We start from the raw sequence: 57,671 nt of genomic DNA, 5'->3' as shown, positions 1-57,671 counted from the left end.
TATACACCGAACTGCTGCCCCTGGCGGGCGGAATATTCGCAGCGATTCTGGGCTTTATCCTGGGCTTTATCTCCACCCGCAGAGCGGCCATCCCCTTCGCCCTCATCACCATGGGCATCGGGGAACTGCTTTTGGCAAGCTCCCTGCTGCTGCCCAGTTTTTTCGGCGGCGAGGAAGGCATCGCCGGCGACCGGTGGACGGAAATCACGCTTCTGCCCTTTAAATACGGCAAATCCATTGAGGTTTACTACCTGATCCTGATTTGGATGTTTTTGAGCGTAGCGGCCATGTATCTGCTGACCAAAACCCCCCTGGGGCAAATGGCCAATGCAGTGCGCGACAATCACCAACGCGCCCAGTTCATCGGGTACGACCCTCATAAGGTCAGAACCTTTCAGTTCACGTTAGCCGCCTTTTTCGCAGGAATCGCCGGCGGCCTGTTCGCCATCAACTACGAAATGGTCACCGCGGAGAACCTGGGCATGCTGCCTTCCACCGACATCCTCATGATGACGGTCATTGGAGGCATCACCTACTTTTTCGGCCCCATTCTCGGCGCCATATTCATCACCTTCCTGCAACTGGTGGTGTCCAACGTCACCCACGCTTGGATGCTGTATTTTGGCATCATGTTCATTATTATGATCATGTGGGCGCCTGACGGACTGGCCGGCCTGATCATGAGGCATCAGCCCATCTGGCGGGCCAAACGCATGACGAAAATCCTTCCCTCCTATCTGGCGGCGCTGGTCCCCGGCCTGGTTATGTTCGCCGGAGTGATCGTCCTGGTGGAAATCATGTTCCACATATCCCTCAGCATTGATCCCGAGTCGCCGCTGAGCATTATGGGCGTCAGCTTCAGGGCCCAGGCCTTCATGCCCTGGGCGGTGGGAATTCTGCTCCTGGGCGTAGGAGGCTACCTCTTCAAACTGGCAGCCCGAAGAGTGAACCAGGCCTGGAAAACCGTCTTGGCAGAGATCAAACAGGAGGGAGTGTGATGGCTACAGCCGCCCTTAAACTGGATAACGTTAAGAAGAATTTTGGAGACTCGCAAATCATCACCGGGCTGGATCTGGAGGTTTTGCAGGGAGAACGTCACGCCATCATAGGCCCCAACGGCGCCGGCAAATCCACCATGTTCCATCTCATCAGCGGGCTTTACGAAGTCAGCTCCGGCAAGATTGCTTTGAACGGGCGCAACATAACCAACATGGCGCCCCACAAAATCAATCGCCTGGGTTTGGCCCGGAGTTTCCAGATCACCAATATTTTTCCCAACATGACCGTGTTCCAGAACGTCCGTTGCGCTTTGCTCTGGACCAAGGGATACAAATACTCCATCTGGCACCTGTGCGACCGGTTGAAAAAAGTCAATGCCCAGGCCCACGAAATTCTGGAGAGAATCAAACTGTCCTCCATGGCCAATGAAAAGGCTGCGGTGTTGTCCTACGCCGATCAACGGGCCTTGGAAATCGGAATCACCATTGCCTGCGGCGCGGACATCATCATGCTCGACGAGCCCACGGCCGGCATGAGCAATCAGGAAACCACCCAGGCTGTCGCTCTGATCAAATCCGTCACGGAAGGCAAGACCCTGTTGATCGTGGAGCACGACATGGGCGTGGTTTTCGACCTTGCAGACAGAATTTCCGTACTGGTTTACGGAAAAATTATCGCCACGGGAACTCCCGACGAAGTGCGGTGCGACCCCAAGGTGCAGGAAGCCTATTTGGGAAAGGAGGCCGTGGAATGTTCAGCGTAAGTGACCTTCATGCCTATTACGGGCAAAGCCATATTTTGCGCGGAGTGGAGTTTACCGTGGGCGAGGGCGAAATCGTCAGCCTTCTCGGCCGCAACGGGGTGGGCAGATCCACCACATGCAAGGCGATCATGGGTCTGGTCAAGCACAGGGGCTCCATCGTTTTCAAGGGAGAGGAAGTCGGCAGGGACAAACCCCACATTATCGCCAGAAAAGGCATTGGCTACGTTCCGGAAGACCGCTCCATCTTCCCCACCTTGACCGTGCAGCAAAACCTGGAACTGGGCCTTAAGAACATGAAGCAGTCGGGCCGCTGGTCTCTGGACGACGTGTACAAGAACTTTCCCAGGCTGCAGGAAAGATGCAACGTGCTAGGCGTGCACCTTTCAGGCGGCGAGCAGCAGATGCTCACCATTTGCCGGTCCCTCATGGGCGATCCCGACTTCATCATGATCGACGAGCCCACGGAAGGCCTGGCGCCTCAGATGGTGGCGCTCATGGGCGAACTCATCGCCAACATCGCCAAATCCGGCATCTCCGTGCTGCTGGTGGAGCAAAAGCTGACCATCGCCTTGGCCATCTCGCACAGAATGTACGTCATGGGCCACGGGAAGATCGTGTTTGAAGGAACCCCGGATAGTTTTGAAAAAGACGACTCCATCCGCAAAGAATGGCTGGAGGTCTGATTTTTTTAAGAAACCAACTTGCTGAATCGGCCAGTCAGTTTCTTGACGACGATGACGTCCATCCCCCCATGTGGCCGGTTGCATGCAAGATTTAACATAGGAGGCAGCAAGGATGGCAGCAAAATTCGCCAGCGAGAAAAACGTAAAGTTCATGCTGTATGAAGTGCATGATCTTATGTCCCTCACAAAACTGGAGTACTTCTCCATGCACAACAAAAAGGCCTTTGACATGATCCTGGATGCAGGCATGCAAATGGCCAAAGATATGTACTACCCCATTTTTAAGGAAATGGACGAAGTGCACCCGGAACTGGCCGACGGAACCGTCAAGGTGCACGCGGACGTAAAAAAAATCATGAAGGAAGCCGGCGAAGGCGGCTGGATTTCCGCTTGTTTTCCCCTGGAATTCGACGGCGGCCAGCTTCCCACCATGCTGAACTGCGCCACGCACCACATGTTCGGCGCGGCCAACTACTCCGGTTCGGTCTATCCCGGACTGACCTCCGGCGCGGCCAAGCTCATCACGTCCTTCGGCGACAAGGAGCTTATCGACACATACGTGCCCAACATGCTGGACGGCAAATGGCAAGGCACCATGGCCCTGACCGAACCCCAGGCCGGAAGCTCTCTGGCGGACATCACCACCACGGCCTACCCGCAAGAAGACGGATCATACAAAATCAAGGGCCAGAAAGTGTTTATCTCCGCGGGCGATCACGACGGCGTGGAGAACATCGTGCATCTCATGCTGGCCAAAATCGAAGGCGCCCCTCCAGGAGTAAAAGGCATCTCCCTGTTCGTGGCGCCCAAATACAGGCCCACGGCGGACGGCAAGCTGGAATACAACGACATCGCAGTCAGCCAGGTCTTCCATAAGATGGGCTACCGCGGCGCTCCCATCACCGAGCTGGCCATCGGCGACAAGGGCGAGTGCGTGGGTTGGCTGGTGGGCAAGCCCCATCACGGCCTCAAATACATGTTCCAGATGATGAACGGCGCCCGGCTGGACGTGGGCAACGCGGCCACCAGCATCGCCTGCGCCGCCTACTACGCCTCCCTGGACTACGCCAAGCAGCGCCCCCAGGGCCGCAGGCTGGGCCAGAAAGACCTGAGCAAGCCCCAGGTTTCCATCATCGAGCACGCAGACGTAAAGCGCATGCTGCTGCAGCAAAAAGCCATCGTGGAAGGCTCCCTCTCCCTGATCCTCCAATGCCACAAATACGAGGACCTGGAAACCGCCGCAACCGATCCCGAAGAAGCGGAAAAATACAACCTGCTTTGTGAAATCCTGACCCCCATCGCCAAGACCTACCCCTCTGAAATGGGCATCATATCCACCAGCAACGCCATCCAGTGCCTGGGCGGCTACGGATATTGCCAGGACTTCCCCGTGGAGCAGTACTACCGCGACATCCGCATCCATCCCATCCACGAAGGCACCACCGGCATCCAGGGCATGGACCTGTTGGGCCGCAAGGTGGTCATGCTGGAAGGCAAAGCCTTCAAGCTCTTCAAGGAAGAACTGGAAAAGACTTTGGTTCTGGCCGAAGAAAGCGACGAGTACAAGGAATACGCCGCTCTCTTGCGGGACGCCCTGGCGGACATCGAAGAAGTGACCGCCCACAAGATGAAGGTCGCCGCGACCAAGGGCGCCGAGGCCTTCCTGGCCGACGCCTGCCTGTACCTGGAAATGTTCGGCTACATGACCATCGGGTGGCAGTGGCTGCTGCAGGCCCTCATGGCCCAAAAGGGCCTGGACGGCGGCAAAGCCAAGAAAATGAAGGATCTCTACGAAGGCAAGATCATCACCTGCAAGTACTTCTTCAAGTACGAGCTGATCAAGGCCAAGGCCTTGAAAATCCGCCTCATGGAAGACGATTACCTGACGGCCGAAGCTCCGGCTTCCTGCTTTAACGACTAAAAATTATCATGGAAGGCGCCTTTGCCGCCAACCATAAACGCATGAAATAAATCGGGCGGCTCCCCCAAAGGAGCCGCCCGAGTTATTTGATGCAATGATATACTTTGTAGGCAACCGGGCTCCGACGATAAATGGTTAGGCAAAGACTAAGTTTGTTGGGTTCGAAGTCCAATAGTCCTGTCTCCGCTTGATTCGGAAACGCCGGACTTCTTAACCCAACCTACGGCTCGGTATGGGGCGACATAGGTTGGGTTGAGTTTGCGAACCACAACAATATGCTGGAAATAGAATGCGTTACGCCTCCGGAAAAAGCGCGGCGGCTTTTTCCACCAGCTTGTATTTCTGGATTTTGCCGCTGGCGGTCATGGGAAAGGAATCCGTAAAGACCACGTATTTGGGAATCTTGTACCGGCTGATCTGGCCCCGGCAAAAATCCGTAACATCGCTTTCCTCCAGCTTGGCGCCGTCCTTCAGGATGACGAAGGCGCCCACCTGCTCCCCGTACTTCTTGCTGGGAACGCCCACCACCTGCACGTCCATGACGCCTTCCAGCTTGAACAGGAACTCTTCGATCTCCCGGGGGTAGATGTTTTCTCCTCCGCGGATGATCATGTCCTTGTACCGGCCGGTGATGGACAAATAGCCGTCCTCGTCCATGACGCCCATGTCGCCGGAGTGCAGCCAGCCCTGGTCGTCGATGGCGCCGGCGGTCTGCTCAGGCATGTTGTAATAGCCCTTCATGACGTTGTAGCCGCGGCAGCACACTTCGCCGGGAACTCCGGGGGGCGTGTCCTCGCCGGTTTCCGGGTCCACCATCTTGAGTTCGATTTCAGGCATGACCCGTCCCACGGTTTCGGTTCTGCGCTGGATGTTGTCGCCGATCCGGGTTTGGGTGATGACCGGGGAGGCTTCGGTGAGTCCGTAGCAGATGGTGACCTCGGACATGTTCATGAGGTCGATGACCTGTTTCATGACGGAAACCGGGCAGGGAGATCCGGCCATGATGCCCGTGCGCAGGGAGGAATAGTCGAACTTGGAAAAGAGCTTGTGCTCCAAAACCGCGATGAACATGGTCGGCACGCCGTACAGGGCCGTGCATTTTTCCTCTTCCACCGAGGCCATGACCTGCACCGGGTCGAACTGCTCCAGGATGACCATGGCGCTGCCGTGGGTGACGGCGGCCAGCACGCCCAGCACGCAGCCGAAGCAATGGAACAAGGGCACGGGGATGCACACCCGGTCCTTTTCGGAGAAATTCTGGTTTTCGCCGATCCAGAATCCGTTGTTGCCGATGTTGAAATGGGTGAGCATAACCCCTTTGGGGAACCCGGTGGTGCCGGAGGTGTACTGCATGTTCACCACGTCGTGGGGGTCCAGGGCGTCCTGGCGCTCCTTGTATTGCTCATCGGTGGTCATGACGGCCAGGGACATAATCTCCGGAATGGAGTACATGCCCCGGTGCTTTTCCTGGCCCAGAAAGCCCACCCTTTTAAGATGGGGAAAGCGCGGAGCGTTCAGCCTGCCGCGCTCCTGGTTCTTCAACTCGGGAATCAGTTCGTAAACAGTCCCTATGTAGTCCGTGTCCTGGTATCCCTCGATGAGGAAAAGGTTTTCCGTCTCCGACTGCTCCAGAAGATAGGCCAGCTCGGCGGTTTTATAATTGGTGTTGACGGTCAGAAGGATTGCGCCGATTTTCGCCGTGGCGAACTGAAACGCAACCCAGTAGGGAATATTGGTGGCCCAGATGGCGACCTTTTCCCCCTTTTCCACGCCCAGGGCCATGAGGCCTTTGGCCAGCGCGTCCACGGTCTCGCCGAACTCTTTGTAGGTGAGGCGGTAATTCCGGTCCACGTAGATCACAGCGTCGTTATCGGGAAACCGGGAAATGGTCTGGTCCAGAATCCGGCCCAGGGTTTGATGCTTTAAATGGTCGTTGGTCATGACTTCTCCTGCGTATAAAAAGGCTCACAGGCCTTCATGGTTTATTTTAGGGAATGTACAGGACCGCATAAATGGAGGCAGCCTCTTCTCCCTCGCAGCTGACATAATGGGGAGTAATGGAGTTGTAATAGATGCTGTCGCCGGCGCCTAAAATATGGGTTTCCTGGCCGTAAACCACTTTAATCCGGCCGGAGTTGACCACGATAAACTCTTCGCCTTCATGGGAGGAGAGTTTGGCGTCCTTGGCGGACTCGGGAAGAATTTCCACATAAAAAGGCTCCATGTGGCGGTCGGTCTTACCCATGCCCAGGGAATAAAACTTCAATTCCTCCGGCTTGTCCGCGCCGCGGAGCATGCTGATGCTTTCCTGGGCCGCGTCTTTTCTCACAATCAAAGGGTCCTGGCTGACCTGATCGTCAATGAGGGTGCCCAGGCGGACGCCCAACGCGCGGGCGATTTTCAGGAGGGGCCCCAGGGAGGGGTACAGGTCCTCTTTGGTGATGGTTTCCAGGAAATCCCGGTCCAGGCCGGTGCGCTGACTCATGTCCTGGACGGTGATTTCACGGTCCGCCATAATTTTCGTAATGCGTTGACTGACTTTGGAAATTTTCATAAACATTCCCCTTTTTCTAATATTAAAAGCAAGTTGTATTGTGAGTTTTTAAACGTATACGGCCTGGGCGCTGCAGGGACAAAAAAAGGACCGGCGATTTACCGGCCCCCTCCGTGCACCGCAACGGCTTTCGTTGACCAAGCCTTGGAAACTGAGGTCTATACCCTTTTTTTTCTGAATTTGCAATCCTGAATTTTTGCGAAAAACCGAAGATAAACCCAATTATTTCGGATTTGTAAGTCTGTACGCAGTTAATGCCAGTTGACGAAGGTTCACCGGCTTGGACAGCATGGCGGATATACCCATTTTTGCAGCGTTTTCCCTGGAAACTTTGTCTGAGTACCCCGTGCAAAGAACCACGGGCAGCCCCGGAAATTTTTCCTGAACGTATAAGGCCAACTGGTCGCCTGTAAATCCGGGCATGGAATAATCCGTAATAAGCAAGTCAAAGCGCCTTTCCGCGGACTCCAAAGTCTTTATGGCTTCTTTTCCATCAGATGCGGTGACTGTTTCATAGCCTAGCCGGTTTAGCATTTGCTTAGTCATCTGCACAAGAGAGGGCTCGTCGTCCACAAGTAGAATGCGGCCGGAGCCATTGGGCAAAGGCGTCTGGGGCGGCTTTTTCTGCGCTTTGGGGGCGCCTTTGGCCAAGGGCAGAAGGATGCAGAAGCAGGTCCACTCGCCCAGTTTGCTGCTGACCTGGATGGCGCCGCCCAGTTTGGAGACAATGGAATGGGCCACGGCCAGGCCGATGCCGGCGCCTTCGCCCACGCCTTTGGTCGTAAAATAGGGCTCGAAAATCTTATCCAGGTTTTCCGGCGCGATGCCGTGGCCGTTATCCTTGATGGTCAACCGGGCGCAGGGGCCGGGTTTAGGATTTTTGCCGGGGGAATTCTTATCCGGAGAAACATGATCCTGCTCCAGCAAGACTTCCAGGAGCCCTTCCCGGCTTCCCATGGCGTGGGAGGCGTTGGCGCAAATGTTCATCAGCACCCTTTGAATTTGCGTGGGGTCGGCGTTGACCACAAAGTGCAAGGGTTCGATTTTGCTCACCAGGGTGATGTTGGGAGGCAGCGAGGCTTTGACCAGCCTTAATGCATCGCTGACCTGGACGCCCAGATCCAGGGGGCGCGGGTGATCTTCGGCCTTACTGCCGAAAATAAGGATCTGGCGCACCAGGTCTTTAGCCCGGTTCGCCGCGGCCACGATTTCAGAAAGATTTTCCCTGGCCTGCGGATCATGGGCGAAGTCCTCGGAGAGCATTTCGGCGTAGCCCAAAACCGGGGAAAGCATGTTGTTGAAGTCATGGGCTATGCCGCCCGCCAGGCGGCCGATGGCCTCCATTTTTTGCGCCTGGGCAAGCCTGCTTTCCAGCAGTTCCCTTTCCTCTCTGTCCTTTTTGTGCTGCGTGATGTCTCTTAGCAGGCCGAACATTTCCAAATAGTCCTGATCGCCCGCCGAGGGCGCCAGCGCAGCCGAGACCCAGCGTTCCTCCTGATCCTTTGTCCGTGTTTTAAAGGCCAAGGAGCTTTTCCGGCCGGACCGGGCCTTGCTAAGCCAGTCGGGAATGGATGTCCGCTGATCCTTATCCATCAGATCAAAGAAGGATTTTTCCAGCAAGTCTTCGGGCGCCCATCCCAGCATTTCACGAACCCTGGGGCTGATGTAAGTGAAGCGTCCCTCGGCGTTTACGGAAAAAACCACTTCGGTGATGTTTTCCACAAGCTGGCGATACTTGCTTTCGCTTTGCCTGAGAGCCTGCACCGCTGCTTCTTTTTCCCTGGTTTCCAGACGCAATTCGGCGGCGGCCGCCCTTTCGCCGTCCAGGGCTTCCTGGAATTCACGGTTTCGGCTGACGATGACTATGGAGGCGACAACGGTTAAAAACAGAAAATTCGTGCTGATGGAAATCCACAGGAACAGGCGTTTTTCCGGCGCAACGTCCCAGGTCAAATATCCCTGGCCGGCCGCTATACCCACGGCGGCCAATAGGATGAAGTTAAGGGCTACGGAGGCTTTCGCCGCCCGCGCTCCGAAAAAGCCCGCCGTCATAATCTGAAAGGTGAACAGATATAATATGCCCGCTCGCAAAGGCCCTGCAAAGAACAACACGGCGCCGCCCACAAGATAGGTAAGCACCATAAAGTGCAGGATGACCATCTCGCGGGAAACGCTCTTCCGCTGGAGGTACACAAGGGAGAGCCACAGGAAAAACAGGACGTCCATAAAGACCAGACCCCACTTGTTTTCCTGCATCATAAAAATGTTGCTGATAATAAGGGACACGCCGCCAAGTGCAATGACCCCGAAAAACAGCGCCTGAAGGACTCTGTCCTTCTCCATGGTCCATCCATCGGGGGCCTTTCTTAACCTGGCCAGAAAAGAGTCCATGGAGCTTTTAACGGGGGGGGGTGAGGATTTATCCTGGTCCGGCATAACGCCTCCTCCGGGGGGCTGCATTGGTTGGGCCTTTCGCATTGATTCAGGTGGAGTTGATGGTGGAGCGGCGTCTGCTTTTGGGCCAATGTCCGCCCGGCGCCGCAAAGGCAGCCGCCGGGCGGTTGTGCTTGCTTTTATTGGGAATTTGCGTTAGTGCTTGAAACTTCTCTGTCCCGTGAACACCATGGTCACGTCAGACTCGTTGCAGGCGCTGATGACTTCATGGTCGTTCATGGCGCCGCCGGGCTGAACCACGGAGGTCACGCCTTCCTGAATGCCCACATCCACGCCGTCGCGGAAGGGGAAGAAGGCGTCGGAAACCATGGCCGAGCCGATTAAACCGCCCTTTTCCAAGGCCACACGGGCGTCGATCTCGCCTTTTTTCTCAGCATCCTGCAATTCGTTATAGGGAATGCCGTGCATGTTGAAGCAATAGCGGTCCGCCAGTTTACGGTACGCTTTATCCCTGGCGATCTGGGCCACGCCCACTCTGTCCTGTTCTCCGGTTCCGATTCCCACGGTCACGCAGTCCTTGACGTAGATGACGGAGTTGGACGTAATGCCCGATTCCACCAGCCAGCCGAACAAAAGGTCTTCCAGTTCAGCCTCGGTGGGCTTGCGGTTGATGCTGTATTTTTGGCCCTTGTATTCGGTTTCGGCCAGTTTCAAGTCTTCCTTTTTCAGGGTTTCGGGCACGAAAGACCACTGGACGATCACGCCGCCGTCGATCAGGCTCTTGAAATCCACCACGCGCTGGCCGACAAAGGAGGAAAGGCGTTCGATGTTATTGATGGCGATGACCCGGAGGTTTTTCCGTTTAGCCAGGATATCCAGGGCGCCTTCTTCGTACCCGGGCGCCACCACCACTTCGGCGTACTGGGCCGCAATGGCTTCGGCCGTGGCCTTGTCCACGGGACGATTCAAAGCAATGCAGCCGCCGAAAGCAGCCACCCGGTCCGCCATGTAGGCGTTCAGGTAGGCGGTTTCCAGGCTGATGCCCAAAGCCACGCCGCAGGGGTTGTTGTGCTTGACGATGACCGCAGCGGGTCTGTCCGTAAAATAACGGAGGATGTTCAGGGAGTTGTCAGCGTCGGTCAGGTTGGTTTTTCCCGGGTGCTTTCCGGATTGCAGCAGTTCAATGTCCGAAGCCAGGTATTGGCCGGGGGCGATGGTCTTGGCGTCGCCCAAAGCCAGATTGCCGTTCGCCAATTTATATAGGGCCGCTTCCTGGCCGGGGTTTTCGCCGTAGCGAAGACCTTTGGCTTCCCCGGCGATTTCCCAGGAGACCTTTTCATAAAAAAGGGTCTGCCTTTGCTCTTCATCCACAAAGCTGATTTCCATCTGCGGAGGAAAGTGGTCGCCCACAACGGTTTTATACATTTTTTTCAGGTCTTTTGACATAGGGCCTCTCTTCACTCGAAATCAATATGTTTAAAGGATTCCTTAACTTCTTCCACAAGCTCCTGATTGTCCTTGGTTCCCAGCCCCAAGGCGCTGAGAATATCCACCATGCCCAGTGGGTTGAATTGCTTTACGTCGGCCAGGCCGCTCCCGAACATGTGGCTCAGGACATTGCCGTACGCGACGATGTGGACAAGCAGGCTGTCCTCTTCCGCCTGAAAAGGCTTGTGGTGATGCTTGGCGCACCGCACAAGGCTTTCCGGCAGGCCCCATTTTTTAAGCAGCATTTCGCCGATCATGGAGTGGTCGAAACCCAGGATCTGCTTTTCCGCTTCCGCGCTCACAATCTGAGCCATGGCCTGCCTTTTTCGAATGACCGGATATTGCTCCGGCAAACGCAGCAATATAGCTAATTTCCCTATATCATGCAAGACTCCAGCGGCCATTGCCGCTTCCGGATCCTGATAACCCACGGCCCTGGCCGCGCAACGGGCGGCCAGGCCGCATTCCATGGAATGAAGCCACAGGTTTTGGGCGAACATGGCCGAAGATTGTTTGACCGAGGAAAACACAAAATTGGCGGAGGTGATCAACACGACGCTGCGCACCGCCTTTTGCCCAAGGCGGGAAAGGGCCACATTCAGGTTGGTGATGCGCTCGCCCCGGCTGTACAGGGCGGAGTTGCTCACCCTGATGATTCTGGCCACCAGAGCGGGATCTTTGTTCAGGGCTTCCGCAAGGTTCTTTAAGGAGGAGTCCGGGTCCCCCAACAACTCAAGGGCCTTGGTCACCACCCGGGGCATGGGGGGAAGGTCCTCGATCGCCTCCACAATGACGCTGGCCTTGTCTCTGGCCAGGGAACGGGGAATGGCTTGGGAAGCGGTGTTGACAATTTCCGGAGGCAAAGGCTCGGGCTGTTTGCCGGTCAAGGTGTTTTCCGGCGTGGGGCTCACCAGCCAACCGATGAGCTCCAGGAAATGAAAAGGGCTCATGCCCATGGACTCTTCCTGAGAGGCGACAAAGGCCAGTATCTGGCTCCGCTCCGAGTTTTCCACGGGAATGATGCCGCACTGCCCGAAAACAGGCATTTCCGCGATGCCTTCAAAGAGGTCCGTAAAAAAAATTTCGCCCACAAAAGGGGCACCCGAGTCCAGGACCCACGAAAAAACCGGGTTGTTCCGTAAATCGCGGTCCGGCACGGGGATGTCCATTTTGCCTTCGTTAGGGTCTTCGTGGGAGAAAAACTGAGTGACCATGTTCATAACGCCGTGTTTCGCCCGAATGATAAGCGTCAGGTCAAAGTTTTCCTGGCAGAATGCGGCGACCGCCGCCACTTTGGGCTCCAATTCCATGGAAAGGACGATTTTTTCAAAGGACTGCCGGAACTTGTCGTACAAGGGGTCTGGCTGCGAGTGTTCCGGGGCCGGGGATTCCTCGTTGGATTTTCCAAAAGCCACCCATCCCGACTCATGGGCCTGAGTCATGGCCTGCAAGGCCGTGAAGCTGGGCATGGGCGCCAGCTTCAGGATCGTTTCCATGGACTTGGGCTCTTCGGCCAGTTCCATGACCGCTTGGACGTCCGGAGGCAGGTCCATGGCCATGCGGCCTTCGTCAGTCAGGCTGACCTGACGGGAGACGGGGCCGATGCGCTTGACGGTTTCGTTCCACTCGTCCACACGATGGAGCAGGTCCAGGATCACCCCCTGAATGGAAAGGCCTTCCTGGGAGGATTCGCCTGTCAAAACATCGGAAAAGTGAAAATGGCCATATTTCAGCAGCAAAAACTGGAACAGCACTTCGCGCACGCCCTGCTCGAGGACCTTGGAAACGGCTTTGTTGTTCGCAACCTGCATGGCCTCCAGAATATGGGTCAGGGGCAGGCCGGTTTCCTCCTTGATCCTGCTGACCATGGACAAACGCCCCTTATCCAGAAGCCTCCGCCATATCAGGGAGCGAAAGGACTTGGAATCCGCTTGCGCGCCGTAGGCCGTCAAAATTCTGCCGTCTCTGATTCCTATAAATAAGGAGTCGCCGCCAAGCGTCACCGTCAAATGGCCTTCCTTTTCCATTTGACCGAGAATCATAAGAAGATCTGCGCTATTGAACTTATCTAGTTCCCCTGAAAATATCATGTTGAGTTCCCCCACGGGGCGATTGTCCGCCCCCAATTACAGAAACTGCAGGCAGGGCCGCCTTCCTGGCTGTATATTTGATATGTTAATAGATTACCATGCCGTTATACGAGGTGGCAAGGTTGTCATAAACCGGTTCATCCTGGTTGAAGACCGTGCAAACAAGGCGCCAGAAACACGGCCTGAGTTAAAGGCTGCATAACCGGACGCAACGGACCCCGAATTGGTTAAATCGCGTTTAAACGCCTGGACGAGAACTCGTCAATTCAGTATCATAAGTACCACGTTGTAGTACAAAATTCATTGGCGGAACATGCACTTATGCTTTTTTTCAGGATAAAGGGACGCTTATAACGCTTCGACAAAATTTATTATTATTGCAGGAATTGCTTGCCTGTTCATAAAAGATGGTATATTCTTTTAATCAAGAAACGGACTTTGGACATAGTTATCCAAGGGGGTACGGGAAATCATCAAGCCTTACATGATCCATCCCATTCATTTCGGACTGCTTACCTCACTCTCTGTTTCAATACTGTTCAGTTAATTCCAACTTGTCCGAAAGCATTACTCCCCTGGTTTGCAGTCTAATCCATCAACTTGCTCTTCTTATAACTGAAACGATGACCTCTTTCCCTTTTGCAAGGTTTTGTTGCAGGCAGATTGTTTGATTTTCAACAATAGTAATGGGTTATACCTTTCACGGCCTTACGGAAATCGCGAAAAGCAAACAATTCCTCGTCAAACCATACAAAAGGAGGGATTCCCGAACAACGCGTTCACGGAATCCGGCCCAACGAAGACTGACAATTAAAATTCCTAAACGGACGGATTTTAAGCGCCAGGGAAGCCGGGACCAAGGCTTCTTTTTCGAACTCGGTTATACCCCGTTAAGTTAATATGTAGAAAAAATAGCAGGTGCGGCGTGAACGTGAAGCCGCCGGCCCGGTTAGTCGCCTTGGCGCTGTAGGCGTGTCTAATTCATCTTCCGGAGGATTATGTATGCAGCTTAGAGACAAGTCTGAGGCCGGACAATTCATTGTCCTGGCGGAAATGGAGCCCCCCAAAGGGGTGGATGTCACTGATTTTACTGCAAACGCAATCAGGGTAAAAGACCAGGTGGACGCTTTTGTGGTGCCGGAAATGAACAGCGCAGTCATGCGCATGAGTTCCCTGGGCGCCTCCCTGATCCTGCAGTCCAAGGGGCTGCCCACGGTCATGCAGGTCAATTGCCGGGATAGAAACCGGCTGGGCCTGCAGGCGGATTTGCTGGCGGCGGGCGCCATCGGGGTGCAGAACGTCATGGCGGTGACTGGAGAGGACCCCAGCTTTGGGGACCACCATCAGGCCTCGGCTGTATACGACATAGACCTGATCGAGCTGCTTAAAGCCGTCCGGGGCATGACCCAGGGCAAGGACATGGCCGGAGTGGACCTGGCCGGCGCCCCGTCCTTTTATTGCGGCTCCACGGTCAACGCAGGGGTGAAGGGCAAGGCCCTGCAACTGGAAATTGATGAAATGAAGCGCAAAATAGATGCGGGCGCCAAGTTCTTCATCACTCCGCCCGTATTTAATATGAGCGACCTGAGCGACTTCATGGAAAAGGCGCCCCGGGCCGAAGTCAAGGTCCTGCCCACCGTTCTGCTGCTGAAATCCGTGGGCATGGCCCGGTACATAGACCGGCATTCCGACCACGTTTCCGTGGGAGACGCCCTGATCAAGCGCATCATGAGCGCGTCCGACAAGGGAAGGGAATGCGCCCAGATCGCCGCGGACACCATCCAGGCGGCCAAAAACGCCGGATTGGACGGGGTAATGATAGCGACATTGGGCTGGGAGCACATGCTGCCCCAGGTCCTCAACCTCAAACCCACCGAAGCGCAGGACGTGGAACAAGACGACCCCAATACAAGCTGGGGCAAACACGCTGGGGGGAAATAGAATGACCGGTAGCAGACCTGACAAAAAGGAAGCAACGGGTTCCGTAATGGTCGTGGGGGCCGGGATTGCAGGCATGCAGTCCGCCCTGGATCTGGCCAATTCGGGATACTACGTTTACCTGGTGGAAAAGTCATCGGCCATTGGAGGGCTCATGGCCCGGCTGGACAAGACTTTCCCCACCAACGACTGCACCATGTGAGTCATCTCACCCAAACTGGTCGAGGTCGGCCGGCATTTGAACATCGAGTTGATCACAGGTGCGGAACTGCAGGAGCTTGAAGGGGAAAGCGGAAACTTTACCGCCAAGGTCCACCAGCAGGCGCGTTTTATCGACCTGGATAAATGCACCAGCTGCGGCGAATGCGCCAAGGCCTGTCCCATCAGCCTGCCTGACGAATTCAACGAGTCGCTCATGGACAGGAAGGCCGCGTTTAAAAGATACGCCCAGGCCATTCCGGGCGCCTACGCCATCACCAAAATGGGGACGGCCCCCTGCAAGGCCACCTGTCCGGCCCATGTGAGCATCCAGGGCTACATTGCGCTCATCAATGCAGGCAAGTACGAGGAAGCGCTCAAGCTCTTCAAGCAGGAGCACCCCTTTCCCGGCGTTTGCGGCCGCGTCTGCCACCATCCCTGCGAAGGGGAATGCACGCGCGGCGGGGCGGACCAGGCGCTTGCCATCCAATACCTGCACCGCTTTTTGGCGGATCACGACTTTGAACTTCAAGACCGCTTCGTCCCTCAGGTGGAGGAAGCCAGGGACGAAAAAGTCGCCATTGTGGGCGCGGGCCCGGCCGGGCTGACCACCGCCTATTTCCTGGCCCAGCGGGGATACAAGGTCACGATTTTTGAAAAACTGCCCGTGGTCGGCGGCATGATGGCCGTGGGCATCCCCGAATACCGCCTGCCCCGCGAGGTCATTGCCGCGGAAGTCAAGACCGTCACGGACATGGGCGTGGAAATCAAAACCGGCGTGTCTTTTGGAACGGACGTCACCCTGGACAGCCTGAAAGCCGATGGGTATCAGGCCGTGTTCCTGGCCACGGGCCTCCATGGAGGCCGGGCGCTGAATGTTCCGGGCGAAGATGCGGACGGCATCATCCAGGGCGTGGACTTTTTGCGGGATACGGCCCTGGGCAAGGACGTGGAGCTTGGCAAGCGGGTGGTCGTCATCGGCGGCGGCAACGTGGCCATTGACGTGGCCCTGGTGGCCAAACGCCTGGGCGCGGAAAGCGTCCGCCAGGTCTGCCTGGAATCCCGGGAGGAAATGCCGGCCTGGGATTATGAAGTCCAGGAAGCCCTGGAAAGCGAAATCGACATTGTAAACTGCTTCGGCCCCAAGGAATTCAAGGTGCAAAACGGCAGAGTCACAGGCCTGGAGTTCATGGCCTGCACCTGCGTGTTCGACGAACAGGGCCGGTTTAATCCCCAATACGATTCGGAAGACTGCACGGCCATGGGCGCGGATACCATTATCGTGGCCATCGGCCAGTCCGCGGATCTTTCGTACACCGACGGCCAGGGCATTTCGGTCACTCCGCGCGGCGGCCTGGAGGCTGATCCCGCCACCCTGCAGACGCCTCTTGATTGGGTGTTTTCAGGCGGGGACGCATTCTATGGCCCCAAAAGCGTGGTGGACGCCGTGGCCAGCGGCAAAAAGGCTGCGGAAAGCATTCACCGCTTCATCAACGGCCTGGACATGCTGGAAGGCCGGGAGGAGGACTGGGATTTCTACAAGCCGGAAGTCATTGACGAGCCTGTAAAGGAACGGGTGGAAATGACCTGTCTGCTGCCTGAAGCGCGGTCCGGCAACTTTGACGAAGTTCACTGCGGCTACAACGAGCAGGAAGCCCTGGAGGAAGCCCAGCGCTGCCTCAAATGCGGCGTGTGCTCCGAATGCTACCAGTGCGTGGAGGCCTGTCTCGCCGGAGCGGTTCAGCATGACGAAAAAGACAAGGACCTGGAAATCCAGGTGGGATCCGTCATCCTGGCCCCGGGCAGCGAACCTTTCGACCCGGCGCCGTTCCGGGAATTCTACCAATACGGGATCAACCCCAACGTCATGACCAGCCTGGAGTTTGAGCGCATTCTCTCGGCCTCCGGCCCCACCATGGGGCATCTGGCCAGGCCGTCGGACCATAAGGAGCCGAAAAAAATCGCCTGGCTCCAGTGCGTGGGCTCCCGCGACAACAACCGGTGCGGAAACACCTACTGCAGTTCGGTGTGCTGCATGTACGCCTGCAAGGACGCCATGATCGCCAAGGAGCATTCCGAGGAGGATCTGGACTGCGCCATCTTCTACATGGACATGCGCACATTCGGCAAGGACTACGAACAATACCTGAACCGGGCCAGGGACAAGGAAGGAGTCCGGTTCATCAAGGCCAGGGTCCACACCATCGAGGACTTGAAGGACACCAGGGACCTGGAAATCCGGTACGCGGACGAAAACGGAGACGTGCAGCAGGAAGTCTTTGACATGGTCGTCCTGTCCGTGGGCCTTCAGGTTCAAAAGGACGTGGGCGAGTTGGCCGAGCGCCTGGGCGTGGAAGTGGATAAGCATAATTTCGCCGTCACCACGCCGTTCGCCCCTGTGGCCACCACCAGGGAGGGCGTTTTCGCGTGCGGCGTGTTCCAAGGTCCCAAGGACATCCCCACCAGCGTGACCGAAGCCAGCGCAGCGGCATGCGCCGCCGGGACCGCCCTGGCCGAAAGCCGCGACACCCTGACCAAATCCGTGGAGATGCCCGCGGAAAAGGACGTCTCCCAGGAGGAGCCGCGCATCGGCGTGTTTGTCTGCAAATGCGGCATCAACATCGCCGGCATTGTGGACGTCCCGGCCGTGCAGGAGTACGCCGCCTCCCTGCCTCACGTGGTGTACTCGGGCGACAACCTGTTCACCTGCAGCCAGGACGCCCAGGACTCCATGAAGGAGCTCATCGAAGAACACGACATCAACCGGGTGGTTGTGGCCTCATGCACGCCCAAGACCCACGAGCCCATCTTCATGGACACGCTCCAAAAGGCCGGGCTCAACAAATACCTGTTCGAAATGGCCAACATCCGCAACCAGAACTCCTGGTGCCATTCCAGCACGCCTGAACAGGCGACGGCAAAGGCCAAGGATCTGGTGCGCATGTCCGTGGCTAGGGCCGCCACTTTGGACCCCCTGGAGGAGAAAAAGCTCTCGGTCAACCGCAGATGCCTGGTTGTAGGAGGGGGCGTCGCCGGCATGACCGCCGCCCTGGCCCTGGGAGACCAGGGTTTTGAGGTGGTGCTTTTGGAAAAGGAAACCCGGCTTGGCGGCATGGCCCTGAAGCTGACCAAGACCATCGAAGGCGTGACTATCGCCGACAGCCTGGAGCCTTTGGTTGAAAAGGTCTTGGACCATGAAAAGATCCAGGTGCTGACCGATTCCCTGGTTGTGGGATTTTCCGGATTCAAGGGCAATTTCACCACGGAGGTTCTGGTGGGCCCGGGCATGTATGAACGGAAGATCGACCACGGCGCGGTGATTCTGGCCACCGGCGCCAAGGAGTACCAGCCCAAGGAATTCCTTTACGGCGAGGACGACCGGGTTCTGACCCAGGTGGAGCTCTCCCGCCTGCTGGCGGACAGCCCGGACGCAGCCATGGATATGGGCGTAGTCGCCATGATCCAGTGCGTGGGATCCCGAAACGAGGAGAACCCCAACTGCAGCCGCATCTGCTGCCAGGCGGCCGTCAAAAACGCGCTTCACATCAAAAAATCCAATCCCGACGCCGAGGTCTACGTGTTTTACCGGGACATCCGCACCTACGGGACCATGGAGGACTATTTCCAGGAGGCCCGCAAGCTGGGCGTCATGTTCTTCCGGTTCCACCAGGACGAACCTCCTGTTGTGGAAGCCTCGGAAGAAGGCGTGTTGATAACCTTCAGGGATCTTGTACTTGGCAAACGCCTGCAATTGGCGGCGGACAACCTGATCCTGTCCGCTGGCATGGTTCCCGAGGAGACCGAGGAGCTTTCCACCATCATGAAAGCGCCCCGGAACGCGGACGGATATTTTATGGAGGCCCACGTCAAGCTGCGCCCCGTGGACATGACCACGGAAGGCATTTTCGTGTGCGGCACGGCCCACAGCCCCAAGCTCTTGTCCGAAAGCGTGGCTCAGGCTTTGGCTGCGGCCTCCCGGGCGACCACCTTCTTGTCCCAGGACAGCCTGACCCTGTCGGCGGTCAAGGCGGTGGTGGAGCAGGAAAAATGCGCCTCCTGCCTGATTTGCGTGCGTTCCTGCCCCTTTAGCGTGCCCAGAATCGATGAAACGGGAAAAAGCATCATAGACCCGGCCCTGTGCCAGGGGTGCGGAGTATGCGCCTCCGAATGCCCGGCCAAGGCCATCCGGCTTAACTGGTATGAGGACGAACAAATATTAAGCAAGGTGGAAGCCTTATTGGAGGGAGTTTTATGACCCAGGATTTCGAACCGATCATTGTGGCTTTTTGCTGCAACCAATGAGGATATTCGGCTGCGGACCTGGCTGGGTCCATGCGACTTGAGTATCCGGCGAACATCAAAGTCATCCGGGCGCCCTGCACCGGGAAAATTGATGTCATCCATTTGTTAAGGGCCATCGAAAAAGGCGCTGACGGAGCCTACGTTGTGGGGTGCATGGAAGGGGAATGCCTTTATAACAACGGCAACTTCCGCGCAAAAAAACGGGTTCTCCAGGCCCAGAAGGTCCTGGACTCCGTGGGCATGGGCGGGCAAAGGGTGCAGATGTACAATCTGTCGTCCGCGGAAGGCCCTAAATTCGCCGCCTTCGCCAGGGAGATGACGGAAAAAATCCGCGAACTGGGTCCCAATCCCATGAAGCTGGCTAAAAAGGGCGAAGCGGCATAGCGCCTGGAAAGGAGGGGCTTTTACCCATGATTGTTGCATCACCCAAACCCATGGAAGAAATTATTGACACGGTGAAGGATTGCAAGAAACTGCTGATCCTGGGCTGTAATGAGTGCGTAACGGTTTGCGAAGCCGGGGGGAAAAAGGAGGTGGGCGTCCTGGCTTCGGCCCTGCGGATGTATTTCGCCAAGCAGGGCCGGCAGATCCAGATCGACGAGAGGACTCTGGAGCGCCAGTGCGATCACGAGTACCTGGAGGAAATCCGGGACATCGCCGACACTTACGACGCTATCCTTTCTCTGGCCTGCGGAGTGGGCGTGCAGTTTACGGCGGAAAAATATCTTGCCACCGTGGTGCTGCCCGGGGTCAACACCTGCTTTTTGGGCGCCACGGAGGAACGGGGGCTCTGGACCGAAAGGTGCCAGGCCTGCGGCGCCTGCGTCCTGGCCAAGACCGGCGGCATCTGCCCCGTGTCCCGATGCGCCAAGCGGGTGCTTAACGGTCCGTGCGGCGGATCCACAAACGGCAAGTGCGAAATCAGCAAGGAAGTGGATTGCGCCTGGCAACTGATTGTGGATCGCCTGACAGCCCTGGGCAAGATGGACGAATACGAACAGATCGCCCCTCTCAAGGACTGGTCTACGGACAGGGCCGGAGGCCCCCGAAAAGTGGTGAAGGAGGACGTGCAATCATGAGCCTGAACACCGAAAGCAAGCTGGAAAAAATTCTCAAGGCGGGACATCTTGCGGTTACCAGTGAATGCGGTCCTCCGCGCGGCACGAGCCTCGATAAAATCGAGGAAAAGGCCAATCTGATCAAAGACTGCGTGGACGCCATCAATGTGACGGACAATCAGACCTCCGTCACGCGCATGTGCAGTCTGGCCGCTTGCATCAAGATCAAGCTCATGGGCCTGGAGCCCGTCCTTCAGATGGTCACCCGGGATAGAAACCGCATCGCCATGCAGTCGGACATCCTTGGGGCGGCGGCATTCGGCGTGAACAACATGCTCTGCCTTTCGGGCGACCACCAGAGCTTTGGAGACTGCGCCACGGGCCAGAACGTCCACGACCTGGACTCCATGCAACTGGTGCAGACCGTGCGCCACATGCGGGATGAAGGGAAATTTCTGGGGGGCGGAGACATCGCCGGTCCTCCCAAAATATTTGTAGGCGCGGCGGCCAACCCCTTCGCTGATCCCTTTGAGGTAAGAGTACCCAGGCTTGCCAAAAAGATCGCAGCCGGGGCTGAGTTCATCCAGACCCAGTGCATCTATAATGTGGAAAAATTTGAAAAATGGCTGGAGATCGCCAGGGATCGGGGATTGACCGAAAAAGTCTTCATCCTGGCGGGAGTAACCCCAATGAAATCAGCGGGTATGGCCCGCTACATGAAAAATCGGGTTCCCGGGATGGACGTGCCGGACGAGATTGTGAAGCGTCTTTCCGACACTCCCAAGGAGAAGCAGGCCGACGAAGGGATCAAAATTTGCATAGAAACTATGCAACGGCTGAAAGAGGTGAAAGGAGTAGCCGGATTCCATGTCATGGCAATCGAATGGGAGGAAAAGGTGCCCGAACTGGTCGAGGGCGCCGGGTTGTACCCCAGGCCCGAGGTTGATTAGCCTGAACAAAACGGGCAGGGTCTCACCCCTGGCCCGCCATAGCCTGATCAAGTCAGGCGCCGTGTTTCAGGTAGGTTGAATCTGTTCTAATTACAAGGAGGAACACACATGGCAAACAAAAAGAGAATTCTTGTGGTTGACGATGAGCCTGATTTCTGCGCCATAGTCAAATCTTACCTGGAAAAGGAAGGTTATGCGGTGGAGACGGCCTATGATGGAGTCGAGGGCATTGACAAGGTCAAGGAAAGCCCCCCGGACGCCATCGTCCTGGATGTTATGATGCCTGAAAAAGACGGCTACGCCGTGTGCTCGGAGCTTAAATCCGACGAAAAATACCAGGATATCCCCATCGTCATGCTCACGGCTGTGGCGTCCCACGTCACATCCACCCGCTATTCGCATTATGACGGCATGAGCATGGAAGCCGACGACTACATTCCCAAACCGGCTTCCGCGGAAGACATCACCGCAGCCATCAAACGCGTACTGCCGGGCTAAAACCTGAGTACGCGCACATTCGTTGATTAATGCTTATTGATCCAGCATTTTAACCGGGGACAATCGCAGGGGCTTCGGCCTCTGCCATTTCCCCGGGGAAAGTAGTTTTGTTTTTCCCCGCCCTGTGACCTATCCATTTTTACTTCCCTAGCCGGTTACAGCCAATTCACAGCCGATAAAACACAGTTCAGGATCCACCGGATGACGGCGCAGTCCCCCTTGACTCCAAAGGATGCCGGGCCCTTGCTTGCGTGCGATCCTGAAAAACAGGTCGCCCTTGCAGGAACGATGATCTATGCCGCCCCCGATGATGGGTAACCCAGGCAGAGCAGTATCCTGCCTGGGCGCGCAGCGCAGTAGGAGCGGCCTTTGAATTGATGGAAACCTTTAATCAGCAAGGGCCGAACGCCCAATCCCCAAAAAAACGAAAGCATGGATTCCACCGAGTTCATGCGCCCGCCGATCGCACCCAATTTCCGCCTTCTTTCCCGGCCGCGCCTTTTGTTCTTCGAACCCAGGCAAAAAAAAGCCTTGCCTGGGCCGCCCTGCCCCCGCTGATGCCCGCCGTCATCCTCGTGGGTTACAGGCGATCAAAAAGGCGCCCATTTTACGGAATTTACAGCGCGGCTGGGCCGTGGTATCTTGTACCCATCATAATGCTGAAATTTTCTCACCCAATAAGCACGAGGCGCCCGGCCAAGGAGATCCGAACATGTTGATAGCCGTAATGAGCGACAGCCACGATCACATTTTAAAGATGAAGGAAGCCGCGGCCCGCATTCGCGGGGAAGGGGCGGAAATGGTCATCCATTGCGGAGACATTGTGGCTCCGTTCATGCTGTTTGAACTGAGCAAGGTGAGCGTCCCGGTCCATGCCGTTTTCGGCAACAACGACGGCGATCATTTTCTGCTCATGAAAGTGGCGGCGGAGGTTGGCAACATCACCTTTCACGGGCTTTTCGGCAAGGTGGACGCGGGGGGCGATCCCGTGGCTTTCACCCATTACCGGGAGGCGGCCGACGGCCTGGCCGGCAAACAGGAGTACAACGTGGTCTGCTACGGCCACACCCACGCCCATCATGCGGAAAAAATCGGCAAGACCTTGCTCATCAATCCGGGGGAGCTTATGGGCATGCAGGGCAAGTCGGGCTTTTGCCTGGTGGAGACCAAAACGGGCGAGTTTAGGGAAATTGTATTATAAGCAGCAATCGGGGTTTTAATCTTTTTTGTTGGGTTTCGCGATAAGGACTCCGGCGGACAAACTTCGTTTCCATTGTATCAGTCCGATTGGCGGAAAAAACCGAATCAGGAATGCTCTACCCAACCTACAATTTTTACAATAACATTTTCAATTTATTGATAATTTATAAATTAAAACGTAGGTTGGGTGGAGCTTGCGAAACCCAACGGCAAGCGCCTTAATCACCCCAGGTCGCCTCATCAATGATTGATTTGCACGCCCCTTAAACGCAAAAAAGCCCGCGATGGGCCTCGCAGGCTTGATTTTGGCCTTTTTCCTCAGTAGCGCCATCATGCCGTAAGAAGAAGCAAAGCAAAAGTTTTCAGTAAAGTACGGTCACTTTCGCCGACACGTTCATTTTCAAGTCCCCTATGATGAATGTGCCGAAATCCGTGTCCGCCGTGATGGAGTCGATGCTTATCGTTGTTGGCGCGATAGTCAACTCCATGCCGTGCTGGTCTTGCGTAAAGGGGGTTGTAAAGAGTTCGGGGGTTCTGACAAGATCGCTCACCGATTCCGTGTAAACGCTGGAGGCAATATCTACCTCAGGTCCCCATCCCTGCGCGGATATCTCCGCCAGTTCCATGTCGGTAAGTTCAATTTTTTCCGCCATAGCCGGAATGGCGAGCAGCGCGCCGACCAGAAGGACAGCGCAGAACACATGTTTTCTCATGATGTCTCCTTCAGCAGTGATGCTAATGGTAACCCGGCTATCCGCATGTCTGTTTATGGGACCCGTGGCTTTCCGTCCCTGCCTCGCAGCAGGTTTGGCTTTGTCTTTCCGCCGGCGGCTCGGCCGTCCCCCTGCTGAGGGACCCGGAGCTTTCCGTCCCTGCCTTGCGGCAGGTTTGGCAAAAAGAGACGATTGTGCATGATGGCGCTACTCAGGAAAAAGCGCTCCCGGTTCGTTGATCCGGGCCATTTGTCAAAGAGCCTCAATTGCCAAGTTTAGTGCGTTGAAACCGTGGGGTTGCGCCCCAAAAAATCACTGCTTTTTAAGGACATCGGAACAGGAGAGAGAAATCTTTAGGGAATTCCACAAGACGGGGCGCTTCAAAATTAGCCCTGTATTTGCAGCATGTTATCAATACCAAAAGGAATTAATCCGTGGAAGTTTCTGAATATGTTAAAGATATGCTGGAGATATGAATGATAATATTTGTGGGGAGCCGGCAAAAAAAATCGGCTTTCCCTCAAAAAAGGGAAAACCGATTGATTTTTTCCTATGAATTTTATGGGCTTCTTAAGGCCTTGGGTAGAAATCAGTCAAAGCCGACCCAGGTGGTGAGGTCGTTGGCCGAAACCCGGGAGGACTTGATGGCGTTGGCGGGAAAATCCCAGTCCGGATATCCCACGGCCACGGCCATGATGATTCGTTTTTCGTCGGGGATGCCTACGATTTGGCGCAGGGTTTTGGAGTACATGACGCCTTGGTCCTCAATGCAGGTGCCCAGGCCGTTGGCCGTGCAAAGCAGGCAGAAGGTCTGCAAAAAGCAGCCGATATCCAGCAGAGGGCCGGTTTCGGGCAGGCATTTGTCGGCGACGACGATCAACGCGGCGGGAGCGTTGAAGTAGCCGAAGCCCCTTTCCATCCATTTGGCCCGGCCTTCGTGATCGTCCCGCTGAATGTCCATAAGGCGGAAAAGCTCTATGGCAAGATCCACTTGGCGGGTGCGATAGACCGAGTCCTTCGGCCAGTCAATCAGGACGCTTTCCGGTTCCGGAAAAACTCCGGCCCGCAGTTGCTCCAGATTGGTTTGGCGGACCTCTTCCAAAACGTTTCCGCCCAGCATAAAACACTCCCAGGGCTGGGTGTTGTTTGCGGAAGGCGCCCGGCAGGCGTCTTCAAGAATGCCTGACAGCAGGTCTTTGGGGACCGGATCCGGCAAAAAGTTCCTGATGCTTTTCCTTGCTCGCACTGCGTCCAGAATATTCATGAAAATGCTCCCTGGCATGAAGCGCCGCAATAGCCGTTCCGCCGCGCATGCCCGTAAAATTGGTTTCTGCGAGACCCCCTCAAAGAAAACCGGACCAACCGACTCCAAATCAAGTGAGTTTAATTGATTTAGCGTCGACGCCATGGTACTAACTGCTTGGATAATTTCGATCATCTTGCCTTAAACCTATGAAAAAATCAACCAAAACGCTTCTTGTTTTCCTTGTTGCAAGCCTGGCGCTGATCATCCTGGCGGAGCTTGAGCTGCGCGCATTGGGCGCTTACGCAACCTGGGAGGAGCGTAACGGGGGCGAATACGTCTCCCCTTATGCAGTGAGATGCGCCTCGCAGCTCATGGTCAGGCCGGCCAACGCCCACATGGCGTACGCCCAGCCGGAGTTCAACTTTCCCCTTAAAACCAATTCCCTGGGAATACGGGACAAGGACCATGCGGCGGCAAAACCGCCGGGGGCCCTGCGCATCATCGTCCTGGGAGACTCTTTCACGGAAGGGCAAGGCGCCCTATTGGACGAATCCTGGCCCAAAGTTCTTGAGCAATCCCTGAACTCCGGCGCCGAGGCGTCTGTAGAAGTCATCATGGGCGGGGCAGCGGGCAGCGATCCTTTTTATAGCCGCCGCCTGTTGGAAGAACGTTTGATGCGGTTTACTCCGGATTTGGTCATCCTGGCCCTCAACTCCTTTGACGTCACGGACGTCATGGCCCGGGGCGGCGAAGAACGTTTTTTGCCGCATAATAAGGTATTTTACAAAGAGGCTCCGGCCTGGGAGCCCTTGTTCGCCCAAAGCAGGTTGGCGCGGCTGCTGGCCATGCGGGTTTTCAGCTGGGACTGGCTGCTTTTATCGCCCCGGGAACACATGAAGGCCAATGAAGAAGCCAGGCAAAAAGTTACTGCTCTGGTGCGGGAAATGGACGCGGCCGGATGCGAAAAAGGATTTAAGCTGGCCGTGGTTTTACAGCCTCATTTGCACGAATTGCAAGCTGGTCAATACGCTCAAAACCTGGACGCATTGGGCGCACAGATAAATCAAAACGGCGTTCCCGTATGCGACATATTGCCCTGTCTAAAAAAACGCGTTGACGTTGCGGAGACGCCTCCCGCATCGCTGTATTGGGAGAAAGACTTCCACCCCAACGCCAGGGGCTACGCCTTGTTTGCGGAATGCATAAGGGATTGGTTTTCTGTACAGAGCCTTCTTTGAGGCATTTAGAACAAGGTATAGTCTCCCGCTCCTTTGACCATACGGGTTTTGGGCAGCCCGTCCATGGGCTCAAATAACGCTCTATGCAACTCGTCTTGATCCACCTTGTATATGCAAATGGAGTACGCGGCCATGGCGTCGGGGCGTCGCTGGCCCAGGACATGGCAAAGTCTTGCGAAGCGGGCGCGCCGGAACCTGGCGATGATTTCCGCCTGCGCCGGGTTTGGATTGCCAATTTTCCCCAAGCCCAGATCCTGAACCATTCGGGTTAAATCCTGATATTTGGCTTCAAAAGGCTGGTTGTACGGCCCCAACGCGCCGGTGTACACTTGCCGCAAATAGGTCGCACTGATGCAATACCAGCCTGGCTTCAAAGCCGGAATTCCCGGCTCGTCCAGGGTCATGGGAGCGATTTTTTCGGCGCGAACCCCGAAATGCCCTGGCAGTGCGGTGCCGAAGTAGGAAAGATAAACCGGAAGGTCGTCCGCCCTATTATCCTGCCACTCCTTCAGGGCCGGAAGGTCCTGGCCCCAATCCAGGGAGCTGTCCACAAGGCGTTCATAGCCCCGCCCGGGTCCGCCTGAAATCCAGTTGAAATAAGAGAGGTAATGGGGCCAAATCCATAAGGACTGGGCAACAAGGATAATCAGGCAGGCAAGGGCGGCGATGCGGAGCCATGGCCGATCCCCCCAATAATGGATCAGAGCGCCCGCCAATATGAACACAGCCGGGTATATTGGCAGCAAATAGCGATGGCCGATGTTGACGCCCACGCTCATTGCCATGGCCATGTAAACCAATACAAAAACGCAGAGCGGGCGGGTTTGGATGGCTGCGGAATCCCCCCGATGCACAAAAAGCACGCCGGCCGTCAGGATCGCTGCCAGGATTACGGGCTCAGGGGTTTTTACGGCTATGCAAAAGGGGAAAAACAACGCCCAACCATTGATGGAATAGGCGCCGTTCATGAACCCGTCGCGCAGGGATAACTTATGGAGGACGTCCCACAGGCCCATGATAAAAGATTCGGGCAGAATCCTGCTTTTGATCAACAAAGCCCATATTCCGGAAACCGAAGGGCCGGCGGCCAGGGAAAGGCCGCCTTCCGGCGCGGCGTAAAAGCGGAATCCGTATAACGCCCATACCGTAAAGACCGTCAGGGTCAGAGCGCCGGCCGTATAGGCCATCAATTTCAAAAGATCCCCTTTGCGGCCCCCTCCCCCGGCCCAATGCATCACGGCCAGCAACGCGGCGACCGGGAATATGATCAAAAAGGACAGCTTGGAAGTCATGAGGCCTCCCAAAGCCAGCCCGGCCAATAGGGAGGACCCAAGCCCCGGGCGGTTCAGGAGCTTTTGCAGAGCCCCCAGGCTCAGCATGAAGAACAGGGCTGCAGCCAGGTCCGAGGTCGCCAGCCGGGCGTGAGCCAACATGGTGGGGGAAAAACAATACAGCGCCAGGGAAAATAATCCCGCTTTGAGGCCGAACAGATTCCGGGACCACAAAAACACCGCACCGCCCAAACACACGGAAAGCAGCAGGATCATGAGCCGGGCTCGAAAGAGCATTTGATCGGCGGGATTAGCCGGGTTGTACAAAAAATCCGTGAACACATCGGAGGACCGGGGATCTGGCGGCGTCAGGTCCATGAATAGCAGAGGCAAGGCGGCAAGGCGCTTGGGCAGGGCGCCGCTCACCGGGTCGACCCGGTGATCCTGTTGGGTCCAGTTGGAGAATCCGGCGGTAATGTGGACAATTTCGTCATAGGTGTTACTTTTACGTATTGCGGAGGACGCCCCGAGCAGAAAGTGGACCGCCAGAAGCGTGAAAACCAGGGCTGGGACCGTATATTTTGAAAGACCACCCTGGTTGGTGAAGCCAAAGGTTTTCACGGCGCCTCGTTTTAGGGTATCGTGGGTGTTTGAATTCGAGCTAAAACTTGGGAATAGTCCTTGACGGAATCAGACAAATAGCTTTATCAGAGAAAAAAGGCAAGGTTTACTGGGAGACTGCCGCCCAGGCTCCTTTTCAGGCCCCGGAGGCGCCGCTGGTTTGTGACATTTCTTTTACGCCCCGCCCCGGAGGGCTTGTTGACTTTTAGCCTGCAATGCCATAGCGTATTTTTTTCTTAGCAACCTCATTTTTTTTGGAGGAGTCCTTTGGAAATCATTTCGGACAAAGCGGCCATGGCCGCCCGTAGCGAAGCTGTCAGGCTGGAAGGAAAGACCATAGCCTTTGTCCCCACCATGGGCTATTTGCATGAGGGGCACTTGTCCTTGTTAAAAAAAGGGAGAAGCCTCTGCGATTATCTTGTACTTAGCATTTTTGTGAATCCCACCCAGTTCGGCCCCAACGAAGACCTGGACGCCTACCCCAGGGACGAGGAGCGGGACCAAAAGGTCGCCCGGGAAGCCGGGGTGGACGCCATATTCATGCCCAATAACGAAATGATGTACGGCCCCAATTACCAAACCTACGTGGCTCTGGAAAAGCTGCCCTATCATTTATGCGGCCTGTCCCGGCCCGTGCATTTTCGCGGGGTCGCCACCGTGGTGACCAAGCTGTTCAACATTGTTCGGCCCCATACGGCGATTTTCGGTGAAAAAGACTTTCAGCAGCTTGCGGTCATCCGCCAGATGGTCAAGGACCTGGACTTCGGCATAGAGATCATAGGCGGCCCCACGGTCCGCGAACCGGACGGGCTGGCCATGAGCTCCAGGAACGCCTACTTGACGCCCGAACAAAGAAAAGACGCCGCGGCCTTATACAAATCTCTCAACCAAGCCCAGGAGATGGTCTCGGCGGGGGAAAAAAGCGCGGCGGCCATTCTTGAAAAAGCCTCGGAAACAATTCTGGCCGTTCCGGGCGCTGAAATCGACTATGCAAAGTTGTGCGATCCCGCGACCCTGGACGACGTGGAAGCCATTGCCGGGCCGGCCCTCATGGCCCTGGCGGTCAAGATCGGCGCAACCCGGCTTATAGACAATAAAGTGCTTGAACCCTAGTTCCTTATTCTTTTTAAACATAAGTACGCTTTTCCAAACGGAGAGGGTCTAAATAACACAGAAGGGAGCCGTTTTATGAGCGACAACAAATTTTTCTTCACCTCGGAATCCGTGACCGAAGGACATCCTGACAAAGTGGCGGACGCCATTTCCGACAACATCCTGGACGCCATTATGGCCCAGGACAAAAACTGCCGGGTGGCATGCGAAACCCTGGTGACCACGGGCCTGGCGTTTATCGCCGGGGAAATCACCACAAGCTGCTACGTGGACATCCCGGACATCGTCCGGAACACCATCAAGGAAATCGGCTATCACTCCTCCCAGATGGGCTTTGACTGGCAGACCTGCTCGGTGCTCACCAGCATCGACCGCCAGTCCGAAGACATCGCCCTGGGCGTGGATGAGCAGACCGCGCAGTTCAAGGAGCAGGGCGCCGGCGACCAGGGACTGATGTTCGGCTATGCCACGGACGAGACCCCGGAGCTTATGCCCATGCCCATCACCTACGCCCATAAACTGACCAAGCGCCTTGCCAAGGTGAGGAAAAACGGCGCCCTGGACTTTCTCCGTCCCGACGGAAAAAGCCAGGTGACTATCGAATACGTGGACGGCCAGCCCAAGCGGGTGGACACCATCGTCATCGCGGCCCAGCACAAGCCGGACGTGACCACCTCCCAACTTCAGGAAGCGATCATTGAAGAAGTCATCAAAAAGGTGATTCCCGCTGAAATGATAGACGGCGACACCCGGTACTTCATCAACGCCACCGGCCGGTTCGTCATCGGCGGCCCCATGGGCGACTGCGGCCTCACCGGCCGGAAGATCATCGTGGACACCTACGGCGGCCAAGGCAGCCACGGCGGCGGATGCTTCTCGGGCAAGGACCCCTCCAAGGTGGACCGGAGCGCTTCCTACATGGGCCGCCATATCGCCAAGAACATCGTGGCCGCGGGCCTGGCCAAAAAGTGCGAGGTCCAGGTGGCCTACGCCATCGGCGTGCCTCAGCCCGTCTCCGTCATGGTGGACCCCATGGGCACGGGCGTGGTTCCCAAGGATACAATCCGGGAAATCATCCTGGACGTCTTTGACCTGCGCCCCAGGGCCATCATCGAGTACCTGGACCTGCTCAGGCCCATTTATCGCAAAACCGCCGCCTATGGCCATTTCGGCCGCGAAGACAGCGATTTTACCTGGGAAGCGACCAACAAGGCCGACGAAATCCGCGCCAAAGCCGGATTATAGAAAGAAGACCCGGGCGAGCCGGTCCGATCGCGCGCGCCTGTAATATCGCAGCAGTTAAACAAAGCCGCCTGTCCCGCAATCACGGGCAGGCGGCTTTTTCTGTTAGCAGGGTTCCCATGCTGAATAGCGCTGAATTCATCGTCCCCGCCGTATTCCTGTTTTTCGCCGTCATGCTTTTGCCGCGCGTGAGGGTCTGGCTTCGTTTGAAAAGCCTCCGGTTTAGGAAAGGAGGCGTCTCCTTTTTAGAAAGAGGCCAGGGCGCCGCAACGCTCAGGCCGATCTTTGAGGAAGCGGAACGCGCCATGGAAGCCCTGGGCTTTGAGTATTGCTGCAGTTCCATCGTCACCCCCTTGTGGACAAGCGAACCGCCCAAACAGGTCATGGCATTCGCCCATAAGCAAGCCAGGGCGTTCGCCATAGTCCTGCCCCCGACCATTCCCAACGGCCAGGTTCCCTTTGAGGTCCACTTCCAGACCCTCTTTGACGACGGGACGGTTCTCTCCACCGTAGACGGAATATCCCAGTCCATCCCGGCCTATCCCGACTGGTTCAAGCTGGAGGATCACGGCGTAGGCGATTATATCAAGCAGTGGGAGGCCCACCAGCAATCCTGCGAGGCCAAGGAGTCCAGGCCTCTGCCTGCGAGCCTTGAAAACTACCTGGAGATGGAAAGGCGTTTTGGTTCGGAGACCATCCCCGACATGGAAGCAAGGGGAGACCTGATCCATGCGGACGAGCCTTTTCAATGGAGGCTCACTTTTTCCAAGGCCTGGGCCTTAAGCATGCAAATGATTAAGGGCGAGCAAAACATGATGGCTCAGGCGCAAAAGGTTGCGGCGCCGCAAACCCGGTTCAGCGGGAACGCATTGATGGCGGCGGAAATCGCAGCGTACGACCGCCATCAAAGGGCCGAGGAATTTTTCTCTTCCAAAAGCCAGGGAAAAATCGGCCGGTTTATCCTAAGCGCCGCCGCCTTTGTCGCGGCCTTTACCTGGCTATGGTCGTTTGAAAACGCGTTGTTGCTGCTGCTGGTCATATTTATACACGAGATCGGGCATTACCTGGCCATGGGCCTGTTCGGATATAAGAACCGGCAGGTGTTTTTCGTGCCGTTTTTGGGCGCGGCCACAATGGGGGCGAAGGACGACGCTACAATTTTACAAAGGGTTTGGGTTTTACTGGGCGGCCCGGCGCCCGGACTGATTCTGGGCGCAACCTGCATGCTCTTATTTTTCCATACGCACAATGATTTTATGCTCATGCTGGGAGCGATGTTTTTAGTCATCAACTATCTGAACCTGTTGCCTATCACTCCTTTTGACGGAGGAAAAATTCTGGATGCTTTGTTTTTCGACCGTTTTCCCAGAGCCCAGTTTTTTTTCTTCCTGGGAAGCATTTTCATTTTGGCAAGCTGCGGCTTGTTATTGTCGGAGCCTATTTTGCCGTTCATTGCAGTAATCTTTACTTTTGGGGTCAAATCCAAATGGCGTGAAGGCTCATTAGCTAAAAAAGCCATGGCGGCCCTGCCCCCCATGGCGGGAGAAGCCATTACCAAAAAGGTCGTCTTCAAGACGCTGAAAGACGATGCTGTTGGAAACGGGCCATACGCCCAAAGGCTGCGGCTTGCCAATACCCTGATCAAATTGCTTGGGGCGCCCAAACCCACCCAATTGGAACTGGTAAAAGGCGCTTTGATATATGTCGGGGTTTTGGTTCTTCCCTTGATTATCCTGCTCCTCTTTTTTCTGCTAAACGCCGACATCGCAACCCTCTAATTCCATTGAAACAGGAAATATGCTGGCTTCTTTATTGATTTTTCGGTATCATAATGTCGGAGGGTGCGCCTTGCACCATAAGGGATAACCAACAATCAAGGACATTTAATATGAAACCCTGCCTGTCTGTTTTTTCCCGTTTTTGCGCGGCGGCGGCCTTGGCCGTTCTGCTTTTTTCCGGTTGCATGCAAAGAGGCTATGAAATCACCTACACCCCGGAAATGCCCGAGGCCATGCCCCCAACCAGTGACGCTAAAATTTTCAATTATTATGACGTCAATGCGGATAAAATATACGATGTCTTTTTTAAAGACTACCTTATCATCGGCCGCTCGTCCTTTGAAGGCCCATACAACGATCCCCAAAAGCTGTTGGAGTTCGCCCAGGCAAAAGGCGCCCATGTTGTGGTGACGTCGTCCTCGCTTTCGGAGGAGCGCACCCACGACATGATCATAGACATGCCCGCCACGCCCTCGATTCCCGTGGTGGGCGGGGACAGCGCCGGGCCTTCCGGCTATCATACGACCGGCGTGACCAGCCACCAGCGCATGCGTATGAATCTGAAGATTTTCAACCAAACCGCTTTGTTTTTGCGTAAGGTCAAAGACCAGCCCGCTTTGTGGGAAATGAACAAGTCCCAGTTCGGCGATCTGACTGCCGCCAAGGCATACGCAGAATATGACGCCCAGGGCGCCAGGGTGGAGGCCTTCAAGATGGACGGCCGGATCCTGGGATTTTACAACGGGGCTTCAAACTCAGAGTGGGATAAAGGGGACCTTAAGTTCATCATTTACGAAGGGGATAAGCTCTCCGGCGTATACCTGATGGACGACAAAACGCCTCAACTGGCTAAATACGCGTTTTTCTCCGACGGACGGGTGGAAGCCAGCCTGCCTCTGGTGGAGGAAAAGGCGGTTCTCAGGCAAACGGGCGGCGTGAAATAGCCCGTCCGTCAAATTATGGGAGTTTATTCATCAACTCTTAGGAAAAAACGGCCCCTTGCCCGTGAGGAAGGATTTCACGAAGTCGAACCCCAAAAGCATCATGTCCTCGTCCGAAGCCTGGGCCATGGCGAGCCTGTCCCCGGGTACGTCAAAGCGGCTTAAAAACGAGCTGTTCAGGACGAAATCCTTAAACTTATCCACGTTGAAGCAGGCCATGGCCGCCATTTTCAGGGCCGGGCTTTGCCTCCCCTGGGGCCCCCATGGGTTGGACCGGAACAGAGAGTCCATATCCACCCAGTGGGCGTTCATGGCAATGTAATCCCCCATATTCTGGTCTGCAATCCATTCCTCGGCAGTCCACTCCCTGCCCTGCCCGTGGCCGTGGCCGTGGCCGTGGCAATGGTCGTGTACGGTATAAAAATAGGCTGTATGACAGTAGTCGCCCACCCGGGAGACTGCGGGCTCCAATGGATAGGCCCGGCACGAAAAAGGCCGGTCTTCATACACGGTGCAGCCTTCATCGGTCAAAAAGGGGCACGGCAGGCCTTCGATCTTCTGCATTTTCAGCATGACGCTGGGAAAATGCTCGTTGTCCCGATAATCCGAATAGGTGTGCTTTTCCAAAAACTCGTCCGAGGTCATGCCCAACCGGTTTTTCATGCGGATGACGTCGTAGGGGTATAAGTACATGTCTGCGTTGTGACAGCAATTGGTAAAGCAGTCCACCTGGGGATTGCATGTAAAATTAAAGGTTTCTCCGGCAGTTAAAAGATGCCGTCCTGTTTTGATTTTCGCCATGGGTGCAGGGTCCTTTCCAAATGCTCCGATTCTTTCAAGCCGATTTCGACTTAAGGCACTGTATCGCAAAACAGCCTGATCGTCACCCCCCATGGAGGATTTAGGCGGCATCCGGTTTTCGCTTGACAGGGAGGCCGAGAAATTGTCCACTGACGACATGAAAACGATTGCACTGCATACGGCTTTGATCGTGATATTGCTTCTGTCGGCCGGCCCCGCCGTTGCGGGAGGAGACCCTATGAAGGGGCCTAAAAAGGCCGTCAAACCCGCAGCGGTCAAACATGAAGACAGCGTAGGCGAAGGATTTATGATTACCGCCTACCAGGAAATCCTCTCCCCCGTGGGCGGGGCGCGGTGCAGAATGCATCCCAGTTGCTCGCGCTACGGCCGGCAGTGCTTTGAAGAATACGGCCTCTTGAGGGGCTATATCATGACCTGCGACAGACTCATGCGCTGCGGCCGGGACGAAATCCACCTCTCCCCCGTCCTTTGGGTGAACGGAAAGAAAAAATGCCTGGATCCGGTTTCGGAGAATGCTTTCCCCTCGCTCCATGATGAAAAATGCTGCGCCAACCAATACTGCCAATGAGGACGGACCATTGACCCCCAATTCCAGCAAAACTCCGGACGCCCCCAGGACCTCCTGCATCCAGTGCGGTTCGTGCTGCACCAAGGGCGGCCCCGCGCTTCACAAGCAGGACATGGACATCATGCGGCGGGGCGTTATCATGCCCCAGCACTTGTTTACCTTGCGCGTGGGCGAGAAGGTGTACGAAAACGTGGTGGGCGCCGTGGTTCCCTCCCAGGAGGAAATGGTCAAGATTAAGGGCAAGCCCGGATCTTGGACCTGCCTTTTTTTTAACGAAGAGGAAAAAAACTGCGGCATTTACCAGGATCGCCCCATGGAGTGCCGCGCCCTGGCATGCTGGGACACGTCAGCCATTGAAGCGGTGTACGCCAAGGACCGCCTGACGCGGTTTGACCTGGTCGGTCCTCAGGACGCCGTCAGGAAATTCATGGACGCCCACGAGAAAAGATGCTCGCACCGGGAGATAGGGCGGTTGATCGGGCTGCTCTCTTCAGAGCAGGCGGAAAACGCCGCCAACCAGATTCTGGACATGGTTCTGTACGAGAATGACATGCGGGCCATGCTGGTGCAAAAGGCAGGGCTTAAAAACGAACACCTGGATTTCTTGTTCGGCAGGCCCTTGCAGGAAGCCTTGAAAGGCTGCGGCCTGGAGGTGAAAAACATCCGGGGCAAGCTGGCCTTATTTCCCGTGGAGAATCATCCTTAAGCCGCTTCGATATGCCCGGGCCGTCCTTTGGCCTCCAGGGCCAAATCCACCAGCCTGCTCATAAGCGCGGTGAAATCCATGCCCGCAGCCTTTGCGGCTTTGGGCAGCAGGCTGTTGGCGGTCATTCCCGGTATGGTGTTGGTCTCCAGCACATGCAGGGCCCCTTCCTTATCCAGAATCATGTCCGTGCGGCTGTATCCCTTGCAGAATAGGGCTTTGTGAGCTTGTTTGGACAGATCCATGGCCCTTTGAGCGTCTTCTTCGCTGATGCGGGCGGGGCAGATTTCTTCGGACTTGCCGGCTTCGTATTTTGCGCCGTATTCAAAAAAGGCGAATTCCTCTCCCGGCACGATTTCGATTAACGGCAGGGCTTCCAATTCGTCGTTGCCAAGCACGGCGCCCGTGATTTCCACGCCGGTCACGCAGGCTTCCAGAAGCAGGACCGGATCTTCGGCGAATCCCGCGTCCAGCGCCTTGTCCAGGTCGGCAGGCCCTTTAACCAAGCTCATGCCTATGGAGGAGCCTCCCATGCAGGGTTTGACGAACAGGGGGTACCCCACCTGGCCGGCCAGATTTGCGGCCTCATGGCGAATATCCGGGCTGACCACGCGATAGGACGGAGTTTTAATCCCTGCTTGCTCATAAAGCTGCTTGGAGGCCAGTTTGCTCATGGATACAGCGCTGCCCAGGACTCCAGACCCCTGATAAGGGATGTCCAGCAAATCCAAGAGGCCCTGGATCCGGCCGTCCTCGCCGTATTCTCCGTGGAGCATGACCACGGCGACGTCTATATTGGGAGCGTCGTGCACAAGGCGCGGAATGTCGATTTTGGGGTCGTAGCAGCGAACGACAAAACGGTCTTTGTCCAAGGCGTTGAGCACTTCCGTGCCGCTAAGAATGGAGACCTCCCGTTCTGCGGAGGCGCCGCCGAATAGGAGGGCGAGATTCAACCTTTTCATGGATCCCCCCGGCGTGGTTGGGTTGATGTTTTGTGCAAACCCTTTTATCAGGGTCCGGCCTTTTGCCTGCAGGCCGGATTACTTCAAGAGCCCTTGTTTGGCTTTGTGGTACTCGGCGGCCGTTATGAGATTTTTCTCAAAAAGTTCGGCCAGTTCCTTAAGCTCGCGGAGGCGCATGGCGTCAGGGTCTTCCAGTTGGGCTACGTGGCGGGGGCCCGCCAGCCTTTCAGCCGCCGCCCTGCCGTCCATACGTACGGACACCAAGCCGCCGAGAAAGCTGACTTCCACTTCTTTTCCGCTGATCATGGGGTCGGAAAGGACTTCGGACAGGCTTTTTCCGTCGCGTTTCAGCTTTTGGAAAAAGCGGTATCCCGAGTAGATTATGAGGGCGGTTCCGCCGAAGAAGATATAAGGCATAAAATGGACCAGGCCGCCGAAGAAGAGGACGGCCCCTCCCAGCCCTAAAACCAAAAGGGCGTGGAGAACCAAAATAAAATAGGCCAGGAATACGCTTTTTACGACCCCCGGATTTTCCGGTTGCTTAGGGGCCTGCTTGTTGCGGTTAAAAAACATGCTTTCATTTCTTCCCGAATTTCTCCACCAACTTGTGCTCATAACATTCGGGCACATCAAACTCAAGCGAGCCCGAACGCATAAGATTGAGCTTGGTTATCAGGTGGTTCAATTTCTTCATTGCTTTGTATTTTTCCCGGGTGTCTTCCATGCCTGCCATTAACTGCTCCATGTTGGCGATTTCCTTTTTAACTTCCACCTCCGGGGGCAGGCAGCCCGCGTTCTTGAGTATTTTGTAAGCCATGCGCAGGTCTTCGGGAACGCAGGCGTCCCTGTCCAGGTCGATGGGTTTGCCGGCGCCTGGAAGATCGTCAAAGACTCCTCTACGTTGGGCGTCTTGAATTCGCTGCTCGATGATTTTGCTAAAACCGTCCACACGCTCACCTGCAAAGGAGCCGTACTCAAGAGATCGGTGGTTCACGGTCCAAAGATAAAACATTCCTTGGGCGGTGGCAACTAAAAAACCCCCGAGAGGGCTGGACGCCTCCCGAGGGTTTTAATTGCGTTTGGTGGCGATGCAGGGATTTGAACCCCGGACACTGCGGATATGAGCCGCATGCTCTGACCGACTGAGCTACATCGCCGCAACAGAGAAAGCGCTTTTACCACGTGATTTGTCCGGCGTCAACCCGGAAAATACATCTCTGCCAACTATTTTTAAAATTCCTTCGATCAGCTGCCGTGATTGGCTTCAGCAAGGACCACGTCCACGGAATCCAGGGCCGCCGGCGGATCGAAGAAAACAACCGTATAGTCTAAAACGCCGTTCTGTGCAAGACCTAAATTCGAATTTCCGGCGCCATTTTTATTGCCCATGGCGCTGCGGATGTCCGCCCGGCTCATGGAGCTCAATTGGGCCTTGGGCAGGGGATTGCCAGCGTAGGCCTGCACCTCGGTCAGAACCTTGCCCGCAGCGTCCTTTAACACCCCTTTAAGGCGAATATTGCTGCAAGGCGCGTTAAATCCGTTTTGCACCTTTCCGCTGACCACCAGCATCCAGCTGCCGTCAGCGCCCTGGATCCACTCATGCTGATAGGCGCCGAAATTGATCTGACCCACTATGTTCCGGCTCGGAGCGGCCGAGACAGGCGGTTCAGCAGGCGCGGCCTGGGGCTTGGGCGCCACAGGTTTTGCAGCGGGCGCCGGGGCCGGTTTGGGCTTCGGCATGGGTTTGGGGGCCGGCTCAGGCTCGGGCGCAATCCCCAGCATTTCAGATACAAACGGGATTTCAAAGGGCAGTTGGATGTCCAGATACTTGACTGCGGCAAAGCCGCCGCCCAAAAGGATGATCAGCACCAACAGAAGGATCAGGATCTTGCTCGGGCCTTTCTTGGCAGGCGGAGCGGCAAAATCTTCTTCCTCCTCTTCCTCATCGGAAGGCGGAGGCGGCGGAGGCGCGCTTGCTTCAGTGTCCATGGTTTCCGGCGGCAGCTCCATGGTTTCGCCGGGCTCCATGTCCATGGTTGCCGCGCCTTCTTCATCATGGGTGAACTCCATGGTCTGGATGGCGTCGCCTATGGGCGCGTCCACCTGGAAATCATCCGTATCTTCATCAATCTCAAATTCCTGCTCATCATCGTCCACGACCTGCACTTCCAGGCCGTCCGAGGCGATTTCATCCTCCAGATCAATATCCAGATCCATACCGCCGTCGTCGCCCTGGCTGTCCTCCATGTCCATGTCAAAATCCAGGTCCATGCCCTCATCAGCCGCCTGCTGGGCGGGCTCGGGCTCCGGAGCGCTGGCATCCATGGTCAGGTCAAAGCTGTCCAGGTCAATGGACATTTCTTCGGTGGCTTCCTCTTCGGTCATTTCCAGTTCGGCTTCAGGCTCCATTTCCAGGTCGCCCAGGTCCAGGTCGGAAACCGGCGCGTCCTTGGCAGGCGCATCCTCCGCGCCTGTAGACAGGTCGTCGATTTCCAAATCGAAGTCTTCGCCCAATCCTTCGGAGTCGTCTTCTTCGGACTCCGGAACAAGAAGCTCCTCGGTCAGATCCATCTCGCCGAGGCCGAGGCCGTCTTCCCCAGCGGCCGCCTCGGCGGGTTTATCCTCTTCCGCAAAGCTGTCCAGGTCCAAATCCAGATCCAGGTCCGCGGTGGATTCTTCCAGGGGCAGGGGCGTGGAGTCTTCTCCGCCGTCCATGTCCTCTAGTTCCAGCTCCAGTTCGCCGGAGGATTCCTCCTCGTCGTCCGATTCCATTCTAAGGTCTTCCAAAGTATCCATGTCGCCAAGGTCCACATCCAAATCTGCGGAATCCGGAGAGGCTTCCGGTTCCTTTACGCCATCCATATCCATGGTCATTGTGTCTCCCAGTTCCAAGTCCAGTTCCGACGGGGCGTCTTCCGTTGCATCCGCTTCCTGGGGGGCTCCAGCCTCCAGATCGTCTCCCAGGTCGTCCAGACCGTCGAGATCCAAATCCATGGGGGCGTCTACCGGTTCGTCAAGTCCTTCCGGCATTGCGTCCAAACCGGACAGGTCCAAATCATCATCAGCGGCTTCGGGGGCCGCGGGTTCTTCCAAAGCAGGGTCATACAGGTCAGGCAGGCCCAAATCGTCGTCATCTGCAGCGTCATCCAGGCCAAGGTCCAGGCCGCCGTCATCGTCTCCGCCCAGGGCCAGGTCGCCGTCTGCATCCGTTCCGTCGTCGTCGAGACTCAGGCTGTCGTCCTCGCTGGACAGGTCCGGCAGACCCAATTCGTCATCCGCCGCCATGCCCAGATCGCCGGGATCGCTGTCCAGGTCGGGCAGGCCCAATTCATCGGCGCCCGGCCCCTGGGTCGAGTCATCCGCCGTGGAATCCATGTCCGGCAGGTCCATGTCCAGGTCGGGAATATCAAGGGCGTCGTCCTCGGACAGGCTCATGGCCGAGTCGTCCACCGAATCTTCATCAATCTCGGGGAGCCCCATGTCCAGTTCCGGCAATTCCCGGTCCAGTTCGTCGCTCACTTCGCCGAGCGCTTCCTCCTCGGCTATATTGTCCTCGGGAACCATATCCAGTTCCGGCAGGCCCAGGCCGTCGTCCCTGGAGGAAAACTCCGAGCCCTGTCCCACGGAATTGATGTCCTCCACGCTTTCGGCAAGCTGGTCTCCGAACTCGTCTTCCAGATCGGGGAGGTCAATATCCATATCCTTGGGTTGGGCCGGAGCCGCCTGGGAAACTGCGGCCAGATTTTCGGCCAACTGATTTTCCAATTCAGGCGTCCCCAGATCGTCGTCCAACTCAGGCAGATCCACGTCCAGGTCAAAGGTGTCATCATCCGGTGCATAGGAAGAAGAATCGCCCTCCAGGTCAGGATCCAAATCCGGAAGGTCTTCATCCAAGTCAACCGGGGCCGCCGGGCGGTCCAGAGCCAGGTCGGAGACATCCAAGGGATCGGAGCCGGCTTGGGCGCCGGCCTGGGCGGAGGCGCCGGAGTCGGAGCCTGCGTCCAAATCCATTTCCAGGCTGGAAAGGTCCATATCCAGGTCGTCATCCAGGGAGCCCAGGTCCAAGTCCGAATCCAGGGAAAGATCTCCGCCGCTGCCGGAGGATTTTCCTCCGCCGCCCTCGCCGATCATGTGATAGCGACGGCAGCCATGACAACAAGTCAGGGGCAGGCCCCATTGTTCCGCGGCAAATCCAGAATGGGCGTGATAGATGCATTTCAGGCATGTGGCAATCATGTCTTTTCCCCGTTAGCTAGGGTTGTAAAGTATAAATCCCGGGAAGAGACCGGTATTTTTCGTCAAAGTCCAGCCCGTAACCGACCAGAAAGCCCTCGGGCACCCTGAAACATGCGTATTTTATATCTATAGGCGTTTCCCGGCGTTCGCTTTTGTCTATCATGGCGCAAATTTCAACGGAACGGGGGGACAGGGTCTGAAAATAATCCGTAAGGAACTTCATGGTAAGGCCGGAATCAACAATATCCTCAACAATAATGACGTCTTTTCCCTCAATGTCGAGTTCCAGGGGCTTGGTCAATTTATGTTCGCCGGAGGACGTATCGCCGGAGCCGTAGCTGGAAATACGGATGAAATCCACTGCCACGGAATTTTCGATGGACCTGGCCAAGTCGGCCATAAATATAAACGCACCGTTGAGCACTCCCACCAAAACAAGGTCGGAATCCTTGTAATCCCGGGAGATTTCACGAGCCACGGCAGCCACCTTTGCTTCTATTTCCTCAGCGGACAGAAGCGGGGTTAATTGCGCCATAGATACGCCCCAAAAAACATCGATGTAGAATTTAAAAGGGTTTTTTGCGTCAAAAACACAAAACAATCTGAATTGTCATACAATAATAACGCTGGGGTGTCAACGATTTGAATGGAATCATCAGGCCCCGAACGCCCGGGGCCTGAGGATTTGCTGCAGATCGGGTATAGCGGAGCTACAGGCCGGTTTCCGATAGTTCTTTAAGCAATTCCAGTTGCTTTTTACTGAGCTTGCCCGGAGAGGCCGTCAGAATCCGGACAAAGAGGTCGCCCTTTTTGCTGCCGCCCATTTCCGGAAGCCCATACTTGGGGATTCTCAGCTTGGTTTGATGCTTGGTTCCCGAAGGAACCTTCAGGTTTACTTCCCCGCCGTCCAGGGTGGGCGCTTTAATGGTCGTCCCCGTGAGCGCCTCGGTCCACTTTATCTCCTTGTTCACGTACAAATCCAGGCCTTCCGCGCCGAACACCGGGTCCGGAATGACCTTGGACTGGATGTACAAGTCGCCGTTGGGGCCGCCGTTGGGGCTGGGCTCGCCCTTGCCGGCCAGGCGAATTTTTTTGCCGGTGAGCATGCCCTTGGGGATTTTCACCGAAATCTTTTCCTGCCGGCCCTTGTGGGAAAGGGAAACGGTTTTGGAAACCCCTTCCGCCACTTCCCGCAGGGTCAACGGAATCTCATACACCAGGTCCGAACCCTTGGTCTGGAACGAACGTCCCGCTCCGCCAAAGGGATCCCCGCCCATGTTGAAGGAAAAGCGCCTTCCTCCTCCGCCGCCGCGCTGTCCGGTAAAGTTGGCGTTTTCAAAGCCGAATTCCCGGAAGATATCCCCCATGTTGAAATTCTTGAAGATGTCTTCCTGGGTGAAGCGCTGTTGAAACCCTTCGGTTCCGTACATGTCGTACTCTTTGCGCTTTTCTTCGTCGCTCAACACCGCATACGCCTCGCTGATTTCCTTGAACTTGTCCTCCGAGGCGTCATCGTTCCCCTTGGCGTGGTCCGGATGGTATTTCATGGCCAACTTGCGGTAGGCCTTTTTTATCTCTTCTTTGGCGGCGGTTTTCGGTACACCAAGTATTTTGTAATAATCCTTATCAGCCATAATCATCCACCTGTAATCGTTTTTGACAAAGGCATGTTATCCAACAACCCGAAACCGGATTTACGCCGAAAGAACCGTTCCGGGCGATTTCACCCCGGCCCTGCGGCCGGCTTATCCAATAACTCCCCGTGCCTTTTAACAATAATAAGATTGGCGACGGCCGGTGTCAAGAAAGGGAATCGCGCCCAGGCCAAGGCATTGTTGACATTATGATAATGCCTCCTATATAGGTTGCTTACGGAGCCGTTTGCGTTTTTTCCAAAGCAAACGGCCGGTGAATTGCGCGAACGGCGCATGATTCAGCCTTTTTACGGAGGACGGGAGAAGATGAACGCCGCGACCTTATTTTTGGTGTTTTTAACGCTTAAACTTATATTCGGCCTGGCTTTTTTGCTGTGGCGCTACCCCCGGCTGCGGGATTATCTGCCAGCATGGCCGGGAAGTCCGGCGGACGAAGCCGGCGTTTAGCCAGGGGTTTTTCCCCTAAAGAAAATATAAATGAATTCAACCACTGACAATCAGGAAATCGTTCATCTTGTCAGCCTGGGATGCGTTCGCAACCTGGTGGACAGCGAACTGATTCTGGGCGCCCTGGCCTCGAGCGGCTTCGCCCTGACCGAGGACCCCGCCGAGGCGGAAACCATCATCGTCAACTCCTGCGGCTTTGTCCGGGCCGCCGTGGACGAAACCATCGACGTGGTTTTGGAAATGGCCCGCTTCAAAGAGGAAGGCCTATGCCAAAGGCTTGTGCTGTGCGGCTGCATGGCCCAGCGGTACGGCAAGGAATTGGAGGAAGCCCTCCCTGAACTGGACATGGTGCTGGGGCCGGGCGCTCACAAGGACATCGTGGAACTGCTCCGGCGGCCCACAGGCTTTATCTGCCGGGTTCCCGATCCATCCACGGCGCCCTTGCAGCAGGCGGGATTTCCCAGAATTTGCAGCACGCCCCATATGGCGTACATCAAAATCTCCGAAGGCTGCCCGGACCGCTGCACCTTTTGCATGATCCCCCAATTGCGCGGGGCGTGGAGAAGCCGGCCCCTGGACGACATCGTGGAGGAGGCGGGAAACCTGATCCAGTGGGGCGCCAAGGAAATCATCCTGGTCGCCCAGGACACCACGGCCTACGGCCTGGATTTTGACAAGCAAAACCGCACCAGCCTGGATCAACTCTTAAACAGCCTGTGCCGGCTGAAGGGGGAAACGCGCTTCCGGTTTTTATACGGGCATCCCAACCGGGTGACCGACGCATTGCTTGAGACGGTTGCGTCCCAGCCCCGGGTGTGCTCTTATTTCGACCTGCCCGTGCAGCACGGCAGCGACCGCATCCTGAAAATGATGGGCCGCAAAAACACCCGGGAGGAAATGCTCCGGCTGTTCGAAAAAATTCGGGCGGCAGTCCCGGATGCAGCCCTGCGGACCACGGCCCTGGTGGGTTTTCCCGGCGAGACGGAGGAGGATTTCAACCAATTGGTGGAATTCGTTCAGGAGGCGAGGTTCGACCACTTGGGAGTCTTCGCTTACTCGGACGCCCAGGAAATCCCCTCCCACCGCCTCCCCGGCCACGTGCCGGAGGATACGGCCATCAAGCGCCGGGATCTCATCATGGATATGCAGAACACGATTTCCCTCGACAATAACGCCGACCGTGTGGGAAAAACCTACACGGCTTTGGTGCTGGGGGAAAGCGGCGACCCCGAATACCCGTATTGGGGGAAAACCTGCCTCCAGGCGCCGGACGTGGACGGCGCGACCTTTATCCAGGGGGAAAACCTGGAGCCCGGCCGACTGGCCCGCGTGACCGTGCACGGGGCGGACGTCTATGACCTTTTAGCGGAAATAAAAGACGCATAATCGGGGAAACGAATTCCCCCAGCCTTGGAAGAATCAATGAGTTTAAAACAGGAAATATTCGAATTTGTGGAAAGGGACCTGGCGGACATCGAAAAGGCCCTGAAATCCAACCTCAACCCCTACCTGGACCTGGTCCGGGACGTGGCCAGCCACCTCCTTTTCGCCGGAGGCAAACGCCTGAGGCCCGTGCTCATGGTGCTGAGCGCCCGGGTTTGCGGCTGCAGCAACGGGGAGGAGATCAACCTGTCCACCGTTTTCGAATACCTGCACGCCGCCACCCTGCTCCATGACGACATTGTGGACGGCGCGGAAACCCGCCGGGGAAAAATCGCAGCCCATAAGGTCTGGGATCCGGCCGAGGTGGTCCTCACCGGGGATTTTTTGCTCTCCCGCACATGCACCATCGCCGCGGACACGGACAAACTGCCCATCATCAAGGTCATCACCAACGTCACGGGCGTTATGTCCGAAGGCGAAATCCAGCAGCTTCTCTATAAAAAACGCCTGGACCTGTCCGAAGAGCAATACATGGACGTGATATACCGCAAAACCGCGGTGCTCATTTCGGCCGCCTGCGAGGTGGGCGCCCTGCTGGCCGACGCTCCCCAGGAGCAGGTGGACGCCCTTAAGGAATACGGCAGGCATTTGGGCATCGCCTTCCAGATGGCGGACGACCTCCTGGACTATGTGGCCGACCCCAAGGTGACCGGCAAGGCCATCGGCGCGGACCTGGCCGAGGGCAAACTGACCCTGCCCCTGATCCGCGCCCTGGAACAGAGCGACGCAGAAACCCGGCCCAGGATGGAAAGAATCATCCTGGACGAATACGCCTCCAAAGAAGACTTCGCCTTTGTGCTGGATAATATCATCAAGTCAGGCGGGGTGGACTACACCAATCAAAAAGCCCAGGAGCATGTGGCGGCCGCCAAGGCGCTCCTGGACGTTTTCCCGGATTGCCCGGAAAAAGACGTGCTTGCCAAAGTCGCGGATTTCGCCGCCCAGCGGGATAGTTGATAAAACAGAGGCTGGAATCAGGCGGGACAGGCCCGGTCCTTTACAGACCGGGGCGCGCTCCAAATCAGACTTCTCTTTGCATTACAACGTGCGAAGCACCTCAAAAGTCATGCAATCGCCGCCCTGGCAGTCGATCTCCAAGGTGGCCCGCTCGGAGCCCACCAGCTCCTCCTGCACGCACCGCATGAAATTCAGAAAAACCTTATCGGCGTTCCCTGTCTCCAGGTCGGTCATCACCACCACTTTGTGATCCGTGTCTTTAAGGGATAATTTTAAAGTTTCCATGGCCGCCTCCTTTCCCTGAATCCAGGGGGTTGGATGAACCGTCCCGGCGCACCATGCGCCGGACCTTCGGTAGGGCTAACAGAAAACCGGATGAATTAAGTTTAAATAATTATTTCAACTACTTATCTATTCTTGCATACTCCTATCCCTCTCGTCAAGCATGGAATGAGACTGGAAAACCCCCTTTTTATGGGGACGGCGAGGCAGCCCAAAAGAAACCACGCAGGGCAAGCCCCGGAGCTGCATTGCATTGATAAGCAGCAAAGGTTGATTTTGTTATGCAGCGGTAGGGCTTGCCTACTCAAAGGCGCTGTGTGCGCCTAAAAAAATGAGGCGTCCGGCCCCTGCAAATTTTTAGTTGCTTATTTCTCCCATGGGTTTATAGTGCGCCGTCCCGCAGCGCGGGGCGTGTCTCCGAACCTTTGAAAGCATCTATAAATGCAAGAAATAACAACTAATATTTGTTGCGAGTGCGGCGCATGCTGCGCCTATTTTAGGGCGTCCATCTATTGGGGGGAAACCGATGAGGCGACTCCCGGCGGCATCCCCATGGAAATCTGCGAAAAACTGAACGATTTTTTTGTGGTCATCAAAGGGACCAACGACATTCCGCCCCGGTGCTCGGCCCTCATGGGACTCATAGGGAAGTCGGTCCATTGCAGCATATACGACAAGCGGGCTTCCGTATGCCGGGAGTTCACGCCCTCCTGGGAAAACGGAGAGCCGAATCCCCGTTGCGACAAAGCCCGGGCGGCCCACGGCCTGGAGCCTCTGACGCCTAGCCACTGGCCCAAACCGGGAAACTTTCCCAGGGCGGCGTAAAGGGGAGCAGGATCTCCCTGCAGAATTATTTTTGTCCGAACGCCCGATTGCCTTTAATGCCGGGCTGTTCAGGCTCCATGGGTTGTCCATAGGCGCGTCCGGTTTCGGACGGTGCAAAACAAACCCTTGACTCATTGCGTCATTTGGGCTATATTTTTAACCAATCGGTCAAAACAAGGCCTTAACCAGCCAAAATACTTGTTTTTCCTTAATCTTACATTTGTTCATTCAACCGGCGAAAGCCTCAGGAAGATGTCCATGGCGTCAAATTTTGCCCATGTAGAATCGGAAGTCCAGGCGGCCAGCCAAACCGTGCAGGATCAGCCTGTGGAAGCCGCCGACATGGCGGTCCTGGCGGACCAGGTGCGGGAATATCTGGCCCAAAGGCGGGATAACCTGACGGTTTACCCTGATCCCTTGCCCGAACAGGTTTTGATCCGGGAGTTCGGATTTTCCGCCAAAGGAAAAGGCAAGCCCGAGGTCATCCTGACAGAGGACGTCCAGGTGGAATTGGGGCATCCTTCCGTAGGGTCTCTGGCCGCAGTGCTGACGACTTATGACCCAAGCCTTATCCAGCATGGCCGCATTTCCCTGATCGGGCCGGATTTGAGGCAGATGAAGCCCGGAGGGAGGCAGGCGTTCGCCCAGGTCATCCTTTTGGCGCTGGATCGAAGCGCCATGCCCGACCCCTTTGACCTGGAAAACGCCCAATATCTCATGCACCGGCTGCCCGGCTATATGGTCCGCTCCGTGCCCGGCAAGCTGTGGGTGCGGGTGGGAAAGGACCGGTTCAACCAAGGCCTGGATCTTCACACCGTGGGTTCGGCCCTTGTCAAGGCGTATACGGACGACTTTCCCGGCGTGTTAAAGGCGGAAATCGCCTTTGTGACCACGGGCAGGGAGGACGTCCTCGCTCTGGAGCCTATTGCGGCCGAGGCCAAAGTGCTTTCGGGCCGGCACAAAAAGCTGGTGCTTGGAGTGGACGGATCCATTGAGTGCAGCGAGTTGAATTGCGAGGAATGCGAGGAAAAACCCGTGTGCGATAACCTGCGCGACGTGGTTGTAAGGCGCCGCAAGCAGAAAAAATCCGAAAAAGCAGCCAAAGCATGACCCAAAGAGAGAATAACGCCAAACCCATATTTTCCGTATGCGGAAAAGGCGGCGTGGGAAAAACCGCCGTTTCCGCCCTCATGGCCCGGGCCTTTTTGGAGTTGGGCCCGCGCCCCGTGCTGCTGATCGACGCAGACCCGGCGGGCGGACTGGTTTCGGCGGTCGGTGAAAAAGCGGATAAAACCCTTGCCGGCGCCAGGGATCAACTCATCTCCACGGCGCGCGGCGCTGGGGATGCGGAAAAAACGCGCCTCGCCCAGGACCTGGATTACCTGGTCATGGAAGCCCTGGTGGAGGGACCGGGCTACTCGCTGCTGGCCATGGGACGCATGGAGGCCAAGGGCTGCTTTTGCCCGGCCAATACCCTTTTGAGGGAGGCCATCGACCTTTTGGCCGAGCCCTTCGCCATGGTGCTTATTGACGCGGAAGCGGGCCTGGAGCAGATCGCCAGGCAGGTGACCCGCCGCGTGACCAGGGTCATTGCCTTGTCCGACGGGTCCTCCCGCAGCGTCCAAACCATAGATTTGATAACCCGGATGGTGGATCCCTCCATCATGGGGGTCATCGGCAACCGGGTCGACAGGGTGGACGACCTGGGCCTGCCCCCCAACGTGGAATTTTTGGGGATTATCCCCGAGGACGATCAGGTGCGCGCCTTTGACAGGCAAGGCCGCTCCCTGTGGGATTTGCCCTCTGATAACCCGGCCTTGACAGCCGCCAGGGCCGTCGCGGAAAAGCTCATCAACCCATAATCATTTTGAGGCCTTGTATGAACCAAGCAGTCATCTCGGATTTTTTTCGCCAAATTATTGACCAACCGGTAAATAATCTGGTCGACCAGGCGCAAGAGCAGGGGAAAAAAGCCATTGCGTACACGTGCAGCTATGTCCCCCAGCCGCTCCTTTCCCTGGACGGGGTCTTTCCCATCCGGGTGCGGGCGCCGGGGGTGGTGGGAACGCCCATGGCCGACACCTATCTGTCGTCGGTGATTTGCTCCTACACCCGCAGCGTGTTGGAACTGGCCCTGGAGTGGGCTTTTGACTCTCTGGACGGCTGGGTGTTCGCCGCAAGCTGCGACCATCTCAGGCGCTTGTACGACAACCTGGATTATTTGAACAAACCGGCTTTCAACCACATGATCGACATGCCCCACCGGGGGGGGGCGGCCGCGGAAAAATGGCTTACCGAGGAGTACAAGTCGTTGGGCGCGGCTCTGGCCGAATCGTTCGGGGTGGACGCAAGCCCCCAGGCTTTGTCCCGGTCCATCGAGGAGCATAACGCCTATCTTTCGGTCATGCGTGAAATCAGCGAAATGCGCAAACAGGACAACCCGCCCGTGACCGGCGCCATGTTCCAAACCTTGCTGGCCGCGTCAACCAGTGCGCCCAAAGACATGGTCATGGACGAGTTGAAAGCCCTGCTTGCCCGTCTTAGGGAGGGTAAAGAAGGCAAGCCTTACAGAGCCAGAGTGCTTTTGGCGGGAAGCCACTGCGACGATCCCGGATACATCGATGTCATCGAAAAAACAGGAGGCCTGGTGGTTGCAGAGCGCACCTGCACGGGCTCCATTCCGGCCCTGGCCCCTATTCCCGAAAACGGCGCTCCCTACGAAACCCTCGCCGAGCGGGCTTTGGCGAACATCAGTTGCCCGCGCATGATGGAATCCTTTCAGGCCAGGGTGGACGAAATTTTGGAGGCTGTGGAGGAGTATCGGGCCGACGGGGTGGTTTTGCAGACCATGAAATTTTGCGACACCTGGGGCGTGGAGTCCAGCCCCATGGTCCAGGAACTGCGCAAAGCCGGGGTCCCCATTTTAAAACTGGAACGGGAATACACCATGTCCAGCGAAGGGCAGTTGCAAACCCGCATCCAGGCGTTTTTGGAGAGCATGGGAAAATGAGACTTCAAGATCTGAAAAAAGCCGACGCAAGTTGGAAGGACAAAGCGGTTTACGCCCGATACAGGGTGGAATCCATAGGCTCCCTGGCGCGCCTGTTAAGGCACGGCCCAGGCAAGATGCGTGAGATTTTCAGTTGGGACTGGCTGCGGACGCTGGCGGGAGCTTCCAACCTGTTGGATATGGCGGTCTACACCCGCACAGGCCGGTATCGGGAGGCCAGCGCTTACGCCTTGGCCGAGGTGATCGGCGGCATCGGCGACCTTATCGACTCCATTTGCGCCTCTCCGGACCGTGTGATCATCCACGAGGACCTTGTGCCGTCGGAAATTTTTCGCGGCATGGGCCTGGCGCCGTTCATGGCCGAGGTGATTGGCATCGCCGTACCTTTGGTAAAGGCGGATTGGGCGGAGAAATACATCGACATCGCGGAGAACGAAGGCACGCCCCCGGATACGTGCAGCCTGCCCAAATGCACCATGGGCGTGGCTTTGGACGGCCAATTCCCCAAAAGCGCGGCCATTGTCACCTCCAATATGCCCTGCGACGGCGGCATGGCGTCGTACACCATCCTGGAGAGGGAGTTGAAATCCCCTTGTTTCCGGCTGGACATCCCGTACAACTTTTACAACGACCGGGCCATCGACTATTTTGTCTCGGAGCTCAAACGCATGATCGCCTGGCTGGAGGAGCACACCCCCGGACGCATGGACTGGGACCGGCTGAAAGAGGTCTGCATTGAAAGAAACAAGGCCATGGAGCATGAGCTGGAAATCTGGGAGTTGATTCGCCAGAAGCCCGCGCCCATGGCCGGGGAAGCCATCTGGCTGGCCCAGCTTATCCATATGGTGGCCACTCCGGGCTCGCCCCGGGCCACCCGCACCATGAAAAACATTTTAAGGCGCACCAAAAAAATCATGGAAAACGGAGGGGGGGCCCTGCCGGAAGAGCGCTACCGGGCGGTTTTATGGAATCCCCCCACCCTGGTGTTTCCGGAATTATTCGTCTGGGCCGAGCAGCAGTACGGCGTCGCCTTGTTGGCGGATATGCTGACCTATCATCGCCACCCGTTCATTGACGTCTCCAGCCCGGACTCCATGCTCCGCAGCCTGGCCCAGATTATTGTGGAAGGCCCCATGGCCCGCCACACCCGGGGGCCTGCGGAGAATTTTTTCGACGATCTTTTTTACCTTTACGAGTATTTTTCCCTGGACATGATCTGGATGGCCGGCCACATCGGGTGCAAAAACACCATGGCATTGAACGGCATGTTTCGGGAGCGGTGCAGGGAGCGGGAAATCCCGCTGTTTATCATGAATTACGATCTTTCGGACACGCGGGTGGTATCGCCCGTGGATATGAAAAAGCAGGCTGAGGCTTTTATGGAAACGGTCATGCAGGCTGAGCCGCTGCTTTGATTTTATAATTTCTTCGGGGGGAATTATGGCCAAGTATTACGGAGGGTGCGACCTGGGGTCGACGACGGGCAAGGCGGTTATTTTAAAGGACGGAGAGATTGTCGCTACCGCCTGCATCAGAAGCAAAATCGACCCGGTGGAGACAGGCCGCGAGGTGTTGAATCTGGCGATCCAGCAAATAGACGACCTGGAAAGAGTGGAGGATCTGGCGAAGCTGGTGGGCACGGGCTACGGCCGGAACGAAGTGCCTTTCGCGGACGAAAACGTCTCGGAAATCACCTGCCACGCCGTGGGCGCCCATTTTTGCGACAACAATATCCGCACCATTGTGGACGTGGGCGGCCAGGACATCAAGGCCATCGCCCTGTCGGATACGGGCAGCGTGCTGGAGTTCGCCATGAACGACAAATGCGCGGCGGGCACGGGCAGATTTTACGAGGCCGTGGTGCGCACCTTCGACCTGTCTTTGGACGAGTTTTCGGAATTATCCCTGAAGGCGAAAAAAATCGTGCCGGTCACTTCCCAGTGCACGGTGTTCGCCGAAAGCGAACTGGTCAGCCTGTTGTACAAGCGGAACTCCCCGGCGGACATCGCGGCCGGGGTGCAATTATCCGTGGCCAAACGGGTTTTCACCCTGGCCCGCCGCGTGGGCGTAAAGCCCGGCGTGACCGTCACCGGGGGATGCTCCAAAAACATAGGCCTGGTCAAAGCCTTGGAAAAAACATTGAGAACGCCGATCTCTTTGCTCTCTACGGATCCCCAACTCACGGGGGCCCTGGGAGCCGCCGTCCTGGCCTCCCGCAATGGGTCAGGTTAGGACGCGTGTTGTGGGGCGATAGCGCCCTTCCCTCCCCCCTTGGGAAGGGCGTTATTGCTGCGCATCACAGGTTTTAATGGACTTTCATTTCCGTTTCGGTTTACACCTCAGGTCAGGAGGAAACCGAAGCCCATGCCCGAAAAAGCGCCCTTTCCCGTCCAGGCCTTCAGGCCCATTCTTGTTTGCGTCATCGGCATGCTTGCGGTGTCCTGCGTGTTCATGACCCAAGCTATCTTCCTGGAGTTGGCCCAAAGCCTCCAGGTGGAGGAAACCCGGGCTCGCCTGAGCTTCAGCTTTGTGTCCCTGTTTTACGGGCTTTCCTTTTTGCTGGTCGGTCCTATTGCAGACAGGGTTCATCAGCCTCGTATGGCGTTCGGCGGCGCCGTGTTTCTGGCCCTGGCCGTATTCACAGCCTCCTTTGTGCACGATTTTAAACTATTCCTGGTTCTCATGGCCGCGGTCGGCATGGGCGCTTCAGCCATTCCGGCCTCCATGTTTCCGTATATGGTGCATACCGCTCCGCCGGAGCGTATTGGCGCCTTTGTCGGCATGCTTCTGGCCTTCGCCACCATCGGGGTGATCGTGGGGCGCCTTGTTATGGGGCTCATGACTTCCTGGTGGGGATGGGAGATTGCGTTTCGGGTTTTGGCGGGAATCGTTCTGGCCTGCGGAATTTGCGTGCTTGCTTTTTTACCCAAGCCGGAGATGGAGCTGCCCGCCGACGGCTCCGGTTTTTTCCGGCTGCTGCTAAAACCCTTCCAACTCATGGCCCAGCCGAAAATCATCACCCTGCTTTTCACCGGGTTTTTACTGTTTTTCGGATTTATGGGAATGGTGACCTTCCTGACTTACAGGCTGGCCCAGCCGCCCTTTTTCTATACAGCCAGGGAAATCGGGCTGGTCAGCCTGGCCGGGCTGACCTCCCTGCTGGGCGCGCCCCTGTCCGGGGCGTTTTCCCAAAAATTCGGCTGGTACAAGGTGGCTGTTTTCGGCATGAGCCTGTGCTTGATTTCCCTTCAACTCATGGGATGGACGGCGTCCCTGACGCCGGTTGTCATCGGCATCCTCATGGTCTTTTTAGGGGTGTATGGCGCCCAGCCGTCCATTTTTCTGGAAATCAGCCAATCCGTCCCGATAGACAGCACGGGCTGCGCCAGCTCCATGTACATCCTGTTTTGCATAGGCGGAGGCAGCATGGCTGCAACCCTGTTGGGGCCTGTCTGGAACGCCTGGGGCTGGACCGGCGTCACCCTGGCCTGCACGGCGTCCCTGGCGGCGTCCATGGTCATGGCCGCCCTGGCGCATCGGCGGCGGTCCACAAGCTAAGCCTGATTAAAATTGCCTATGCGCAGGTTCTTCCAACCCACATGTCCATTGCAAAAATTGAATTATTTGGTCTTCCAGCTTGGGTCCCGTTTTTCCAAAAAGGCGCTGACGCCCTCCTTGGCTTCGGGCGAGGCGCATAGCTGGGCGAAAGCCCGGTCCATGAACTTGAACTGCTCCATGTAGCTCAAGTCCTCGGAGGCGTAATAGGACGTCTTGGCGTTGGCTACGGCCGCGGGGCTCCGTTGCGCCAGAGAAGCGGCCCATTCCCGGGCCAGTCCGTCCAGTTCGTCCGAGGGGACGACCCGGTTGTACAAACCCATTTCCAAAGCCCGCTTGGGGTTGAGCAACTCCCCGAACAACAGCATTTCCAGGGCGTGCTTGCGGCCCAGGGATTTGGATACGGGAATGACCGGCCCCACGCAGTTAAGGCCCACGTTGATGGCGGTCAGGCCGATCTTCGCCCTTTCCGAGGCGATGGCCAGATCGCATGCGGCCACCAGCCCCGCGCCTATGGCCGCGGCAGCGCCGTTCACCTTGGCGATGACGGGCTTGCTCATTTGGCTGATGTAGGCCAAAGAATCTTCCATGTGGGTGATCCACCCTTCATATTCCGCCTGGGTCTTGCCCTCGTATCCGGTCAGGTCGATCCCCGCGCAAAAAGCCCGGCCCGCGCCTGTTACCATCACCACCCGGACGGAGGAGTCCTTTTCCATTTCCTCCAGAGCCTGGCGCAGCTCCCCGGCAAGGTCCCAACTGAAGGTGTTCAATTGATCGGGACGATTCAAGGTAATCATCCCCACAAAGTCTTCTCCGATTTCCGTAATGATCGTATTGTAGGACATGTGGCCTCCTGATAGTGGTTGGCGATGGGGTTTGAGGGCGAGACGCTGCTTGATGCATCCAATGTAGCAACCCTTTTCGCTCGACTGCAACAAAAAGATTTGGCCCGCCCCATAAGGCGGAAAAAGCATTTTCGTCTTGCCATTTTGTCCATATTGAGGCAAAGCTGCTTGGCGGAGGCGGGAAGGCGGAACTTATTTTATACTAACCGTTTGTTTTTAGAGGATTTTTACCATTTTAAAGCTGCTTGTTATATTTATATTGATAGTTGTACTCATCTACCGGAAGGTCTCCCTGGGAACATCCCTGGTCTCGGGCGCCGTGGCCCTGGGCCTGTGGTCGCTCATGTCTCCTTTGGAGATCCTGGCCAGCTTCGCCCATACCATGGTTTTGCCAAAAACCATTTTGCTGGCGGCCGTGGTCAGCCTGATTCTGATCCTGAGCCATTTGATGGAAAGCACCGGGCAAATGAAACGCCTGACGTCCTCCTTTGAGGGCATCAGCAGCAATATCCGAATCAACCTCACGGTGTTTCCGGCCCTGATCGGCCTGCTGCCCATGCCCGGCGGCGCAGTTTTTTCCGCCCCCATGGTGGAGGCCATGTCCAAAGAGCATGACATTTCCCGGGCGGACAAGGCGCTCATCAATTACTGGTTCCGCCACATCTGGGAATATTGCTGGCCTCTGTATCCGGGGGTGATCCTGGCCGTTTCCCTGAGCGGCCTCTCTCTCAAAACCTACTTCCTGGCCATGAGTCCCATGACTTTGCTGGCCGTGGCCGCCGGATACCTGGTCATCCTGTCTCCGTTGAACGTGCTTCGAAAGCCCAAGGAGGAAAAGGGAAGCTGGCGGGCTCTTATCAGCGAGATGTCGCCCATACTGATTGTGGTCATCGGCGCGGGAATCTGTGGAGAAGGTTTTGCCCTGGCTGCGGAGCAGGGCACCCTCCCTCATCCGCCGCCGGAAATTCCGTTGTGCCTCTCCCTGACCGCAGGAATTCTATGGATTCTGATCAGACACAAGACAGGCCTGGATCCGGTGATCCGGTTGTTCAAGAAGCCCTCCCTCTGGTCCATGGTCTACCTGGTCATCGGGGTGATGCTTTTTGCGGGAATTCTGGAATCCAGCCATTCCGTGCAGCAAATCAGCCAAAGCCTTGCCGACGGCCATGTGCCGGTGGCCCTTGCAGCCGTCATCCTGCCCCTGATTGTGGGCGCGCTGACCGGCGTCTGCATGGCTTTTGTGGGCGCTACCTTTCCCATTCTATACGCCTTGCTGGACGCCTCGGGGCTGAGCCATCAGATCGCGGCGTACACCATCCTGGCCTATTGCTCGGGATACGCAGGTCTGCTGGCCTCCCCCATCCACGCATGCCTGGCTCTGACCCAGAGCTACTTCTGTGCGGAAATGTCGGCCATATACCGCAAGTTATGGATTTTGACGGCCATCGAGTTTTGCGGCGGCCTGATCGGTTTCTTCCTGGCCCTGCATTTTATAAAATAAGGCAAGGCCGTTCCGGACCGGACTACTTTCCGTCTTCCAGGGCGGCTTTCTCCACGGCATCGCGGATCGCCTGCATATGAAGGCCGTCCTCCGCCCACAAGTGGCAGCTATTAATAAGGTATTCCAGGCCGCCCACCTCATCCATGGTTTTGGGGATGGGCCTGGGGTTTTGGGCGTGCAAGGTCCAGAAACCATGGAGAGCCGCAGGGCCCATGACCACCATCAAGTGGGTCAGATGGGTGCAGCCCTTGGTCCCTTTCAGCAAGTGACGGATGCGCTCGCTGTAACCGGAGGTGATTTTTTCCCCGATCACCTTTTTAACGCTGTCTTTGATTTCTATGCAATGCTCATTGGGAATGGTGGGCATTTCCGCTTCCGCGTCCAGGATAGTGATGGGATAATCGCCCACCAAAAAACGCACGCACATGCCGTGCACCGGTCCCGGCCCTTTTATTTCGGCGTCATAGCCGCGATAAATCCCAACATAGCGCTCGTCCCGGAGCCACCCTTCCACAACGACGTTCCCATCCGGCGCAGGATAGGACGCCACTTCCAGTTTTCTGGTGTGTACGGGCTTTGCGTTTTCCACCACGTCTTTCAGGCTGGATGATGCCATTATGCCTCCGACAATCTTTAGCTCATTGATTTTGCAGCAAAAACCAAGTAGTAAAATAGACAAATATTGATGACGCCCTGTTCAATCGGACGTTATCGGGCTGCTATTTAATAGCACAGGGCGCCAAAGCGCACAATACAAGGAAGAACAAAGGATTATTTTGCGTTATTCGGGGTTTGCAACGGACCTGCAAGACTGAATCGCCGCTCAGCATTTTCGGGAACCAACTAGCACATTCGTGAAGGAGGGCGGCGAAACCGCCAGGGAATTAGAATATAACTATTTAAATATTTTAAAAATCCACCATAACCCCAAGTCCTTGGGCCTCCAGACTTTTCTCTTGACAACAAAATACGATTATTGTTACCTGAGTGCGGATTCATTTTTTTGCCGGCCGAGAGCCTTGAGCCAAGGCTGACGCGCTTTATGCGTTGCATGGGATTTGCGCCGGCCCATCCAGGATAGTTTTAGGTCTCCAACCATTTTAATGATTTGAAGAGGAAGACGTTCTAATGGAAACAACACACGAAGTCGTTGCCGCCGCGCCTGTGGAGCAGGCAGCGGGAGCAGCCCATGATCTGATCATCAACCTGCCTGCCCATTCCAGTTTTCTGGGCATTCCGGTATGGTTTTTCGCGCTGGTGATTCCGGCTGTGGCCATCGGCCTGTTCGCCTATATCATGGCCAATCGCATGAAGCCCCTGGTATTGGCCAACCCGGACTTCCGGCTCAACCAGATCCCCGAGCGGGTGTTCCGCCTTGTGAAGTTCGCCATCGGCCAGTGGCGGCAGCCCCGTTACATGACGGCGGGCCTGCTGCATATCTTCATTTTCGCCGGGTTCATGATTCTGTCCATCAACTCCACCCGTCTGGTGATCTGGGGCCTCGCTCCGGACTTCCAGTTCCCGGGCCTGAACGGAATCGGCGGAACCATCTACCAGTTCATCAAGGAAATCGCAGCCACCCTGGTGCTGGTTTCGTGTATCATCGCAGCCATCCGCCGGGGCATTATCAAGCCCGCGCGCTACGCCGTGCCGCCCGCCCTCGGCCATGACCACACGGGCGAGGCGGTTTTTGTGCTGGCCATGATCTCGGGCCTCATGCTGGGCGACTTTTTCTACGAAGGCACCAAGATCGCGGCGGAAGTCCGCAGCGGGCACGAAGCCGGCATGCTCATTCCCCTGACCGGGACCTGGTGGGTGTACATGTTCGTGAAAAACGCCTCGGTGAGCACGCTGCAGCACGTGAACACCTGGGCCTACCTGGCGCACGAAATAATCTTCTTCAGCTTTTTGAACATCCTGCCTCTGGGCAAGCACTTCCACGTCATCACCTCCTTACCCAACGTTTTCCTGTCCAAGCTGAACAAAGGCTCGGTCAAGCCCGTCAAATGGGGCATCACGGAAGAGGAGCTGGACGATCTGGAATCCCTGGGCGTCAAAAAGGCCACGGACTTCACCTGGAAGCACATCCTGGACTTCTACTCCTGCGCCGACTGCGGCCGCTGCTCGGATCAGTGTCCGGCCAACGCGGTGGGACGTCCCTTGTCCCCCCGGTTCGTGACCATCAAATGCCGCGACAAGATATTCGGCGCCTTTCCCCTGAAGGGCGAAGCGCTGCCCAACGACGAACTCATCGGCACGGTTTTGTCCGAAGACGAAATCTGGTCCTGCACCACCTGCGGCGCCTGCGAAGAGGAATGTCCCATCTTCATCGAATACATCGACAAGATGGTGGACCTGCGCCGGGGCATGGTGGACGAGGGCAATGTGCCCCAGTCCCTGCAAAAGCCCTTGAGCGCCATGGAAAAGCGCGGCAATCCCTACGGCAAGATGGAAAAGAAGCGCGCCGAATGGGCCAAGGAAATCGCGGAGGAGACTCCGGTGGCCGTGCTCAATCCCAAAAAGGGCGAGACCTGCGAGACCCTGTACTTTGTGGACTCCATCACGTCCTATGACGATCAGATCTCCAAGATCGCCCAGTCCACGGCCCGCGTGCTCACCGCCGCCGGCGTGGAGTTCGGCGTTCTGGGGCCTGCGGAAAAG

48 protein-coding genes, 1 tRNA gene and 2 riboswitches (1 of these 51 running past the window's edge) are annotated in these 57,671 nt (G+C 56.4%); of the genes, 30 read left to right on the top strand and 19 right to left on the bottom strand.

What is annotated here, in order from left to right:
- From BUE18_RS02270 to BUE18_RS02255, 4 genes are all read left to right on the top strand, one after another.
- On the top strand, window positions 1-998 hold the 3' portion of the coding sequence (locus tag BUE18_RS02270) for a branched-chain amino acid ABC transporter permease (protein ID WP_073472453.1). It extends 325 nt beyond the left edge of the window; only the last 998 of its 1,323 coding nucleotides appear in the window; its start codon lies beyond the left edge, outside the window; its stop codon occupies window positions 996-998.
- Window positions 998-1,762, top strand: a complete 765-nt coding sequence (locus BUE18_RS02265) for an ABC transporter ATP-binding protein (protein WP_073472451.1) — start codon at window positions 998-1,000, stop codon at window positions 1,760-1,762. Before BUE18_RS02270 ends, BUE18_RS02265 begins: the two co-directional genes overlap by 1 nt.
- A complete protein-coding gene (locus BUE18_RS02260) occupies window positions 1,750-2,445 on the top strand; it encodes an ABC transporter ATP-binding protein (RefSeq protein WP_073472449.1) in 696 nt (231 codons plus the stop codon). Before BUE18_RS02265 ends, BUE18_RS02260 begins: the two co-directional genes overlap by 13 nt.
- Before the next feature lie 112 nt (window positions 2,446-2,557).
- A complete protein-coding gene (locus BUE18_RS02255; protein WP_073472448.1) occupies window positions 2,558-4,366 on the top strand; it encodes an acyl-CoA dehydrogenase family protein in 1,809 nt (602 codons plus the stop codon).
- 294 nt (window positions 4,367-4,660) lie between these two features.
- Here the strand turns inward: BUE18_RS02255 and BUE18_RS02250 are convergent, their stop codons facing one another.
- The 5 genes from BUE18_RS02250 to BUE18_RS02230 form a co-directional block, all read right to left on the bottom strand.
- On the bottom strand, window positions 4,661-6,307 hold the full coding sequence (locus tag BUE18_RS02250; RefSeq protein WP_073472446.1) for an AMP-binding protein: 1,647 nt from the start codon (window positions 6,305-6,307) through the stop codon (window positions 4,661-4,663).
- A gap of 46 nt (window positions 6,308-6,353) precedes the next feature.
- Window positions 6,354-6,920, bottom strand: a complete 567-nt coding sequence (locus tag BUE18_RS02245) for a cupin domain-containing protein (RefSeq protein ID WP_073472443.1) — start codon at window positions 6,918-6,920, stop codon at window positions 6,354-6,356.
- 222 nt (window positions 6,921-7,142) lie between these two features.
- On the bottom strand, window positions 7,143-9,356 hold the full coding sequence (locus BUE18_RS02240) for a hybrid sensor histidine kinase/response regulator (protein WP_073472442.1): 2,214 nt from the start codon (window positions 9,354-9,356) through the stop codon (window positions 7,143-7,145).
- Window positions 9,357-9,509: 153 nt separating this feature from the next.
- On the bottom strand, window positions 9,510-10,760 hold the full coding sequence (locus BUE18_RS02235; protein WP_073472441.1) for an IMP cyclohydrolase: 1,251 nt from the start codon (window positions 10,758-10,760) through the stop codon (window positions 9,510-9,512).
- Window positions 10,761-10,771: 11 nt separating this feature from the next.
- Window positions 10,772-12,892: an HDOD domain-containing protein gene (locus BUE18_RS02230; RefSeq protein WP_139264587.1), complete on the bottom strand. Its 2,121-nt coding sequence runs from the start codon at window positions 12,890-12,892 to the stop codon at window positions 10,772-10,774.
- Window positions 12,893-13,894: 1,002 nt separating this feature from the next.
- Between BUE18_RS02230 and BUE18_RS02225 the strand changes: the two genes are divergently transcribed.
- From BUE18_RS02225 to BUE18_RS02195, 7 genes are all read left to right on the top strand, one after another.
- Window positions 13,895-14,833 carry a methylenetetrahydrofolate reductase gene (locus BUE18_RS02225; RefSeq protein ID WP_073472426.1) on the top strand — a complete coding sequence of 313 codons (939 nt, stop codon included), beginning with the start codon at window positions 13,895-13,897 and terminating at the stop codon, window positions 14,831-14,833.
- Between the two features lies 1 nt (window position 14,834).
- A complete protein-coding gene (locus BUE18_RS02220; RefSeq protein ID WP_170868235.1) occupies window positions 14,835-19,283 on the top strand; it encodes an FAD-dependent oxidoreductase in 4,449 nt (1,482 codons plus the stop codon).
- Window positions 19,280-19,714 carry a hydrogenase iron-sulfur subunit gene (locus tag BUE18_RS02215; protein WP_083610710.1) on the top strand — a complete coding sequence of 145 codons (435 nt, stop codon included), beginning with the start codon at window positions 19,280-19,282 and terminating at the stop codon, window positions 19,712-19,714. The genes BUE18_RS02220 and BUE18_RS02215 overlap by 4 nt, the downstream gene beginning before the upstream one ends.
- Window positions 19,715-19,740: 26 nt before the next feature.
- Window positions 19,741-20,409: a methylenetetrahydrofolate reductase C-terminal domain-containing protein gene (locus BUE18_RS02210; protein ID WP_073472424.1), complete on the top strand. Its 669-nt coding sequence runs from the start codon at window positions 19,741-19,743 to the stop codon at window positions 20,407-20,409.
- A complete protein-coding gene (locus BUE18_RS02205; protein ID WP_073472422.1) occupies window positions 20,406-21,338 on the top strand; it encodes a methylenetetrahydrofolate reductase in 933 nt (310 codons plus the stop codon). Before BUE18_RS02210 ends, BUE18_RS02205 begins: the two co-directional genes overlap by 4 nt.
- Window positions 21,339-21,446: 108 nt before the next feature.
- Entirely contained in the window at window positions 21,447-21,836 is a 390-nt protein-coding gene (locus BUE18_RS02200) for a response regulator transcription factor (RefSeq protein WP_073472421.1), read from the top strand.
- 712 nt (window positions 21,837-22,548) lie between these two features.
- Window positions 22,549-23,037 (top strand): metallophosphoesterase family protein, encoded by a 489-nt coding sequence (locus tag BUE18_RS02195; protein WP_073472419.1) that lies wholly within the window; start codon window positions 22,549-22,551, stop codon window positions 23,035-23,037.
- A 361-nt stretch (window positions 23,038-23,398) separates the two neighbouring features.
- Here BUE18_RS02195 and BUE18_RS02190 read toward each other — a convergent pair whose 3' ends face one another.
- Together BUE18_RS02190 and BUE18_RS02185 are read right to left on the bottom strand one after the other, a co-directional pair.
- Window positions 23,399-23,749 carry a hypothetical protein gene (locus BUE18_RS02190; protein WP_073472418.1) on the bottom strand — a complete coding sequence of 117 codons (351 nt, stop codon included), beginning with the start codon at window positions 23,747-23,749 and terminating at the stop codon, window positions 23,399-23,401.
- Window positions 23,750-23,773: 24 nt separating this feature from the next.
- Window positions 23,774-23,858, bottom strand: a riboswitch (cyclic di-GMP riboswitch).
- A gap of 1 nt (window position 23,859) precedes the next feature.
- Window positions 23,860-23,939, bottom strand: a riboswitch (cyclic di-GMP riboswitch).
- Window positions 23,940-24,338: 399 nt separating this feature from the next.
- Window positions 24,339-25,013, bottom strand: coding sequence for a nitroreductase (locus tag BUE18_RS02185; RefSeq protein ID WP_073472416.1), 675 nt, complete (start codon window positions 25,011-25,013; stop codon window positions 24,339-24,341).
- Between the two features lie 188 nt (window positions 25,014-25,201).
- Here BUE18_RS02185 and BUE18_RS02180 point away from each other — a divergent pair, with 188 nt between their 5' ends.
- Complete coding sequence (locus tag BUE18_RS02180) at window positions 25,202-26,233, top strand: SGNH/GDSL hydrolase family protein (protein WP_073472414.1); 1,032 nt, start codon at window positions 25,202-25,204, stop codon at window positions 26,231-26,233.
- 5 nt (window positions 26,234-26,238) lie between these two features.
- Here the strand turns inward: BUE18_RS02180 and BUE18_RS02175 are convergent, their stop codons facing one another.
- Window positions 26,239-28,125, bottom strand: a complete 1,887-nt coding sequence (locus BUE18_RS02175) for a glycosyltransferase family 39 protein (protein ID WP_073472412.1) — start codon at window positions 28,123-28,125, stop codon at window positions 26,239-26,241.
- 267 nt (window positions 28,126-28,392) lie between these two features.
- Between BUE18_RS02175 and panC the strand changes: the two genes are divergently transcribed.
- The 4 genes from panC (at window position 28,393) to BUE18_RS02155 (ending at window position 33,202) form a co-directional block, all read left to right on the top strand.
- On the top strand, window positions 28,393-29,238 hold the full coding sequence (panC, locus tag BUE18_RS02170; RefSeq protein WP_073472410.1) for a pantoate--beta-alanine ligase: 846 nt from the start codon (window positions 28,393-28,395) through the stop codon (window positions 29,236-29,238).
- A gap of 75 nt (window positions 29,239-29,313) precedes the next feature.
- Window positions 29,314-30,483 carry a methionine adenosyltransferase gene (metK, locus tag BUE18_RS02165; RefSeq protein ID WP_073472408.1) on the top strand — a complete coding sequence of 390 codons (1,170 nt, stop codon included), beginning with the start codon at window positions 29,314-29,316 and terminating at the stop codon, window positions 30,481-30,483.
- A 116-nt stretch (window positions 30,484-30,599) separates the two neighbouring features.
- Window positions 30,600-32,258, top strand: a complete 1,659-nt coding sequence (locus BUE18_RS02160; protein ID WP_073472406.1) for a site-2 protease family protein — start codon at window positions 30,600-30,602, stop codon at window positions 32,256-32,258.
- 110 nt (window positions 32,259-32,368) lie between these two features.
- A complete protein-coding gene (locus tag BUE18_RS02155; RefSeq protein ID WP_073472404.1) occupies window positions 32,369-33,202 on the top strand; it encodes a hypothetical protein in 834 nt (277 codons plus the stop codon).
- Between the two features lie 30 nt (window positions 33,203-33,232).
- On the opposite strand, the gene BUE18_RS02150 is transcribed toward BUE18_RS02155, so the two are convergent.
- Complete coding sequence (locus tag BUE18_RS02150; RefSeq protein WP_073472402.1) at window positions 33,233-34,000, bottom strand: YkgJ family cysteine cluster protein; 768 nt, start codon at window positions 33,998-34,000, stop codon at window positions 33,233-33,235.
- Window positions 34,001-34,142: 142 nt separating this feature from the next.
- On the opposite strand from BUE18_RS02150, the gene yidD reads away from it, so the two are divergent.
- Together yidD and BUE18_RS02140 are read left to right on the top strand one after the other, a co-directional pair.
- A complete protein-coding gene (yidD, locus tag BUE18_RS02145) occupies window positions 34,143-34,589 on the top strand; it encodes a membrane protein insertion efficiency factor YidD (RefSeq protein WP_170868234.1) in 447 nt (148 codons plus the stop codon).
- A gap of 10 nt (window positions 34,590-34,599) precedes the next feature.
- Complete coding sequence (locus BUE18_RS02140; RefSeq protein ID WP_073472399.1) at window positions 34,600-35,295, top strand: YkgJ family cysteine cluster protein; 696 nt, start codon at window positions 34,600-34,602, stop codon at window positions 35,293-35,295.
- On the opposite strand, the gene BUE18_RS02135 is transcribed toward BUE18_RS02140, so the two are convergent.
- The 7 genes from BUE18_RS02135 to BUE18_RS02105 all read right to left on the bottom strand — a co-directional run bounded on the left by BUE18_RS02135 (window position 35,292) and on the right by BUE18_RS02105 (window position 42,124).
- Complete coding sequence (locus tag BUE18_RS02135) at window positions 35,292-36,254, bottom strand: D-alanine--D-alanine ligase family protein (protein WP_073472397.1); 963 nt, start codon at window positions 36,252-36,254, stop codon at window positions 35,292-35,294. The genes BUE18_RS02140 and BUE18_RS02135 overlap by 4 nt on opposite strands.
- 78 nt (window positions 36,255-36,332) lie before the next feature.
- A complete protein-coding gene (locus BUE18_RS02130) occupies window positions 36,333-36,827 on the bottom strand; it encodes an SHOCT domain-containing protein (RefSeq protein WP_073472396.1) in 495 nt (164 codons plus the stop codon).
- A gap of 4 nt (window positions 36,828-36,831) precedes the next feature.
- Entirely contained in the window at window positions 36,832-37,203 is a 372-nt protein-coding gene (locus BUE18_RS02125) for a DnaJ family domain-containing protein (RefSeq protein WP_073472860.1), read from the bottom strand.
- A gap of 131 nt (window positions 37,204-37,334) precedes the next feature.
- Window positions 37,335-37,411 (bottom strand) — tRNA-Met (locus BUE18_RS02120).
- Window positions 37,412-37,499: 88 nt separating this feature from the next.
- Window positions 37,500-40,490 (bottom strand): DUF3426 domain-containing protein, encoded by a 2,991-nt coding sequence (locus tag BUE18_RS02115; protein ID WP_073472393.1) that lies wholly within the window; start codon window positions 40,488-40,490, stop codon window positions 37,500-37,502.
- Between the two features lie 16 nt (window positions 40,491-40,506).
- A complete protein-coding gene (gene hpt, locus BUE18_RS02110; protein ID WP_073472859.1) occupies window positions 40,507-41,025 on the bottom strand; it encodes a hypoxanthine phosphoribosyltransferase in 519 nt (172 codons plus the stop codon).
- 175 nt (window positions 41,026-41,200) lie between these two features.
- Window positions 41,201-42,124, bottom strand: a complete 924-nt coding sequence (locus BUE18_RS02105; RefSeq protein WP_073472857.1) for a DnaJ C-terminal domain-containing protein — start codon at window positions 42,122-42,124, stop codon at window positions 41,201-41,203.
- Between the two features lie 294 nt (window positions 42,125-42,418).
- Here BUE18_RS02105 and BUE18_RS27805 point away from each other — a divergent pair, with 294 nt between their 5' ends.
- Genes BUE18_RS27805 through BUE18_RS02090 form a run of 3 tightly spaced genes read left to right on the top strand, consistent with a single transcriptional unit; the run spans window position 42,419 to window position 44,992 of the window.
- Complete coding sequence (locus tag BUE18_RS27805; protein WP_211482777.1) at window positions 42,419-42,592, top strand: hypothetical protein; 174 nt, start codon at window positions 42,419-42,421, stop codon at window positions 42,590-42,592.
- A gap of 30 nt (window positions 42,593-42,622) precedes the next feature.
- A complete protein-coding gene (rimO, locus tag BUE18_RS02095) occupies window positions 42,623-43,978 on the top strand; it encodes a 30S ribosomal protein S12 methylthiotransferase RimO (RefSeq protein ID WP_073472390.1) in 1,356 nt (451 codons plus the stop codon).
- A 36-nt stretch (window positions 43,979-44,014) separates the two neighbouring features.
- Window positions 44,015-44,992, top strand: coding sequence for a polyprenyl synthetase family protein (locus BUE18_RS02090; RefSeq protein ID WP_073472388.1), 978 nt, complete (start codon window positions 44,015-44,017; stop codon window positions 44,990-44,992).
- 81 nt (window positions 44,993-45,073) lie between these two features.
- Here the strand turns inward: BUE18_RS02090 and BUE18_RS02085 are convergent, their stop codons facing one another.
- Window positions 45,074-45,277, bottom strand: coding sequence for a hypothetical protein (locus tag BUE18_RS02085; protein WP_073472386.1), 204 nt, complete (start codon window positions 45,275-45,277; stop codon window positions 45,074-45,076).
- A 438-nt stretch (window positions 45,278-45,715) separates the two neighbouring features.
- On the opposite strand from BUE18_RS02085, the gene BUE18_RS02080 reads away from it, so the two are divergent.
- The 7 genes from BUE18_RS02080 (at window position 45,716) to BUE18_RS02050 (ending at window position 52,667) form a co-directional block, all read left to right on the top strand.
- Window positions 45,716-46,099 (top strand): YkgJ family cysteine cluster protein, encoded by a 384-nt coding sequence (locus BUE18_RS02080; RefSeq protein WP_073472384.1) that lies wholly within the window; start codon window positions 45,716-45,718, stop codon window positions 46,097-46,099.
- Window positions 46,100-46,357: 258 nt separating this feature from the next.
- Window positions 46,358-47,209: a hypothetical protein gene (locus BUE18_RS02075; protein WP_073472383.1), complete on the top strand. Its 852-nt coding sequence runs from the start codon at window positions 46,358-46,360 to the stop codon at window positions 47,207-47,209.
- Window positions 47,206-47,961, top strand: coding sequence for an ATP-binding protein (locus BUE18_RS02070; protein WP_073472381.1), 756 nt, complete (start codon window positions 47,206-47,208; stop codon window positions 47,959-47,961). The genes BUE18_RS02075 and BUE18_RS02070 overlap by 4 nt, the downstream gene beginning before the upstream one ends.
- Before the next feature lie 17 nt (window positions 47,962-47,978).
- Complete coding sequence (locus tag BUE18_RS02065; protein WP_073472380.1) at window positions 47,979-49,109, top strand: 2-hydroxyacyl-CoA dehydratase subunit D; 1,131 nt, start codon at window positions 47,979-47,981, stop codon at window positions 49,107-49,109.
- Window positions 49,106-50,524 (top strand): 2-hydroxyacyl-CoA dehydratase subunit D, encoded by a 1,419-nt coding sequence (locus BUE18_RS02060; RefSeq protein WP_073472378.1) that lies wholly within the window; start codon window positions 49,106-49,108, stop codon window positions 50,522-50,524. The genes BUE18_RS02065 and BUE18_RS02060 overlap by 4 nt, the downstream gene beginning before the upstream one ends.
- A 25-nt stretch (window positions 50,525-50,549) precedes the next feature.
- Entirely contained in the window at window positions 50,550-51,341 is a 792-nt protein-coding gene (locus BUE18_RS02055; protein WP_073472376.1) for an acyl-CoA dehydratase activase, read from the top strand.
- A gap of 132 nt (window positions 51,342-51,473) precedes the next feature.
- Window positions 51,474-52,667 carry an MFS transporter gene (locus tag BUE18_RS02050; protein WP_073472374.1) on the top strand — a complete coding sequence of 398 codons (1,194 nt, stop codon included), beginning with the start codon at window positions 51,474-51,476 and terminating at the stop codon, window positions 52,665-52,667.
- A gap of 62 nt (window positions 52,668-52,729) precedes the next feature.
- Here the strand turns inward: BUE18_RS02050 and BUE18_RS02045 are convergent, their stop codons facing one another.
- Complete coding sequence (locus BUE18_RS02045) at window positions 52,730-53,509, bottom strand: enoyl-CoA hydratase/isomerase family protein (protein WP_073472372.1); 780 nt, start codon at window positions 53,507-53,509, stop codon at window positions 52,730-52,732.
- A gap of 223 nt (window positions 53,510-53,732) precedes the next feature.
- Between BUE18_RS02045 and BUE18_RS02040 the strand changes: the two genes are divergently transcribed.
- The gene (locus tag BUE18_RS02040; protein WP_342039435.1) at window positions 53,733-55,010 is read left to right on the top strand and encodes a DUF401 family protein; all 1,278 of its coding nucleotides are present in this window, start codon (window positions 53,733-53,735) and stop codon (window positions 55,008-55,010) included.
- A gap of 22 nt (window positions 55,011-55,032) precedes the next feature.
- Here BUE18_RS02040 and BUE18_RS02035 read toward each other — a convergent pair whose 3' ends face one another.
- The gene (locus BUE18_RS02035; RefSeq protein ID WP_073472368.1) at window positions 55,033-55,626 is read right to left on the bottom strand and encodes a DUF2889 domain-containing protein; all 594 of its coding nucleotides are present in this window, start codon (window positions 55,624-55,626) and stop codon (window positions 55,033-55,035) included.
- A 512-nt stretch (window positions 55,627-56,138) separates the two neighbouring features.
- Here BUE18_RS02035 and BUE18_RS02030 point away from each other — a divergent pair.
- A partial coding sequence (locus BUE18_RS02030; protein ID WP_073472365.1) for a (Fe-S)-binding protein occupies window positions 56,139-57,671 on the top strand: 1,533 nt, incomplete at its 3' end.

It is taken from the genome of Desulfatibacillum alkenivorans DSM 16219 (assembly GCF_900142135.1).
Taxonomy (GTDB): Bacteria; Desulfobacterota; Desulfobacteria; order Desulfobacterales; family Desulfatibacillaceae; genus Desulfatibacillum; species Desulfatibacillum alkenivorans.
This window is presented reverse-complemented; position numbering and strand designations above follow the sequence as displayed.

Bases quoted from the DNA above. Each gene is read 5' to 3' on its own strand.
- BUE18_RS02230 (WP_139264587.1), bottom strand. From the start codon at position 12,892: ATGATATTTTCAGGGGAACTAGATAAGTTCAATAGCGCAGATCTTCTT.
- BUE18_RS02225 (WP_073472426.1), top strand. From the start codon at position 13,895: ATGCAGCTTAGAGACAAGTCTGAGGCCGGACAATTCATTGTCCTGGCG.
- BUE18_RS02210 (WP_073472424.1), top strand. From the start codon at position 19,741: ATGATTGTTGCATCACCCAAACCCATGGAAGAAATTATTGACACGGTG.
- BUE18_RS02265 (WP_073472451.1), top strand. From the start codon at position 998: ATGGCTACAGCCGCCCTTAAACTGGATAACGTTAAGAAGAATTTTGGA.
- BUE18_RS02080 (WP_073472384.1), top strand. From the start codon at position 45,716: ATGCAAGAAATAACAACTAATATTTGTTGCGAGTGCGGCGCATGCTGC.
- BUE18_RS02045 (WP_073472372.1), bottom strand. From the start codon at position 53,509: ATGTCCTACAATACGATCATTACGGAAATCGGAGAAGACTTTGTGGGG.
- BUE18_RS02105 (WP_073472857.1), bottom strand. From the start codon at position 42,124: ATGGCTGATAAGGATTATTACAAAATACTTGGTGTACCGAAAACCGCC.
- BUE18_RS02060 (WP_073472378.1), top strand. From the start codon at position 49,106: ATGAGACTTCAAGATCTGAAAAAAGCCGACGCAAGTTGGAAGGACAAA.
- BUE18_RS02240 (WP_073472442.1), bottom strand. From the start codon at position 9,356: ATGCCGGACCAGGATAAATCCTCACCCCCCCCCGTTAAAAGCTCCATG.
- rimO (WP_073472390.1), top strand. From the start codon at position 42,623: ATGAATTCAACCACTGACAATCAGGAAATCGTTCATCTTGTCAGCCTG.
- BUE18_RS02180 (WP_073472414.1), top strand. From the start codon at position 25,202: ATGAAAAAATCAACCAAAACGCTTCTTGTTTTCCTTGTTGCAAGCCTG.
- BUE18_RS02185 (WP_073472416.1), bottom strand. From the start codon at position 25,013: ATGAATATTCTGGACGCAGTGCGAGCAAGGAAAAGCATCAGGAACTTT.
- BUE18_RS27805 (WP_211482777.1), top strand. From the start codon at position 42,419: ATGATTCAGCCTTTTTACGGAGGACGGGAGAAGATGAACGCCGCGACC.
- BUE18_RS02085 (WP_073472386.1), bottom strand. From the start codon at position 45,277: ATGGAAACTTTAAAATTATCCCTTAAAGACACGGATCACAAAGTGGTG.
- BUE18_RS02195 (WP_073472419.1), top strand. From the start codon at position 22,549: ATGTTGATAGCCGTAATGAGCGACAGCCACGATCACATTTTAAAGATG.
- BUE18_RS02150 (WP_073472402.1), bottom strand. From the start codon at position 34,000: ATGGCGAAAATCAAAACAGGACGGCATCTTTTAACTGCCGGAGAAACC.
- BUE18_RS02245 (WP_073472443.1), bottom strand. From the start codon at position 6,920: ATGAAAATTTCCAAAGTCAGTCAACGCATTACGAAAATTATGGCGGAC.
- BUE18_RS02130 (WP_073472396.1), bottom strand. From the start codon at position 36,827: ATGTTTTTTAACCGCAACAAGCAGGCCCCTAAGCAACCGGAAAATCCG.
- BUE18_RS02155 (WP_073472404.1), top strand. From the start codon at position 32,369: ATGAAACCCTGCCTGTCTGTTTTTTCCCGTTTTTGCGCGGCGGCGGCC.
- BUE18_RS02255 (WP_073472448.1), top strand. From the start codon at position 2,558: ATGGCAGCAAAATTCGCCAGCGAGAAAAACGTAAAGTTCATGCTGTAT.
- BUE18_RS02135 (WP_073472397.1), bottom strand. From the start codon at position 36,254: ATGAAAAGGTTGAATCTCGCCCTCCTATTCGGCGGCGCCTCCGCAGAA.
- BUE18_RS02200 (WP_073472421.1), top strand. From the start codon at position 21,447: ATGGCAAACAAAAAGAGAATTCTTGTGGTTGACGATGAGCCTGATTTC.
- BUE18_RS02055 (WP_073472376.1), top strand. From the start codon at position 50,550: ATGGCCAAGTATTACGGAGGGTGCGACCTGGGGTCGACGACGGGCAAG.
- metK (WP_073472408.1), top strand. From the start codon at position 29,314: ATGAGCGACAACAAATTTTTCTTCACCTCGGAATCCGTGACCGAAGGA.
- BUE18_RS02235 (WP_073472441.1), bottom strand. From the start codon at position 10,760: ATGTCAAAAGACCTGAAAAAAATGTATAAAACCGTTGTGGGCGACCAC.
- BUE18_RS02115 (WP_073472393.1), bottom strand. From the start codon at position 40,490: ATGATTGCCACATGCCTGAAATGCATCTATCACGCCCATTCTGGATTT.
- BUE18_RS02065 (WP_073472380.1), top strand. From the start codon at position 47,979: ATGAACCAAGCAGTCATCTCGGATTTTTTTCGCCAAATTATTGACCAA.
- BUE18_RS02205 (WP_073472422.1), top strand. From the start codon at position 20,406: ATGAGCCTGAACACCGAAAGCAAGCTGGAAAAAATTCTCAAGGCGGGA.
- BUE18_RS02050 (WP_073472374.1), top strand. From the start codon at position 51,474: ATGCCCGAAAAAGCGCCCTTTCCCGTCCAGGCCTTCAGGCCCATTCTT.
- hpt (WP_073472859.1), bottom strand. From the start codon at position 41,025: ATGGCGCAATTAACCCCGCTTCTGTCCGCTGAGGAAATAGAAGCAAAG.
- BUE18_RS02260 (WP_073472449.1), top strand. From the start codon at position 1,750: ATGTTCAGCGTAAGTGACCTTCATGCCTATTACGGGCAAAGCCATATT.
- BUE18_RS02070 (WP_073472381.1), top strand. From the start codon at position 47,206: ATGACCCAAAGAGAGAATAACGCCAAACCCATATTTTCCGTATGCGGA.
- BUE18_RS02035 (WP_073472368.1), bottom strand. From the start codon at position 55,626: ATGGCATCATCCAGCCTGAAAGACGTGGTGGAAAACGCAAAGCCCGTA.
- BUE18_RS02250 (WP_073472446.1), bottom strand. From the start codon at position 6,307: ATGACCAACGACCATTTAAAGCATCAAACCCTGGGCCGGATTCTGGAC.
- BUE18_RS02190 (WP_073472418.1), bottom strand. From the start codon at position 23,749: ATGAGAAAACATGTGTTCTGCGCTGTCCTTCTGGTCGGCGCGCTGCTC.
- BUE18_RS02160 (WP_073472406.1), top strand. From the start codon at position 30,600: ATGCTGAATAGCGCTGAATTCATCGTCCCCGCCGTATTCCTGTTTTTC.
- BUE18_RS02075 (WP_073472383.1), top strand. From the start codon at position 46,358: ATGGCGTCAAATTTTGCCCATGTAGAATCGGAAGTCCAGGCGGCCAGC.
- BUE18_RS02090 (WP_073472388.1), top strand. From the start codon at position 44,015: ATGAGTTTAAAACAGGAAATATTCGAATTTGTGGAAAGGGACCTGGCG.